The organism is Dyella sp. NPDC103356 (assembly GCF_055584465.1).
In genome coordinates this window covers 287,445-344,259 of record NZ_JBVJLZ010000003.1, presented here as the reverse complement: position 1 = coordinate 344,259, position 56,815 = coordinate 287,445, and the positions used below count along the sequence as shown (strand labels likewise).

Here is a 56,815-nt window from a genome sequence, read left to right as displayed (position 1 = left end):
GCGATGCCGCCATAGAGCGGAAACTGGATGAGTACGCCCGCTGTGCTCGGTACGGCACGTGACACGGCGTTGAGAAAGCTGCGCGGCCGCCAGTGCAATAGCACGCCCAGCGTCAGAAACAGAAAATTGTACGTATTGAGATTGGCGATCGCGACGACTACCGGTTTGCTTGCAAACTCGTAGGCCAGCCAACCAAGTCCCAGCAGGCCGATCAGGATCGAAAGGAGCGGGCTGTATTCGAGCCATTCGCCAGGCCGGCTGCGTGGCGGCAGTGCCGGTGTGGAACTTTCGACAACACCAAAATCCTGAGCGGTACGCGCATGGTCCTTGGATGGCGCGGTGAGCCAGCAGATCAGCAGCGACACCAGGATCAGTGCGGCTGTCAGCACGATGGATTGCCACAGAAATATCGTCTGGCTAAACGGCAGCGCACCCGTGATCTTCAGCAAGCCGGGCGGCATGCTGGCCGGGTTGGCTTGCAATTGTGCCGCTGACGAAGAAAGGCCCATGGCCCACACCGCACCGAGCCCCAGATATGCCGCCGCGCCCGCTGCGCGATAGTCCATGTGCAACGCTTCGCGACGTGCCAGCGCACGTACCAGCAGCCCGCCGAACACCAGCGAAAAGCCCCAGGACAATAAAGAGGCCAGCATGCTGATCAGGCCGACATAGCAGATGGCGCTTCGCCCGCTGCGCGGCATGCGCGCAAGCACATCGATAAAACGCGCCACGATCGGCGCTGTCGCCACCACATAACCGCCGATCACCACGAACGCCATCTGCATGGTGAATGGGATCAGACTCCAGAAGCCGTCGCCGAATGCGCCGACGGTCGCTTGCGGTGTCGCACCGAATGACAGCACGGCGATGGCGACGATCAGGACACCCAGTGCAGCGAAGATCCACGCATCCGGAAACCAACGCTCCGACCATGCGGCGCTGCGCAGCGCCGCGCGAGCCAGAAAGCCTTCTCGATTCTTCATGAGTTGTCCTGCGCCGTTTGTTGAGCCACGCGTTAGATGTTGGCGATACCTGCATTCGTTGAATAGGTAGACTTAGGTATCGATGAAAAAGATTATGAAATACATGTAGTTGCGTATTTGTCTCGGGCGACTTCCGTCGCCGTGAAAGGCCCGGTTTTCGCCGAATAATTATTTTTTTGAATGGTGGCACAAAGGTTTCGGATTATTTTTATAGGCGGCGCGCTGTGCCGCGCTTAGCATTTCTCACGTGCTCCTATCGGGAGCCATGGTGGCAGGTAGCGCGGTAACCAGTGCGCGCAGGGCTGGTTTGAAGGGAAGCTATCGTCAAAGCGCAAAAAGAGTCACTTGAGCTTGGAACCAGGATGGTCCTTGCCTCTCGATCACCGCCGGGTGCTTTCGATCCTGCGGGTTGTTGGTTATCACCATGCATTGCTTTGTCGTCAGTCGAAAGGCTGCTGACGAAGGCGTACGCCCAAAACGGCGGATTCAATACTCAACTTTTCAGGATTATTTGCAATGAAGCAAATCCAACTCGCCTCCGCGATCGCCCTCGTCATGGGCCTCGCCGTTTCCAGCGCTGCCTCGGCCATGACCACCGGCGGCACGATTACCTTCACTGGCGTTGTCACTGACGCGACCTGCACCGTCAAGGGCGGCGCGGGTTCCGACGGCGGCGAAGGCAACTTCACCGTGGCACTGGAGCCGGTCTCCGCTACCGAGCTGCCGGCAGCTGGTGCAACCGCCAAGATCAAGGACTTCCAGGTGATTCTGGGCGGCCCGGGCCAGGGTACGTGCGAAAACGGCAAGGTTGCCCGCATGTCGTTCCTGCCGTCCAGCCCGCGCATCGATCCGGCCACCGGCACGTTGAACAACGCGCTGACGGGCGAAGCCGGCAACACCAACGTGCAGGTGCTGGATAGCACGCACGCCGCCATCGACCTGCGCGATCCGGCCAATGGCGTGGATTTCCCGGCCATTGCCAACAACACCGCCGTTGTCGACTTGGCGGCGCAGTACTACGCCACCAACGCCGCAACGCCGGGCCTGGTGTCGACCAGCGTTGTGTATTCGGTTGTCTACAACTAAGTAGCGCCGGTTCGTTCCGCTTCGGCGACCGGTTCGCGGTCGCCGAAGTCTTCCCTTCCCATGAGGTGAGTCATGAATAACGTATTGCGCTATGCCATGGTCGGCTGTCTCGCGCTTGGCGGCTTGGTTGCCGCACGCACGGAAGCCAGCGTGGTGATCGGCGGCACGCGTGTCGTGTATCCGTCTCAAGACAAGGAAGTGACTGTCAAGCTGACCAACGAGGGCACGGCGCCGGCGTTGGTACAAGTGTGGCTTGACGATGGTGACGAGAAATCGACACCTGACACGGCCAAAGTGCCGTTTACCGTCGCACCCCCTATTTTTCGTATCGATCCCGCGCAGGGCCAGGCCGTGCGTGTGGTCTATACCAAAGAACCGCTGCCGACCGACAAGGAAAGCGTGTTCTGGGTAAATATGCTCGAAGTGCCGCCGAAATCGGCGGACGAAGGTAAGAACCGTTTGCAGTTTGCGTTTCGTACGCGCATCAAGTTGTTCTTTCGTCCGCAGGGACTGCCCGGTGAGGCCGGCACCGCGCCGGACAAGCTGACCTGGAAACTCGCTGCGGGCGAAGGCGGCAAGGGCGTTGTCGTGCAGGCGACCAACCCGACGCCGTACTACGTGTCGTTCGCGCACGTGGGCCTGAAGGTGGGCGACCGCAGCATCGAAGGCGAAGGCGGCATGGTCGCTCCCGGCAAGACCGAAAGCTTTCCCGTACCAGGTCTGACCACGATGCCCGGCGCCGATGCGCAAGCCGAGTTCACCACCATCAACGACTACGGTGCGCTCAACAAAGTCGTCAAGCCGCTCAGCAGATAACGCGCATCGCGTTGCTTTGAATGTTCCGAGGATCGCGCGACGCGCGGTCCCGGGATCGCTAGTCCCCTTCTGGAGGCCGTGGTGTCTTGTAGACAGTCCAACGCATTTGCGTCGAATGCATCGGCCATGCCGATGCGTCTGGCTGCGCTACCGGCCTGGATCGCACTGATCCTGGGACTGCCTGCTGTCACCCATGCGGCCGATCCCGCTCCACCGGCGAGCCCCGCGGATCCGATCGATCCGGCAGCCGCCCATCCAGCCCCGGCTTCGGTATCGTTCGATGCGGATTTTTTCCCGGCAGGCATGGCGCCGAAAGTCGATCTGTCGCGTTTTGAAAAAGGCAATGCCGTGTTGCCTGGCGACTATTACGGTGATATCCGCTTGAACATGCGCTGGCGCGCACGCGGCGATATTACATTCGCCAACCCGCCGGGCAGCGACGAAGCGCAGCCGTGCTTTGACGCGGCGATGTTGACGAGCTACGGCGTCGACCTGAAGAAAGTCGCCGCCGATGCTACCTCCAAGGGCAAGCTGCCGATTCCGCAAGGGCGCTTTTGCGCTCCGCTGGGCGACTATATTCCCGGTGCTTCGACACAATTTGACATAGGTACACAGAATCTCTCGATCTCGGTGCCACAGATCTACGAGTCGCGTAATGCGCAAGGCTATGTCGATCCGTCCCAATGGGACGCGGGCATCAACGCGGCGGTGTTCGCCTATAACGCCAATCTCTATCGCTCGGGCAACGGCCGACAAGAGACCAGCGGCTATCTTGGCCTCAATGCCTCGATGAACTTCGGCTCGTGGCACGTGGCGCATCAGGGCGCGGCCAATTGGCGCGAGCACGGCGGCTTGAGCTACCAGCGAAGCGCCACCTATCTGCAGCACGACATCCCATCCTGGCAGGCCCAAGTCGTGGCCGGCGATACGTTCACCAGTGGCGACATGTTCGACAGCGTGCGCCTGCGTGGCGTTCGCCTGTACACCGACGACCGCATGTTGCCGCAGTCGCTACGTGGCTTTGCGCCGGTCGTTCGCGGCATCGCCGAAACCAATGCGCATGTGATCGTGCGCCAGAACGGCTACGTCATCTATGACGTCAATGTGGCGCCGGGCGCCTTTGCGTTCGACGATCTTTATCCCACCGGCTACGGCGGTGACCTCAACGTCGAAGTGCAGGAGGCCGATGGCCGTATCAAGCGCTTCGTCGTGCCGTTCTCAGCGGTGCCCCAATTGCTCCGCCCGGGGCAGCAGCGCTGGAGCGTATCGGCTGGCAAGGTCGAGCAGAGAAACCAGGTCAACACGCCTAACCTGCTGCAAGCCACCTACCAGCGTGGTCTGACCAATCGCGTCACGGGCTACGGCGGCGTCACGCTGGGCGACGGGTATCGCGCGGCGCTGGTCGGCGCCGGCCTGAACACGGCTATCGGCGCTTTCTCCAGCGACCTGACGCAGGCGCGCAACCAAGTCCCGGGCGCGCGCGCCACGCAGGGACTCAGTACGCGCGTTGCGTTCAACAAGAACATCGTGCAGACCGGTACCAACTTTGGCGTTGCCGCGTATCGTTATTCGACTGGCGGTTACGTCGGCCTGAACGATGCGGTGACGATGCGCACCTGGGCGGCACGCGGTGAGGGCAGTCTGCTTTCGCGGCAGCGCAGCCGCATGGATATCAACGTCAATCAGAACCTGCCGGGCAACAATGGGCAGGTCTTTCTGACCGGATCGTCCATCAACTACTGGAACCAGCGCGGTCGTCAGGTGGATTTCACGGCGGGCTACAGCGGCTCGTGGAAATCGCTGAGCTACAGCTTTTCCGCGCAGCGCACGCGCGACAGCCTGGACGCAAGCGGTTTGTTCGGCAACACGCTGTCCAATCGCATTCCGGGCGATGTCACGCCGGTTGCGAGGCTTCCCGCCTTACAGACGCGACGCGACACGCGCTTGTTCCTGACGGTCAGCATGCCGTTGGGCCGCACCGAAAACGCGCCGTTGATGACCGCGTTGGCGTCGCACTCGCCGCGTGATGGCGGCAACGAGCAGGTGACCGTTGGCGGGGTCTATGGCGCCGAGCGCCGACTGAGTTACAGCGGCACCTTGAGCCACGCCGCCGGCGGCAACAATGCCGCGGTCAGTGGCCAATACAACGGCAGCTTCGGCAACGTCGGCGCAAGTTACAGTCGCGGCAGCAACTACACGCAGCTCGGCGCCAGCATGTCCGGCAGCCTGGTGGTCTATCGCGGCAGCGCGGTGTTTTCGCCGCCGACGGGCGACACCATCGGTCTGGTCTATGCGCCGGGCGGCAGGGGCGCGCGCATCGAAGGCGGCCAGGGTTCGGTGCTGGATATCAATGGCTATGGCGTCGTGCCGTATCTGCAGCCGTACCAGCTCAATACAGTGGCGCTGGATCCCAAGGATGCGAGCGCGGGACTGGAACTCAAATCCAGTCAGCTCGATGTGGCACCGCGTTCCAATTCGGTCGTGTTGATCAAGTTTGACTCGAAGACCGGCCGCGCACTGCTGGTCGAAACGAGCTTGCCCGATGGACGCCCCATTCCATTCGGTGCCGACGTGCTGGATGAAAAGGGCGGCAACATTGGCATCGCCGGTCAGGCCAGCCGTCTCTACATCCGAGACATGCCGTCATCGGGCATGGTCACCGTGCAATGGGGCGATAGCGAATCGGATTCGTGCCAGATCAACCTGCAGCTGAAGCCGCGGGATAAGGATGCACATATGGACATGGAAAAAATCCAGGCGCCATGCATCCTCAAGGTGTCGGCCAGCACGCCACAAGCCAATTCGCCCGTTGCCAGTCCGGTAGCCGCGCTAAGCCAAAGCAATCGTAGCGTGCAGTCCGGCGGCGTAGCGGAATACGCTCCTCTGCAATCCAAACATATTTCCCACGGCTTGACCGCGAGGGACGCTATATGACGATGCCAATTCTTAATTCGGCGCCACTTCAAGTCGCTGCTAAAAAAAGGGCGCGCTCGGTGCACTTTTGGGCCGCATCGATGTTGTTGCTGCTTGTGTCGGTTGTCGCTCCGGCATGGGCGGCCAGCTGCACCATGACGAATCCTTCTATAGCTATCAACGCGCAAACAACCATCCGTGGCTCCATAACGGTCGGTCCCGATGCGCCTGTGGGATCGGTGCTTTATCACGCCAGATATTGGTCCACCACGCCCATCTCGTTAAATTGCCCGGCCGGTAACTTCTACACGCGAAAGCAGTATTTTAGTTTGCCGCACCCGACACCCGTCCCGGGGGTAACTTCCCAAAGAGGCCAGGCTGTCTATCCCACATCGATTCCCGGCATCGGTGTGTACGTCTGGAGTAACGACGAAGATTTGCCGGTGAATAGCTTCTTTGGCACTTATACAAATAATTGGTCCACGACTTTGACCGGAGGAGGTAGCCTCAGCGCTTTTACCTCTTTCGACGTATATCTGATCAAAACCGCGGCTGGCTCAGTAGGGGCTGGAACGATCAGTGGTAGTGATCTTCCCATCGTTGCGTTTAGCTTCGGTGACCCTGGCGCGCTTCCGTACCTTGGTTATCTCGTGGGGAGCTTCGTAGGTTCCGTGAGCGTCGTGGCGCAAACATGCCAGACGCCCTCGAATCTTACCGTTCCCATGGGTACGCATCTGACGACGGAACTGAAAGGTCAAGGCACCACCACGAACACATGGGTGCCCGTGGATATCGCGTTGACCAACTGCCCGGCGTTCTTCGGGTACAGAGGCACGACGACTGACGTAAGAAACGCAACCCCGGTAACGGATTTCAATATCAGGTCCAACTCGATCTTCTATAGCGTCAACCCGTCGTATGGCGTGGCCAACGCCAGCAATGGCGTGATGAATCTTGCACCGGGCGGAGCGACGGGCATTGGTATTCAGCTGACTAACACGAGCGGAGCGGCGGTCCGGTTCAATACCAGCACCGACTCCAATCTGAATCTTCTACAGACGGCTGGACAGCGCTACACCATCGGACTTCAAGCCCGTTACTACCAGACGGGAACCTCGATCACTGCGGGGGCGGCCAACTCCACCGCCACTGTCACGCTCACTTACAACTGATCATGGGGGCGGCTGTGAAACACTTTCGTTCCATATGGAGTTTCGGTGCGGCACTCGCACTGCTGCCGACCATGGCTTGGTCGACGGCGAATATCGTTGTCAACTTTCAAGGATCGTTTGTCGCTCCGACGTGCAATTTCTCGGTAAACGGCGGAAGAAGCACGAATATAGGCACGTATCCGAACAGCTATTTCAATACGAATACGTCAACACCTGCCGTGCAGATTCCGATCGTCGCGACGGGATGCACCACAGGCATCAATACGATACATCTGCGTTTCTCGGGAGCGGCCGATTCGTCGAACAATCAGCTATTTGCCGTGAATCCCGGTTCGAGCGTCACCGGCGTGGGCATCGAGCTGCTTTATAACGCTCAGTCAGCGCGTATCCAGCCGGGTTCTACGGTCAATTGGGTCGGCGTCGATCCGAGCCAGCCAACCAGCACCTGGAATTTCTGGGCGCGTTTCTACAAGACAACCGGGACGATTGGCGCGGGAAGCGTCAATGTGCCCATCACCATCAACTTTACTTATAACTGATTCGGCTCGTGCCAGGACATTGTCATGCGTATATCCACTTTGAAACTTGCTGTTGCACTCGGCTTAGTTTGTGCCGCGCCGTTTGCGCAGGCTCAGTCCACGGTCTTCAATATCACCGGCACGATCACCATGGGCACGTGCACCATTGCCGTCAACAATGGTGCCAACGTCAACGTGGGTAGTTTCAATGCCGCGCTTTTTACCGGCAGCTACACGTCGGGATTTGTTAACTTTGCCGTGGCGGTATCCAACTGCGCCCCTGGCATCACCAAGATAACGCTCAAGCCAACCGGATCGGCTGACTCGAACAATTCAATCTACTGGAGCAGCAGGCTGCCCGGCGCTCCGTTTGAGTTGCGCGATGCCGTGACGCCCTTTGCCAATCTTCCCCCGAGCGGGGCGACTTCGATCGTCATCAATAATCCTTCCAGTAATGGCACGCCAACAATCCGTGTTCTGCAGGCGCAGTTTCATCAGACGGCTGACCTGGTCGCGACCAGCATTGGTGCGGGTAGCGCGACGGTGACATTGGGCGTTGCGTACAACTGAAGGAGTCGACGGTCATGATGCGCAAATGCCTGATGCTTTCGGGGATCGCGGTACTGGCAGCCCATGCCGGTACTGCCTGCGCGCAGGCCCAATTCGATATCCATGGCACCATCGAGCCGGGAACCTGCGAATGGGTCGTCGGCGATGACGACAAGAAGGTCCTGTTCGATCCGATCGACGTCACGGCCTTTCCTGCCGCCGGCGGTGCCGGCTTCAAGACCTTCGCGCTCGGGCTGCGCCACTGCACGGCGGGTTTGACCCGCGCCACGTTTGTTTTTTCCGGCGCGTCCGATGCGAACGATGCCATCCGTTTTGCCAACAGCGGCACGGCAGTTGGCGTGGCGGTAGAGCTGCAGGCAGCCGATGGCTCGACGATTGCCGCCGATGGCAGCAACAGCTCGCGCACCGTGCCTGTTACCGCCGGGAATGCGGTGATCCAGCTTCGCGCGGGCTACTGGCGGATAGGCGCGCGTCCCCTGACCAGTGGCACGGTCTCCTCGGTGGCGCTGGTGTCGGTCAGCTACAACTAAAGTTGCTTCTGCAAGCTGGAGGCCATCACGCGCGCCGCAGGCGGAAGATGGTCAAGATGATCACGCTGAGCAGAATGATCGCCATGCCTAGCAGGTCGTAGGGGCCGACATGTTCACCGGCAATCATCACACCGAATAACACCGCAACGGTGGGATTGACGTAAGCATAGCTGCTGGCAAGCGCGGGCCGGGCGTTCTTGAGCACGTAGAGATAGGCGCTGAACGCGATGATCGAACCGAAGATGATCAGATAGCCGAGTGCGAGCGAGGCCTGCAGCGTGGGGTGTTGCGGCAAGCGCTCGCCGAGACCGAAGCCGACCAGCAGCAGCGCGACACTCGCGCAAAACATCTGCACCGCCGTATTCATTGGCCCGGCGGGCATGTCCTGGTGTTTGCTCCACATCGAGCCGAAGGCCCAGCTGATCGAGGCGACCAACAGCGCGATTGCGCCGATCCGCGAACCCGACAGGCTGCTGCCAAGGTTGAGAATGATGACGCCGAAAAAGCCGATCGCCAGGCCGACCGCTTCGCTACGTGTCGGCCATGCACCGTAGAGGCCGGAAAACAGCGCAATAAACAACGGCACCGAAGCAACGGCGACAGCCGCAATGCCCGAGCTGACCTGCTGCTCGGCAAAGCACACCAGGCCATTGCCAAAGCCCAGCAGCAGAATCCCCGTAATACCCGCATTGCGCCACTGCAGTCGCGTCGGCATGGGTACGCCACGCAAACGCAATACGCCGAAAAGCAGCGCGCTCGCTACGAGAAAGCGCAGGCCAGCGAGCAGAAACGGCGGATAGCTTTCCAGCGCAAAGCGGATACCGAGATAGGTGGATCCCCAGATCACGTAGAGCGCAAGCAGTGCCAACGGAATAAGCACACGCGGCTGTGCGAGCGCGGACGGCGCGCTGCTGGCCATGGTCGAAGCCGAATCGGTCATAAGAAGTTTGCCCTGAGCGCCTGGGGGGAGCGCCCGCCTAGTTTACCGTTCTTGCGACTCTAGTTCGGGCGCGTTGCGGCCACTATCGCGGCGTTTGCAAGGCAGGCTTGAGGGCGCTTCAAGCCTGCGTGCGATCAGCCGGCCTTGCGCTGGGGTGTGTCGTGGCGACGACGTTCCCGTGCCAGCAAGTCACGCTTGCGCTCCACGCCCCAACGCCAGCCGCCAAGGCTGCCGTCTTCGCGCACGATGCGATGGCAGGGCACGATCAGAGCCAGGCGGTTGTTGCCGCAGGCGTTGCCGATGGCGCGTGCGCCTCCGGGCAGGCCGAGTTCTCGCGCCAGCTGGCCATAGCTTTTCGTGCTGCCTTCGGGGATGCGCGTGAGCGCTTCCCAGACGCGCCACTGAAAAGCGGTAGCAGCAACATCGATGGGTGGGAGCGCAGGCGCCGCCGCGTCACTCCATCCCAGCTCGCTGGCAATGCGGCCGATCACCGCATCGAGCCACTCCTCGCGGCCCGCGTCGACGCGTTCGCGCGTGGCCTGCGGAAACTCGCTGGCGAGGCGCCGCTCCAGTTCGCGGTCGTCGTTACCGAGCGTGACCGAGCAGATGCCGCGCGTGGTGGTGGCAACCAAGAGCTGGCCCAGTGGCGTCCGGGTCGTGGTGTAGCGGATATCCGCACCGGCACCGCCGGCGCGGTAGCTTGCCGGGGTCATGCCGAACAGGCGGTCGCTGTGCTCGTAGACGCGGCTGCCGGAGCCGAAGCCGGCGTCATAGACCGCATCGGTGACCTTGGCGCCGTCACGTAGCGACGCCTTGAGTTGATCGAAGCGGCGGGCGCGGTGGTATTCGGCCGGGCTGACGCCGTAGCGGCGTCGAAAAGCGCGCTGCAAGTAGGTCGGGCTCAGGCTGACCGCCTGGGCCAGCTCGGTCAGGCTGGGCGCTTCATCGGCGCGCTCGACCAGGGCGCGGGCGCGCTCCAGGGCAGCATCGGTTTGGGCGTTGCGAGTGTTCATGGCAGCATCCGTTAGCGAATGCCGTCAGACTAGTGACGGCCGCTTTTGGCCGCTATCCGGATATTGTCTTAGTGCGTAGCGTGGCGGCGTTGCTGCAACACCACGAATTCGCCTTCGATCACGTCGGACGACTGTGCACGCGCGGCGGCCGGGACCGGCTTGTTGCGACGGTTCCACTGGCGCAGGGCCAGCACGACCGCACCGCCGAACAGCAGCACGGACGCAACCACCAGGCCAAACAGCAGCAGCACGCCGACCAGGGCGATACCAACGACCAGCGACAGCGCGCGGGCCAAGGGATTGCGCGAACGGCGGGACGGGTTGAAGACCGAATGCATGTGCTGGGAGAAGGCCGGCATGTTAAAAATCCGTATGGTAAAATCAACGACTTACGTGCGTAACGATGGGGCTTTAGCGCCCGCGAGGCAAGTGCCGATGGAACCAGTGACACCCGGGCAGGCGTTATGCAGGCTCGATGACATCCCCGAAAACGAAGCCATGGCCGTGGATGTCGCGATCGATGACGAGCTCGACAGCGTGATCCTGACCCGTCATGGGCAGGAGGTGCGAGCGTATTTCAACGTCTGCCCGCATGCCGGCCGGCGGCTGGATTGGGCGCCGGGCAAATTCCTGATGAAGGACGGTGTGCTGATCTGCGCGGCGCATGGCGCGAGCTTTCAGGCTAGCGACGGTCTGTGCATCGGCGGGCCTTGCCGTGGCGAGCACCTGCGGGCTTTGCCGGTCGAAGTGGTCGACGGCGACGTGCGGTTGCGCTAGCGAAACATCAGGTTGATCGCGACCAGCGTAATCACCAGCACCACCCCGGTCAGCGGCAAACCTACGCGCAGGAAATCCTTGCCACGATAGCCGCCAGGGCCGGCCACCATCATCAGTGCCGGGTGCCCCGAGGTCAGCAGGAAGGTGTTCGACGAAGATACCGCGACGATCAGGGCGTAGGCAGACGGGTTGCCACCTGTCGCCACCGCGACGCTGATGGCGATCGGCACCATCATGACGGTGGCGCCGACGTTCGACATCACCTGCGAGAACAGCAAGGTCAGCACGGCCAGCGACAGTTGCAGTACCCACCCGGAAGCACTGCCCAGGTGCTGCAGCACTTCCTGTGCGATCCACGAAGCGGTGCCGGTGGCATCCATCGACCAGCCCAGCGGGATCAGGCAGGCAGTGACGAAAATGGTTTTCCAGTTGATCGCCTTATAGGCCTCGTCCATGTTCAACACGCCGGTCAGCAGCATGCCGATCGCGCCGGTCATCATGGCCACGGACAGGTCCAGGTTGGTAAATAGCGCCAGGCACTTGGCCAGCACAAAGAAACCGACCGCCTGCCAGATCTTGCCGGGGCGTTGTTCCTCTTTGGGGATATCGGTGACCACCACCAGATCGCGGTCTTCGGAGGCGAGGGCAAGATCGCGCCAGCTCGAATGCAGCACCAGGCTGTCGCCGGCACGTAGGCTCACGCTGCGCAAGTCGTCGCGAAATACCTGATCGCCGCGATTGACCGCCAGCACCGACACGCCATAGCGCTTGCGCAGGCGCAGGTCGCCGACGGTCTGCTTGATAAAGCGGGAGCTCGGCGGGATTACCGCTTCGGAAATACCTGCCCGGGTCGGATTGAACAGCTCGCCCAATTGGCGCATGCGCGGCGACAGGCGGCAGAGCTGGTTGTTGGCGAACTGGTTGAGCTGCTCGCGCGGCCCCAGTACGCCAAGCACCGAGCCGACCCAGATCACATGATCGGCCGGCGGCGCCATGCGCGCTTCGGTGCCGCTCTTGATCGCCAGGATCAGCGGCGCGCCATACAGCTGTTCGACCTCGCCGATACTCATGCCGACCAGCGGGCTTTCCGCGGTTACCGTCAGTTCGGCCGTTTCGCCGACGATGCCGTAGGTATCGGCGAAGTAGCTTTCAGTGCGCCCTGGCGTGACCTTCAGACGTTCGTCTTCGCGCTCGGGCAGCAGCTTCTTCGTAAAGAAATAGAAATACAGCACGCCGACCAACGCCAGCACCAGGCCGACCGGCGTCACGCTGAACAGGCCGAACTTCGGAATCGTGTGCGCGCCAGCCGGCAGGTTGGCATTGGCGCTGGCGATCAGGTCGTTGAGCACGATCAGCGGCGAATTGGCGATCAGTGTGGTGTTGGTGGCGGTCAGGATGCAGAACGCCATCGGCAGCAGCAGCCGTGAAATCGGCACGCCGGTACGGGCGGCAAGACGGCTGGTCACTGGAATCATCAGCGCCGCCAGCGCCTGGCTGGGGATTACTGCGCTGAACAGGCTGGTGACCAGGTTGATCACCACGCCCAGTCGCGACTCCACACCGCGGGCCATGCGCATGACAAAGTTGGCGGTCAGGGCGAGCACGCCGGCGCGATCGAGCCCCGCACCCATGATCATGATCGCGATGATGGCAATGACCGCGTTGCCGGCGAAGCCGTTGAACACGCGGTCGGAGGGAATCAGGCCGGTGAGGCCGATCACCACCACGACCAGCAAGGCCACCATGTCGGCGCGGATCCACTCCAGCACCAGCATCAGCATGGTGAAGCCCACCAGCCCCAGCACCAGGATCATTTCGGGGGTGAGCGACAGGCCCACTAGCGCATGCCTCTACGCGGCGGCTTACCCAAGATGATGTGGTTGTGCACTGGTGGCCCCACGCTTGATCGCTCTTCCCTGTTTGGCGCGAAGAGTATAAGCGCGCTTGCGTGGCAGCTGGTGAACCTAACCCGACAGGGCAGACTCGGGAAGGATGGCAGCCTGATACTTGCAGGAGCGACTGCAGTCGCGACCCACCACGGTTACGTCACGGCTCCCGCAAAATCAGCAGATGCTCGGCGCGCTTCAACGGCGCCGGTAAAGCAGGTCCCACACGCCATGTCCCAGTTTCAAACCACGTCGCTCGAAATGGGTTTCGATGCGCCAGTCGGGCTTCTCGGCGTATTGGCCCGGCGCCAGGGCATTGCGCCAATCGGGCGCTGCTTCCATCACCTCGAGCATATGCTCGGCATAGGCCTGCCAGTCGGTCGCCAGATGCAGCAGGCCCTCGGCTGCCATGCGCGAGGCGAGCAGGGCGACGAAGTCCGGCTGGATGATGCGGCGCTTGTTGTGGCGCTTCTTGTGCCAGGGATCGGGAAACCAGATGCGTGCTTCGCTCAAGGTGCCCGGCGCGATCTCGTTCTCGAGCACCTCGACCGCGTCGTGCTTGTACAGACGGACATTGGACGCATTGCGCGCCGCCAGCGCATTCATCAGCCGGCCGACACCCGGGCCGTGCACCTCTACGCCGATAAAGTCCCGCGCCTGATCGTGCTCGCTCGCCCAGGCCAGCGCTTCGCCGTTACCGAAACCGATCTCCATCACCAGCGGCGCCTGACGTTCGAAGCGTGCAGCGAAGTCCTGCGGCCGGCCGCTATAGTCGATGCCGTAGCGTGCCCAGTGCGCATCGAACGCCCGCTGCTGCGCCGGCGTCATGCGGCCTTCGCGCAGGACGAAGCTGCGGATGCGGCGCATGTATTCGGGTGGGTTGGATGTGTCGCTCATGAGAATGCGCGGTTTCTTGAGGTGAAGTCACTGGATCCGGCTTGCACCGGAATGACGATATTACGTGGCATTTCAATTGACCGTCGCCCCGGCGAAGGCCGGGGCCCAGCGTCTTTCGCCGTGAAATCAGCCGATCGTCCCGTCGATCGGACTGGATGCCGATGCAAAGCGCTTGCGCGGAATACGGCCCGCCTTGAAGGCGGCGCGACCGGCTTCGATCGCCAGCTTCATCGCATGCGCCATAAGCACAGGGTCTTTCGCGCCTGCAATGGCGGTATTCATCAGCACGCCGTCGCAGCCCAGCTCCATCGCAATGGCGGCATCCGATGCGGTACCCACGCCGGCATCGACGATGATCGGCACCTTGGCGTTCTCGATAATTTCGAGCAGGTTGTAGCGGTTCTGGATGCCAAGCCCCGAGCCGATCGGCGCAGCAAGCGGCATCACGGCGACGCAACCTATCTGTTCCAGGCGCTTGGCCAGGATCGGGTCGTCGCTGGTATAGACCATGACATCGAAGCCGTCGGCGACCAGTTCCTCGGCCGCCTTGAGCGTTTCGACCACGTCAGGGAACAGGGTGCGCTGATCGCCCAGCACTTCGAGCTTCACCAGCTTGTGGCCGTCCAGCAGCTCGCGCGCCAGTTTGCAGGTGCGCACGGCGTCGACGGCGTTATAGCAACCGGCCGTATTGGGTAGCAGGGTGAATTCGCTCGGCGGCAAGGCATCGAGCAGGTTGGGCTGGCTGGCGTCCTGGCCGAGGTTTACACGGCGGATCGCCACGGTGACGATTTCCGCGCCGGCTGCCTGCGAGGCGCGGCGGGTTTCGTCGAAATCCTTGTACTTGCCGGTGCCGGTAAGCAGGCGCGAACCGTAGCTCTTGCCGGCGATGATCAGCGGGTCGGCGACATCGAAAGTCTTGGTGTTCATCGGATTTGGACACGTCCAGGCTGCAGGCGGCCGGGGTTGCCGGTCGCGATGAAAACGGAAGGAATCAGGCTCAGCCGCCGCCGATGGCGTGGACGATCTCGACCTGATCGCCTTCGTCCAGCACGTAGCGAATATGCACACTGCGCGGGACGATTTCGCGATTGACCTCGACCGCGACCCGGCGGTCGCCGTAACCGGCTTCCTGCAGCAACTGGGCGACGGTGATTCCTTGGGTGCAGTCGCGCGGACTGCCATTGAGCACGATTTGCATGCCGACCATTGTAGCCCCTTCGGTTGTGAGGGGCACGGCTTTGGCGATGGTGTATGGAATCGCTCCAAGCCAGCGACTCGTCATTCCGGCGCAGGCCGGAACCCAGTGAGATCAGTTCACGATTTTTGAGAAAGCCCAGAAGCGTGTTGGCGCAACTCCACGAACGCCGCCTTACGCCACTGGGTTCCGGCCTGCGCCGGAATGACGGGGTGGAGGGTGGCGGGCACAAAAAAAGCCGCGCCCCTTTTGGGGGCGCGGCTTTGTGGACTCGCTATGTCAATGATGGTCGTCGTGGTGCTCCGGCGCACTCCGTGGCTCCGGGTGGCCTTGCGGCGCAGCATGCGACTGTTCGCGTTGCGGTTGCTCCGAGCGCTGCTGTTGTTGCATCTGCTGCTGTGGGGCCTGGAAGCCGCGCTGTTGCATTTCGAGGCGCTGCTGCGGTTGCGCAAAGTTACGCTCTTGCTGTTGTTGCGGCTCCTGTCGAGGCTGCGCATCGAAATTCGGCCGCGGGTGATTGTCGTCGCGTTCGAAGCGTTGCTGTTCCTGCGGCGCCGGGCGGTTGAGGCTCTCCGGAGAGGGGCGATTGAATTGCGGCGCGCTGGGCAGGGTGCGCTGTTGGGCGGCCGGATTCTGCGCCGCTGCGCGTGCGCGGTCTTCCTCGGCGTTGGTGATGAAGCTCGCGCCTGGCCGCGGCATGTTGTTGTTCTGCGGTTCGCTGCGCTCGATGCGGTTTTGCCAGGCGGCACGGCCGTTGGCCTGCGCGGCGCCCGGTTCCGGATGGGCGAAGCGGGACGAGGGCAGTTCGCCGTTGCGCATATCCGGGCGTTGTCCGGGCTGTGTGTCGGGCGCGCGTGCCGGCTGGGCAAAGGATTCGCCGCGCGGTGCGGCTTGCGCCGCGACCGGAGCGGGGCGTCCTGCAAGATTGCCCGGCCCGTGTCCGCTGAGCACACGCACATTGTTGAATGCCGGCCGTGTCGCACCGCCGGCAGGGCCCGCCGCGTGCGCTATCGGACCTTGATGCAACATGCTGGCCGATGGCGCCGTGCGCGCGACTACCTGGCGAGAGAACCCACCTGAAGGCAAGGGTCGAGCCTGCGCCGCGCGCGGCTGTGCGAAACTCGCCGCCGTGGGCCGCACCGCCAGGCCACGTGCGAGCACCGGTGCGTTGGCGAACTGGTGTGCGTCACCGGCCAACAGGTTGTGCTGGACGTTGCGCGCACCGACGAAGTTCTGCGCGCTCATCGAGCTGAATGCACGCGGCGCATCGCGATTGACGAAGCGCTGGTTCGGGAACGGCTGGCCGCGGTTGAAGTAGTCGTAGTGATGGTTGATGCGGTCCATGATGGCCGCACGCTCCAGGCCACGTTCGCGGATATTGGTGAAGTTCACCCGGGTGTAATAGCCACGGCTAGCGCGATACCACGGGTTGTAGACCTCGCCCGGACCCAGCGGGAACCAGCCCACCGGCCCACCGATGCCGATCCGACCGCCGCCGACGAAGGCGACCAGGGCAGGCGCGTACACCGGGCGCCGCACCATCGGGCCGGGCAGCCAGCCCCAACGACCGCGCAGGCAGACCCAGCGACCGTAGTGATAAGGCGCAAAGCCCCATGGCAGGTCGTCCACCCAGGTCCAGCCCCAGGGACCGACATAGGCCCAATGTCCGTTGCGATAGGGGGCCCAACCCACATCGACCTGGCTCGGATACCAGACCTCACCGTAATCGGCGTCGCTTTGCCAATCGCCGTACTGGTCGAGATCCTGCGAACCGACGACCTCTTCGGACACGTATTGGCGTGTCGTCGTTGACTGCGCATAGCGCTGGTCGCGCTCGCTCGCCCAGTTGTCGAACTCGTCGCCACCGCCGATCGGGCTGACGGCGACATCGGTAAGGCCCGAATCGTTGAATTCATAACGGCTGCCCGCATCGACGCCGCGTTGCGCACCGTTCTGGCCAAAGACCACGGCACTGCCGTCGAAATCGGTCACGCGCGTGGCCTTGCCGTCGCCGCTGATATCGACGCGGTAGGTGCCTGGTTGGTCGATCACCAGGGCGACGGTGGGCGTATCGATCTCATAGCTTTCGCCCTCGCCGAGCTGACGCACGGCCACGTTGAGCGTGCCCTGGGTCAACTCGACCTGGGTCATCTGGTCGTTGAGCGTGAGGAAACCGAAGTCGGTGTTCTGGGCGATGCGCAGCGCGCCGCCATCGAGCTCCAGTTCGGCGCGCGCGCCCTGGCCGCTGGACAAGCGGTCGCCGGTGGTCAGAGGCCGGTTGACGCTGGCGTCGCTCCAGTCTTTTTCGCCGGCCGGCAGCAGACCCAGGTCGCCGGCTTGATAAGACAGCCGGGCGACACGCGAAGGCGGGTCTCCCCCGGCATCGGCGCCACTGGCATCCACGTCGGCCGGGTCAGGCGGTGGCGCCGACTGCGCATGCGCTGCTGCGCACAAGGAAAAAAGCAGCGTCAGCAGTAGCAACCGCCACCGCTTGGTGTCAGTTCGTTGCGCGTTGGATAGAGCAGGAAACCCAGGCATTGTGTTCTCCGTGCGGTTCGCCCGTAAGAAAACGCTTGGTGGTACCGGGCGATGACGCGACAATTATGGACATGCCACAGGTCGTGCAGCTGCCGTTTGGTATTGGGCGTCGGCATCGGTTCATTCTGGGCCCCCGTTCCCAAGTCCCGCTCGCCCGGTTACCATCGCCGGACCCAAGCGGGTGTAGCTCAATGGTAGAGCTGTAGCTTCCCAAGCTACTGACGAGGGTTCGATTCCCTTCACCCGCTCCATACCTACGCTCAACAACCTTTCCCCGAACCTGCACCGATGACACCGGACGTAATCACACTCGGCTGGCGGGAGCGGCTTGCGTTGCCGGAGCTCGGCATCGCCTCCCTCAAAGTCAAACTCGATACCGGCGCGCGCAGCAGCTCGCTGCATGTCGACGCGCTGGAAAGTTTCGAGCGCGACGGCGAGACCTGGCTGCGCTTTGTCGTGAGCACGGGACCACGCCAGCGCATTGCCGTGCCCTGCGAGGCGCGGGCGCACGACCGTCGTCGTGTCAAAGACACCGGGGGCAGGCATACGGAGCGTTGGTTTATCCGCAGCGAGGTCATGCTGGCGGGTCAGCGTTTCAGCGTCGACATCAATCTGACCGATCGACGCCATATGCTTTTCCCCATGTTGCTTGGACGTACCGCCCTGCTGGGTCGCTTCGCTGTCGATCCGGCGCTTTCCTATACCCAACCGCGGCCGGTGCCGGCGGTGGTGGAGGCTTCATGAAAATTGCCATCCTCTCCCGCAATGCGCGGCTTTATTCGACCCAGCGACTGGTCGAGGTGGCGCGCGAGCGAGGCCATGTCGTGCGGGTGCTCGACCCGCTGCGTTGCTACGTGCGCATCGCGCCGGGCGATGTGGCGATTCGTTACAAGGGCAAGGCATTACGCGATATCGATGCGGTGATTCCGCGCATCGGCACGTCCAGCACGTTCTACGGCACTGCCGTGCTGCGCCAGTTGGAAATGATGGGCGTCTACACGCCCAACCCGTCCGACGCGGTACTGCGTGCGCGCGACAAGCTGCGCTGCCTGCAGATTCTGTCCGCACAAGGTCTGGACATGCCGGTCACTGTATTCGGCGACAACCCCGACGACACCGCCGACGTGCTGGCCATGCTGGGCGAGCCGCCGCATGTGATCAAGCTCAATGAAGGCAGCCAGGGCACCGGCGTGGTGCTGGCCGAAAAGCGTAGCGCGTCACAAAGCGTGATCGAGGCCTTCCGTGGTCTGTACGCCAACTTCCTGGTGCAGGAATTCATCGGCGAAGCCAAGGGTTGCGATCTGCGTTGTTTCGTCGTCGGTCGCAAGGTGGTCGCCGCCATGCAGCGCGTCGCCAGCCCAGGCGAATTCCGCGCCAACCTGCATCGTGGCGGCACGGCCGTTGCTGCGGTGCTGACGGCCGAGGAGAAGCGCATCGCGGTGAAGGCCGCCGCGGCGCTGGGGCTGGAAATCGCCGGCGTCGACCTGCTGCGTTCGAACCGTGGCGCGCTGATCCTTGAGGTGAATGCCTCGCCGGGTCTGGAGGGCATCGAGGCGGCTACCGGCGTGAACGTCTCGCAGCACATCATTCAGCTTCTGGAACAGCATGCCCAGGCCAAGCGCCCGGTAGCCAAGGCGGTTAACGGCCCGGTTAGTGCCAATTAACCGCCTTGTAACCAACCGGGGCCTATAAAGAACCCACTGTTTATTTGCTCGTGCTCGGCACTTCCTATCGTGTTGGTCCGGCGACAGCAGATGACGGTATCGGGGCAGTAGCTTGGGCCCAGGTGAGTCGGCTCTCATGTCGACGCATCTGGGCCTTTTCTTTGGGTGGCGCGGGGCTGTATGAACGTCGTAGCGCCACGTATGCCCCATTCCCCGTTCCCCGTTCCCCGATTTGTTAAGCTTGCTGCCATCGGCCGGGACTTGCCCGGCTGCGTAGCGGAGTGACGCATGCGCGTACTGATCATCGAAGACAATAGCGATATCGCGACCAATATCGGGGACTACCTCGAAGATCGCGGCCATACGGTGGATTTCGCCGGTGATGGCGTCACCGGGCTGCATCTGGCCGTGGTGCACGATTTTGACGTGATTGTGCTCGACCTGACCCTGCCGGGCATGGACGGCCTGGACGTGGCCCGCAAACTGCGCCACGAAGCGCACAAGCAGACCCCGGTGCTGATGCTTACCGCGCGCGATGCGCTGGAGCAGAAGCTGACCGGTTTCGAATCCGGTGCCGACGACTACATGACCAAGCCGTTCGCACTGCAGGAGTTGTCCGCGCGCCTGGAAGTACTGGCGCGTCGCGGCAAGGGGCCGCAAAGTCGCGTGCTCAAGGTCGGCGACCTGACCTACAACCTCGACACCCTCACCGTCACGCGTGAAGGCAAGTCGATCCAGCTCAACCCGATCGGCCTGAAACTGCTGCAGGCGTTGATGGAAGCCAGCCCCTCGGTGGTTACTCGCCAGGATCTGGAACAGCGCGTCTGGGGCGAAGAGCTTCCCGACAGCGATTCGTTGCGCGTGCATATCCATGGATTGCGCGCTGCGATCGACAAGCCGTTCGACAAGCCGCTGATCCACACGCGGCACGGCATCGGGTATCGGATGGTCGAGCCGGATGCAGTCCAGGCGTAAGCTTCGTTTTCGACTCATATTGAGCTTCGCGCTGTTTGGCTTCGGCCTCAGCGCGTTGTTTGCTTTGGCGTCTCTGGACATCCGTACGCGGGTGGAAGATCAGCTGATCACCACAAGCCTGCAAGAGGAAGTCGATCACCTTAATCAGCAGGTCGTCGATCATCCGGATCGTGCGCCTTCCTTCAACATAGTGAAGGCGTATTCGTGGAGCGATCGCACGATCTACAAGGCACCATTGTCCTGGCAAACCCTCGATACGGGCGTGCACGACATCTATGAGCCGGGCCCTGACGGTCGCCTGCACCATTACAAGCTGGCGGTGCGGCGCAAGGACGGCGTCATCAACTTCATTCAGTACGACGTTTCTCGAGATGAGCTGGGCAAGCAGCAGCTGATCATCAGTGTGGTCGGTGCGGTCTTTTTGTTTGGCTTGCTCTCGCTTGCGCTGGGCTTATGGCTTTCACGCAAAGTGCTCAAGCCGGTTACCGAGCTTGCACGCCGTCTGCGCGACTTTCGCAAGAACGGCAAGGCCGAGCCGCTGGCGCCGCATTTTGCCGACGACGAAGTGGGTGAGCTAGCGCTGGCGCTGGATGAATACGCTAATCGACTTACTGCGATGGTCGAGCGCGATCGCGAGTTCAATTCCGACGTCAGCCATGAATTGCGTACACCGTTGGCCGTTATCGCCAGCACCACCGAGCTGCTGCAAGGTTCGCCCGATCTCACCGACAAGTTGCGCGAGCGCCTGAAGCGCATCGAGCGCGCGTCGCGTCAGGCGACCGAGCTGATCGAAGCCCTGTTGCTGCTTTCGCGAGCCGAGCGTCGCGGACCGACGCGTGGTGAGACCACCGAAGTGGCCAAGGTCGCTTCGGACGTGATCGAAAGCCAGCGACCGCAGATGCGCGACAAGCCGCTGACCATCGACCTGATCGAGCGCGGTGCGGTCAGTGTGAATGCACCGGCATCCGTGCTTTCGGTTGCGTTGACCAACCTGATCGGCAATGCGATCAAGTACACGTTGGAAGGTTCAGTGCGTGTGGAAGTGGGCGACAACAAGATCGAAGTGATCGATACCGGTCCTGGCATCAAGCCCGAAGACGCGGAACGTCTATTCCAGCGCGGCGTGCGTGGCGAAGGGGCTGGCGGCAGCGGCGCGGGTCTTGGCCTGGCCATCGTGCGTCGTTTGTGCGAACTCTATGGCTGGGATGTCTCGATGCGTCCGCGTAGCGATGCGAATGGCGCGATCGCGAGCATCGTGTTTCGCTAGAAGCGCGTATTGCGAAGGAAGGGGGCCAAAATACCTCGGTTTCCATCGTCATCCCGGCGAAGGCCGGGATCCACTCCTCAGTTCTCGCTCGTCAGGCAGCATGTGGCAAGCCTCTGCACTGAGGAGTAGATCCCGGCCTTCGCCGGGATGACGAGTCGGGGGAGGGTTATCGCGAACCCGCCCATCCTTCACCTTAAAGCGGCTCCAGCCAACCCCACTGGTCGCTGGTCTTGCCGCTGAACAAACCAAAGAACAGCTCCTGCAAACGGCGCGTCACGCGGCCGGCCTTGCCGCTGCCGATCTGCTTGCCATCGACCGAGCGGATCGGGGTGATTTCAGCCGCCGTGCCGCACATCAGCAATTCATCGCACAAGTACAGGTATTCGCGCGGGATATCGCGCTCGACGACTTCAATGCCATCTTCGCGGGCGAGCGTCTTCAAGGTGTCTCGCGTAATGCCAGCGAGAATCGAGGCGCTGGCCGGCGTGGTGTGAAGCACGCCATCGAATACCAGAAACAGGTTCTCGCCCGCGCCTTCGCTCAACAGGCCGCTCGAGGCCAGGGCGATGCCCTCACCAAAGCCGAGGCGACGTGCTTCGCGGGCGATGAGCTGCCCGGAAAGGTAATTGCCGCCGGCCTTGGCGCCGGCCGGAATGGTGTTGGGCGCAAAGCGCTGCCAGCTGGACACGCAGGCGTCGATACCCGATTCCAAGGCCTCCGGCCCGAGATAGGGGCCCATCGGCCACGCCGCTACGGCGACGTCGATCGGGGTTTCTGCCGAAAGACCGAAGCCACCCAGGCCGCGGTAGGCCACCGGCCGCAGGTAAGCGGCGTTCAGGCTGTTCTTGCGGACCACTTCGCGACAGGCGGCGGCCAGTTCGTCCTGGGTGTACGGCAGCGCCATGTCGTAGATCTTGGCCGACTGGTACAGGCGCTTGAGATGGTCGGTCAGGCGGAAGATCGCCGCGCCATCGGGCGTCGCATAGCTGCGGATGCCTTCAAATACCGAGGAGCCGTAATGCAGCGCGTGCGCCATTACGTGGGTAGTGGCTTCCTGCCACGGCTTGATCGAGCCGTTCTGCCAGATCCATTCCGGGTACTGCTGCGCCATGAGGGATTCTCCAAAAAAACCGCGACATGATAACCGGTGCAGGAGCGGCAAATGTTCAGGAGGCGGTTAGAGCGTGAGGTAGAGCCGGTAGTTCGGGGCGTGGGGCAGGCCTCGGCTGCGACCTACCCCTGGCAAGCAAGCGCTCCTGCATATTCCTCACCCAGAAAAGTCGAAGCTCCTTCTCGCGTCCATGGAAGGGCGTCGCCGCTCGGATGCGGCGCAATTTTGAAGGAGAACATCTCATGAATCGACTCATCCTGCCGTGTGTGCTCTCGGTGCTCCTGGGGGCGCCATGCCTTGCGGTGGCGGCGACGCCATCGCTGCTGTCCCCGCAGCCGGCCATGATGCTCGCGACATCCGCGGATATCAGCTTTGCCGGGATAAGCCAGAACCCCGCCAATACGGTCCTGAACCAGGTCAATGCCAATACGGCGGCGCTCGGTGCCCAGACTCAGGCGATTTCGTTGTCGCTGGAACCGGGCATGGTACTTACTTTCGAACTGGCCAAGGCGCAGAGTTTCGCTGATGGTTCGCTCGTCTGGCAGGGGCGATTGGATGCGGCCGCCTCCTGGTCCGGCGCGCCTGCCAGTACCGACGACTACGCCCTGCTGGTGCGCAACGGCGACATGCTGACCGGCGATATCCGGCACGGTGGCAAGGTATACGAAATCCGTCCGCTGCATTCGGGTGGGCATGTGCTCTATACGCAGGATCTGTCGATGCTGCCCATGCATGACGAAGACGATCTGCGCCTTATGGAAAGTGCACCATCCAACGATTACGGCGCAGAGGTGCCGCAGGTAGCCGACGGGGCCACTGCGGATGTCCTGGTACTGTTTGCCCAGCGCGCCGCGGCCCAATATCGGGACCCATTGGGTCTTGCTCGTTTGCTGATCGCGCAGATGAACATGGGTTTCACCAACAGTGACATCGATGGCGGCGTTCGGCTGGCAAATGACAAGCCGTTTACCATTTCCTATACGGAGTCGGGCAACCAGGGTACCGATCTAGATCGCCTGACCAATCCGCGAGATGGCTCGATCGATTTCGTGCATCAGATGCGTGACAACTACAAAGCCGACCTGGTCACACTGTTGATTCACGATCCGGTGGGAGCAAGCCGGAGCTGCGGCGTTGCGTGGATCAATGCGCGCGAGCACGAGGCGTTCTCGGTTACCCAGGCCTCATGCACGGGCAATTACACCTTCACCCACGAGATTGGCCACAACTATGGGGCGGCCCACGAGCGCGCTCAGGGTCAAGGCCCATATACCTACGGGCACGGCTATCGTCATCCTTTGGGTTCGTGGGGCACGGTAATGGCCTATCCCTGCAATTTCGGGCGCCGCTGTCCGCCACTGTTGCGCTGGTCCAGTCCGTTGTTGACCTATGAGGGTGCCGTGACCGGCACCGCTCGCACCGAGGACAATCGCCGCGTAGTCAATCAACGCAAGGAAGTCATGGCCGGCTATCGCTAAGTACGGCGAAACAGGCTGACAAAAGGGGCGTGCCGGATACGCCCCTTCTTGTTATTTTCTACAGCCCACGAAATGGCAATAGCGTTGATACAGCATGTCGCTGCAAGGGCTCACGGCTTCAGCCACAGACAGCCGGATCGGCGTGTTATCGCGAAATGGGTTTCGTGCGCGGCACCGCTCCCGTCGTTCGAAGCCGTTCGCACGACCAGGTCATCGTCGTCACGAGGGGAGGGGCTGGCAGTGCTGTCCGTGCTGGCTGGCGCATCCTCGTCGATGTTGTCGATGCCAATAAGAGGACGTTTCATCAACTGGCCAAGGTCCTGGATCTGCGTGACGACAGACTGCTTGCCGTAACCGTTCCAAAGCATAAGCGCAGCCAGGCGGTTCGGGTCCCGAGTGGCGAAGGCGTCGGTCACGCTCTGGCGCAACGCTTCCCGGGTGGCTGCGCATAGCACGGGTGGAGGGTTGTGCAGGCTACCGGCGTTGCTGCTGGCTGCCGCTGGCGTCGGCGCGCTGACGCTTGGCATGGCATTCAAGGCGCCACACGGCTGATCGGTAAAGACGGGGTGGCCGTCACTACCGATGCAATGATGGATGACGTCCTGCGCATGCAACGGGACGCTGATGATCAGCAGCAACAGAAGAAGGTAGAGCGACTTGGGCATTCGAGCAGGATAGTCGCTCACCGCGTATCACACCGTGACGAAAGCCCCGGCCGTCGCTACAGGCTCAGGCGGTCCAATACCGATTGCGTGGCCTTGGCCCGGTTGAGCGTATAGAAATGCAGGCCAGGCACGCCGCCGTCGATCAATCGTTGGCATAGCTGTGCGACGACATCGGCGCCTAGTTCGCGTACGGATTCCGCGTCATCGCCGTGTGCTTGCATGCGCTTGACGATCCAGCGCGGAATTTCCGCGCCGCAAGCTTCTGAAAAGCGCCGTAGCTGGGTGAAATTGGAGATCGGCATGATGCCCGGCACGATGGGCACGTCAACGCCCAGCCGCTGTACGTCATCGACAAAACGGAAATAGGCGTCTACGTTGAAAAAGTACTGCGTGATGGCGCCATTGGCACCGGCATCCACCTTGGCCTTGAAGTTGCGTAGATCGGCCAGGGCGTCGTCAGCCTGGGGATGGGTTTCAGGATAGGCCGCCACCTCGATATGAAAGTGGTCGCCGCTGTGCTGGCGAATAAAGCGTACGAGCTCGGCGGCATAACGAAAATCACCCGGCGTGGCCATGCCCGAGGGAAGGTCGCCGCGTAACGCCACAATACGGCAGCAGCCTTGCTGGCGATAGACGTCGAGCAGTTCGGCGATTTCGGCTTTCGATCCACCCATGCAGCTCAGATGAGGCGCCACAGTCAGGCTGTGCCGTTCACGCAGCTGGCGTACTGTCTCGCCGGTGTAGCTCAACGTGGAGCCGCCCGCGCCGAAAGTCACGGAAACATATTCCGGAGTTCGGCTCTTGAGCTTTTGCGCCGCGGTGTGCAGTTGATCGCGCTGTTCGTCGGTTTTGGGCGGGAAGAATTCGAAGCTGATCGCCGTCATGAGCGAGGTCCTGGAGGCCGATGACCTAGGGTACATATCTTTTCATTGAGATGAAAGGATGTCTTGCCCGGGCCCGGGATGGGGGCTCACGGGGGTCTTCGGTGCCCACCGGCCCCTTGAGCTATAACCCCTTGTAGGAGCGACTTGGTCGCGACATGCGCGCCCGTCGGTTGCGACCTAGGCCGCTCCTCAAAAGCTCGACAGGTTTGGAGGGCGTTATCGGAAACCGGCGACCGTCGCCGCGCGTTGATTCAACACCCGGGTGTTGTCGCTTTCATGAGCATTGCCCATGACATTGCCGTTCCAGCGGTTGTTGGGGCCGGACCACATGTTTACTCGTTTGCAGCCGCCGTTGCAGTCGTAGGCCATGACGGTGCGCAAGCGTGCCGGAAGATGTTGAAAGCCGTGCCCGTGCGGATAGTCGCCATTCCGCCCGGCGGCAGGATTGTGGGTGGCGCCATAGTTGTGGCCCAGTTCGTGGCCATAGCTGTAGTAGCCGGTGGCGCAATCCTTGGTGACGACAGTGAATGCACTGCCTGGGTCGGAGTTGAGGAAGCCCACACCGCAAGCATCGCCTCCGGCCGTGATCAACGTGACCAGATCGGCGCGTTGTTCGTTCCGACGAGAGTGAATCCAGTCGATACTGCCGTCTCTGCCGTTGCGCAGGCGGTCCAGGTCAGTGCCCAGCTTGCCTGAATCGCGGTACTCAGAAGCATAGACGTAGTCGACCATTTGCAGGCGGTGCGCGATCCCGCTGCGCGCATAGCCGTCGTTGGTTTCGGCGACGGCCAGATGCGCCAAACCGACGGGGTCGGCTAGGGCCTTGTCGGCGTTGTCGCTGAACACGATCATGACCCGAGCATTGATATCGGCAGCGGCGTTGGGCTGGACGGCCTGGCCGGACAGCGGCAAGGCGTTGCGATCGATCTCCATGGGCGGCAGTTCGGCCGGCATATCGCCTTCCGAGACTGCGATGACGGCGTGGCCACCGGAAGCCAGAGGCCTCACGGCATAAAGTTGTCCGTTTGCACGGATGGAGCCGGTAATGCGCCCCCGTCGATTGACCAGAGTGACGTCATTGGCCGCATCGTTCCATTGCTGCGAAACGTCCAAAGCCAAGGTATGGAACGCGGTGTCGTTCCATCGACCACGCCACACGATGCTACCGTCCATCAGTGTTTCCGCGTGCGTTTTCTCGACCGCGCTTCGGACTCCATGCGCCAGCGACAAGATGATTTCGCCCGTGCTTTCCTGCAGCGCGCCGGCATCGGCCGTGACCCGGTTGACCATCTGGAAGGCAGGAATCTCGTGGATCGCAAGCAATGTCTGGTCCTTGGCGGAGGCAAAGGTCGCCAATGGCATCGGCTTGAATAGTTCCGGAGCCTCGGTGCTCATGGCCTGGCAAAGTGGGCTTAGCGCGAGTGCCAATATCGCGGTGGCGATGCGTGGATGTGGCTGCATGGTGTTCCTCCTTGGAATGGACGCGGTGTGACCGCAGCGCCATGGTGCATTCGGCTCATGTGAGCCGGCGAAGGAGTTTGTAGAGCTTTAAGGTGCGCATCGGTCCTGCATCGACGCCATGGAACGCTCTCGCTTCGTCAGCGGGAAATGACAGCATTCAACACAAAAAAAGCGGCCCGAAGGCCGCTTTTTTTTGTTACCTGTTCGCAATCAATAGCGATAGTGATCCGGCTTGTACGGGCCTTCCACCGGCACGCCGATGTATGCGGCTTGCTCCGGTGTGAGCTTGGTCAGCTTCACGCCGATCTGTTCCAGATGCAGGCGAGCGACTTCTTCGTCCAGCTTCTTGGGCAGACGATAGACAGTCTTCTCGTAGACGTCCTTGTTCTTCCACAGGTCGATCTGTGCCAGCGTCTGGTTGGAGAAGCTGTTGGACATCACGAAGCTCGGATGACCGTGCGCGCAGCCGAGGTTCACCAGGCGGCCTTCGGCCAGCATGTAGATGCTGTTGCCCGTCTTGGTGAAGGTGTAACGGTCGACCTGCGGCTTGATCGTTTCGCGGCTGACATCCTTGGCGCCATTCAGGCGGTCCATCTGGATCTCGTTGTCGAAGTGGCCGATGTTGCACACCAGGGCGTTGTTCTTCATCGCCGCCATGTGCTCGAGCGTGATGATGTCTTTGTTGCCGGTGGTGGTGACGTAGATGTCGCCGGTGCCGAGGGTCTCTTCGATCGTGGTGACCTGGAAACCTTCCATCGCCGCCTGCAGGGCATTGATCGGGTCGATCTCGGTGACGATCACGCGTGCGCCAAAGCCCTTCAGCGAATGCGCGCAACCCTTGCCCACATCGCCGTAACCACACACGACGGCAACCTTGCCTGCGACCATCAGGTCGGTGGCGCGCTTGATGCCGTCGGCCAGCGATTCGCGGCAGCCGTACAGGTTGTCGAACTTGCTCTTGGTGACCGAGTCGTTGACGTTGATCGCCGGCACCAGCAGCTTGCCCGCTTCCATCATCTGGTAGAGACGATGCACGCCGGTGGTGGTTTCCTCCGACACGCCGCGCCATTCGGCGGCGATCTTCTTGAACCAGCCCGGACGCTCGGCGTGCACGCGCTTGAGCAGGTCCTTGATCACCTGTTCCTCATGGTTGCCGCTGGGCGTATTGACCCAGTTGTCGCCGTCTTCGAGCTCGACACCCTTGTGGATCAGCAAGGTGGCATCGCCACCGTCGTCCACGATCAGCTGCGGACCAAGCTGGCCGGGATGGGTCAGCATGTCCAGGGTGCAATCCCAATACTCTTCCAGCGACTCGCCCTTCCAGGCGAACACCGGCAGGTCGCCGGCTGCCAGCGCGGCAGCGACGTCGTCCTGGGTCGAGAAGATGTTGCACGACGCCCAGCGCACCGAGGCGCCCAGCGCGCGCAGGGTTTCGGCCAGCACGGCCGTTTCCTTGGTGACGTGCAGCGAGCCGGACAGGCGCACGCCCTTGAGCGGCTGCTCCTTGGCGTAGCGGGCACGGATCTGCATCAGGCCGGGCATTTCCTCTTCGGCCATGCGGATGCGGCGGCGGCCGAGGTCGGCAAGAGAGATATCGCGGACTTTGAAGTCCTGGGTGTTGCTGTCTTTGGTAACGGCGTTCATCGATGGCTCCGATGTTGGGCCGGGCGCCGTTGTGGAACATGCCGCGTCGAGCCTGGCCGTAGGAATACGGTCGCAGCGCCCCTCGACGGGCTTACGGAAGCATCGATTATAACCTGCCGCTGACATGGATTGGCGTAAAAAATTTGTGCCATGCAGCACGCGATGCGCTAGGCTCAACCGTTCCAGTCAGGAGGATTCGATGCAAGAGCGCGAGCACGATTTCCTGCCCCACGACGGCCCGTTGCGTGAAGACGTAAGCCGGCTGGGGGCAATGGTCGGCAGGATGCTGGCCGAGCAGAAGGGCGAGGACTTCTACCGCCGGGTGGAATCGGTGCGTACGGCCGCCATCCGACGCCGCCGCGAGGGCCGCAGCGTCGATGCGCTGGCCGATTCGCTGGCCGGGCTGGATGCTCCCGACGCCGAGGCACTCGCTCGTGCCTTCGCCAGCTATTTCCAGGCGGTCAATATCGCTGAGCGGGTCCACCGGATTCGGCGTCGCCGCGACTACCAGCGCGAGGGCGACAAACCCCAGCCGGAGTCCCTGCTCGACGCGCTGACCCGCCTCAAGGAACAGGGCGTTGCCGCGGATGAACTGCTCGACTGGCTGCAGCGACTGCAGGTCGAGCCGGTATTTACCGCGCATCCCACCGAGGCGGTACGCCGGTCCTTGCTGGAGAAAGAGCAGTCGATCGTGCGGGCGCTGGTGGACAATTTCGACCCGACGCGTACTCCCCAGGAACGTAAGGAAGACGACGACCGCATTTTCATGGCGTTGAATTCCGGCTGGCAGACCGCCGAAGCGTCGCCACTGCGTCCCACCGTGCAGGACGAACATCACCACGTCGGCTTTTACCTTGCCAATCCGATCTACCGCATCGTGCCGGCGCTGTATGAGTCCATGGCTGAGGCGATGCAGACGGTCTACGACATCGCCGTGCCGTTGCCGCGGTTCCTGAGTTTCGCCACCTGGGTCGGTGGCGATATGGACGGCAATCCGAATGTGGGTGCCGATACCATTGCCGCCAGCCTGTCGACGCAGCGCGCGCATGTGCTCGAGCACTACATCGCCGATATCGCCGGCCTGGCGCGTCTGCTCAGCCAGACCGAGGGCAGGGTGGGTGTCGACGACGGGCTGGAGCAGAAGCTGCTGGACTATCGGCAACGTTTTCCCGACGCGGCCGCCAAGGTGCGCCCACGTCATGCGGATATGCCTTATCGGACCCTGCTGACCATCATCGAAGCGCGCCTGCAGGCGACGCATGACGATCAACACAAGGAAGGCTATGCGAATGCCAGGGAGTTGCTCGACGACCTGCATCTGATCCGCACGAGTCTGATCGATCATCATGGCCTCTATGCCGGCGCCTATGCGGTGCAACGTCTGATCTGGCGCGTGCGCAGCTTCGGTTTTCATCTGGCACGGCTGGATGTGCGGCAGGATTCGCAAGTGCACGACGAGGCCTTGTCCGCCTTGCTGGGCGACAAGGGTTGGCTGGAGCGCGATGTGCCCGCGCGCGTGGAGGCGCTGCGTGCTTATGCCAGTGGCGAGCGTAGCTTCGAAGGCAGCGACGACGAGCAGGCCAAGTCGCTGCAAGCCGTGTTCAAGACCATGCATGACGCGCGCAAGCGTTACGGCGTCGATGCCGTCGGTCTGTACATCATCAGCATGGCGCGTTCGGCGGCCGACGTGCTCGCCGTATTGGCGCTGGCACGTTACGGTGGCCTGGCGGTGGACGCAGGCGTGCCGCTGGATATCGCGCCGTTATTCGAAACGGTCGACGATCTGAAAAATGCGCCGGCGACCTTGCAGGCGTTGATGGACGATCCGCTCTATCGCAAGCATCTGAAGGAGCGTGGCAATCGCCAGTGGGTGATGCTGGGCTATTCCGACAGCGGCAAGGACGGCGGCACGCTGGCTTCGCGCTGGGGTTTGCAGCGTGCACAGGTCGAGTTGCTCGAGGTGGCCGGGAAGGCGCAGGTGCAATTGTCGTTTTTTCATGGACGGGGTGGTTCGGCCAGCCGCGGTGGTTCGCGCATCGCGCCAGCGCTGATGTCCTCGCCGCGCGGCTCGGTGGCCGGTGTGCTGCGTGTGACCGAGCAGGGCGAAGTGATCCATCGCAAATATGGCATCCGGGCCTTGGCGTTACGCAATCTCGAACAGACCGTGGGCGCGGTGTTGCGTGCCAGTCTGCGTCCGCGCGAAACCGAGGCGCGCGAAGACATCTGGCGCGAACGCATGAATCGGCTGGCGGCGGCCAGCCGCAAGACGTATCGCGAGCTGGTGGATCGGAAAGACTTTATCGATTACTTCCGCGCGGCCACGCCGATCGACGTGATCGAACGCATGACCCTGGGTTCGCGTCCATCACGCCGACGCGAGATGCGCGGTGTGCAGGATCTGCGGGCGATTCCCTGGGTGTTTGCGTGGACGCAATGCCGCTCGATCATCACTGGCTGGTACGGCTTGGGCTCGGCGCTGGAAGCGATCGCCGAAGCCGATGGCGAAGACGCATTGGTCGAGATGGCGCGCGAATGGCCGTTCTTCGCCAATATGCTCGACGACGTCGAAATGGTCCTGGCCAAATGCGACCTGCCGATCGCCGAGGCGTTCTCGCGTCTTTCGGGTCCCTTGCATGAAGCGTATTTCGCTTCGATCCAGGGTGAATTCGAACGCACCGAACGCTGGTTGCTCAAGCTCAAGGGCGCACAGGAATTGTTGGGCGGCGAGTCACGCCTGGCGGTGTCGATACGCCTGCGCAATCCCTATGTCGATCCGATGAGTTTGCTGCAAGTGGATCTGTTGCGCCGCTGGCGCGAGGGTGGCGAAACCGATGACGGTTTGCTCAAGGCGCTGGTGGCTTGCGTGAATGGGGTGTCGCAGGGGTTGCAGAATACGGGTTGAAGGTCAAAGAGCATCCCCTCACCCGCCCCTCTCCCTGGCTCTGTCGAGGGAGAGGGGCGGGTGAGGGGCGCTCTTAAGCACTCAGCCATCCAACTCCGACCACCGCGCATAAGCCGCATCCAACTCGGCCTGCACCGCAGCCAAGGCATCGTTCGCCCGCAAGATCGCCGCATTGTCCTGCTGATAAAAACCCGGGTCGTTCATCACCGCGGTCTTGGCGGCGATATCGGCTTCAAGCTGCTCGATACGCACGGGCAGTTGTTCCAGCTCACGTGCATCCTTATAGCTGAGCTTGCGCTTGGCCTTGGCTGGCTCGGCAGCCGCAACAGGTGCGGCTGCAGCAGCCTTCTCGGCCTGCAAGCGACGCGCCTCCGGCCGCTGGCGCAACCAATCGGTATAACCGCCGATGTACTCGCCCACCTGGCCTTCGCCTTCGAGCACCAGGGTGCTGGAGACGACGTTGTCCAGGAACGCGCGATCGTGCGAAACCAGCAGCAAGGTGCCCTGATATTCGGTCAGCAGTTCTTCTAGCAGTTCCAGCGTTTCGACGTCCAGATCGTTGGTCGGTTCGTCCATGACCAGCAGGTTGGACGGCTGCGCGAAGAGCTTGGCCAGCAGGAGACGATTGCGTTCGCCACCAGATAACCGCGTGATCGGCGCGCGTGCACGCTCGGGCGAGAACAGGAAATCCTGCAGATAGCCGATGATGTGTTTGCGTTGGCCGTTGAGCTCGATGTACTCGCGACCTTCAGCGACGTTATCCAGCGCGTTCAGGCTGTCATTGAGCTGGGAGCGATGCTGATCGAAATACGCGATCTGCAGGCCGGTGCCGAGCGACACCTCGCCGCGCTCCGGCTTGAGTTCGCCAAGCAGAATCTTCAGCAGCGTACTCTTGCCGGCACCGTTCGGACCGACGATGCCGACGCGGTCGCCACGCATGATGGTGGTGCTCAGGTCATCGATCAGCACGCGGCCGCCATACGACTGATGCACGTGCTCCAGTTCGATGACCTTCTTGCCCGACGCCTGCGCGTTGGCCAGCGTGATCTTTGCGTTGCCGCTGAGCTCGCGTCGCTGACTACGTTCGTTACGCAGCGCCTTGAGCGCGCGTACGCGGCCTTCGTTACGGGTGCGGCGCGCCTTGATGCCCTGGCGGATCCACACTTCTTCCTGTGCCAGTTTCTTGTCGAACAGCGCATTGGCCTGCGATTCGGCATGCAGGCGTTCTTCGCGGCGGCGCAGGTACTTCTCATAGTCGCCGGGCCAACTGGTCAGCTGGCCGCGGTCGATCTCGATGATGCGAGTGGCCAGAGCGCGCAGAAAGCTGCGGTCATGGGTGACGAAGATGATGCTGCCGTCGAACTGCTTGAGGAAGGTTTCCAGCCAGCCGATGGCCTCGATGTCGAGGTGGTTGGTCGGCTCGTCCAGCAGCAGTACGTCCGGTTTGCGCACCAGCGCCTGCGCGAGCAGCACGCGGCGTTTCATACCGCCGGAAAGGGCGGCGAAGTCGGTGTCGGCCGGCAGCTCCAGCCGGGTCAGTACGTCGGTGACGCGGCGGTCCAGGTCCCAGCCGTGGCGGGCCTCGATCTCGGTCTGCACATCGCCGAGCGCGTCCATGTCGCCTTCGTGCAGCAGATGATGATAGCGGGCGAGCAGATGGCCCAGGTCGCCCAGGCCTTCGGCGACCACGTCGAACACACTGCCGGACGTGCCCTGGGGCACCTCCTGCGCCATGCGCGCGACGACGATGCCGTTCTGCACGCGCACTTCGCCATCGTCGGCGCGCAATTCGCCGGCGATCAGCTTCATCAAGGTGGATTTGCCTTCGCCGTTGCGACCGACGATGCACACGCGCTCGTTGGCCTCGATCGACAGATCGACATGCTCGAGCAGGAGGGGGCCGCCGATACTGAAGTCGACGCGCTGAAGTTGGATTAGGGACATCCGCCTATTGTACCTGCAGCCGGAGCCAAGCCCGGCAAAGTTCACACGGTGTCGATGCCGTACCGCGTGTGCTGCCGCCACACCATGCCGGGGCGCAGGATGACCGCTTCGGCGTCCGGGCCATTGACCTGATCCGGAAATGCCTGCGCCTCCAGCGCGAAACCGGCAAAGGGCGCGTAGTGGTTGCCATGCCTGCCAGGCTGGCCGGCCAGCTTCTGGCCGCTGTAGAACTGCATGCCGGGGCGGTCGGTTTCCACGACGAGGCGGCGGCCGCTCAAGGGTTCGATCACCTCGGCAATCGCGCGCGGCGTGGCGCCCGACGGGCCGTTCGGCACGTAACAGTGGTCGAAGCCCTCGACGAGACGGAGTTGCGGATCGGGCCAGAGCAGGCGCGATCCGATCGGTGCGGCTTCGTTGAAGTCGAAAGCGGTACCGGCCACCGCCTGGCGACCGATGGGTATCGCCTGCGCGTCGACGGCGAGAAATTCCGCGGCATCGATTCGGATCAAGTGGTCGCGGATGTCGGGACGGCGGTCGTTGAGATTGAAATAAGGGTGGGCGGTAAGGCTGAGCGGCGTGGCCGCATCGCTCGTAGCTTCGTAACGCAGGTCGAGGTAGCCGCTGTCATGGAGACATACGCGTAGCTGCACGCGCACCTCGGCGGGAAAGCCGCCGTCGCCCTCCGGCGAGAGCAGCCGCAGCACCAGGGCATCGCCCTCCGGCTCCACGTCCCAGCGTTGCAGGTGAAAGCCGTCGCTGCCGCCGTGCAGGTGATTGCCGCGATCGTTGCGATCCACCTTGTAGTCGATGCCATCGAGCTGGAAGCGGCCGCCGCGGATCCGGTTGGCCCAGCGGCCGATGATCGATCCCATGTAGGCATCGGATGCAAGGTATTGCGCGGCGTTGGCGTGGCCCAGCAACACTTCGCCCAGGCGGCCTTGCCGATCCGGCGTCTGCCAGGAGAGCAGGGTGCCGCCAAGGTCGGCGATATCCAGTTGCGAGCCGGCGGCGTTGCGCAGGGACCAGCGGTGCAGGGGGCGGCCGTCGGGCAGGTGACCCCAGGCAATGGCTGCGGAAACGGGCATGGGCGATGCGGTCCTTGCCTGCGATGATCAGCGCGCGGGCGCCGGCTTGCGGTGAAGGTCGAGGTACTGGCGTGGCGTGCAATCGTATTCGCGCCGAAATACCGTGTGCATGTACTGCAGCGAGGTGAATCCGCATCGCACGGCGATGTCGGCCAGCGAGGCGTCGGATTCGGCGATGAGTTGTCGCGCCGTGTCCAGCTTGTATTGCAGGATGGCCTGGTGCACGGTCTGCTTCAGCTCGCGCTTGAAGTGTTCTTCCAGCACGGTGCGCGATACGCCGACATAGTCGGCCACCTGTTCAGTCTTGATGCCAAGACAACCATACTGGCGAATGTAGTGGCAGGCGCGCATCACGTGAGGGCTGCGCAGCGGTTGGTATTTGCTCGATGCCTGCACATTGATGCCCACCGGCGGCACCAGCACTCGTGTATCGGAGCAATCCACGCCGTGCAGCATCTTGTGGAGCAGATGTGCGGCCGTGCGGCCCATTTCCTCCGCGCCCTGGATCACCGACGTGAGCGGAATGCGGGTGAGCAACTGAGCCATGGGATCGTTGTCGATGCCGACGATGGCGACCTGCTCGGGCACGGCGATATCGCCGATCACGCAGGCCTGCAGCAATTGCCGTGCGCGGGCATCCGTGGTGGCGATGATGCCGATGGGTTTGGGTAGATCGGTGAGCCACGCGACCAGTTCCTCCACGGCGCCGCCCCAGCCGCCTGCGCTGGTGGGTTGGCCCTGGTAGACGACGCCTTCCACCGATTCGTCGACCACGATCGCCTGGAAAGCGTGCTCGCGCTCCTGCGCCCAGCGACTGCCCGGGTGAGGCGGGATGCTGTAGAAGGCAAAGCGCGGAAGGCCCTGCTCGATCAGGTGATCGTAGGCGAGACGAACGATCCTGACGTTGTCGGTGGCGATGTATGGCAGGCCCGCCGGATAAGCGGCCAGATCGTGGTACGAACTGCCTACCGCTACCACCGGGATATGCAGGTTGCGTAATGCGTCGGGCGCTTGGGGGTCGTCGAAGTCCGCGATGACGCCATCGCCGCGAAACTGACGGATGTCGCGCATGCGACTGCGGAAGTCCTCTTCCATAAAGAGGTCCCATTCCACGCGCGTACTGTTGAGGTAGCGTCCGATACCGGCAATGACCTGTCGGTCATAGACCTTGTTGGCATTGAACAGCAGAGCGATGCGGTGCGGTGCCATGGCTTTGAAATTAGCAGGATCGGACGACTGAGCCATGACGCGGTGCGGCAGCAAAAAAGCCTTCCTGCGCGTTGGAAATCGCAATTGCACCGGGTGGCCGATGCTGGCCAGCATCGGTGACATTCATTGTGTTGGCTCTCCTGCTCCGTTCCCCGAAGGAATACCGCATGTCGTACTTCTCCTCTGTTGCTCCTGTTCGCTACGAAGGCCCGACCTCGGATCATCCGCTGGCTTTCCGTCACTACGATCCCAATCGCCAGATACTGGGCAAGCGCATGGCCGATCACCTGCGCCTGGCGGTTTGTTACTGGCACAGTTTCGTGTGGCCCGGCTCGGATGTGTTCGGTGCGGGCACGTTCGAGCGACCCTGGCAGCAAGCTGGCGATCCGATGGCGCGTGCTCGCGAGAAAGCCGACGCCGCGTTCGATTTTTTCTCACGCCTTGGTACGCCGTTCTACACGTTTCACGACACTGACATAGCGCCCGAGGGCGACAGCCTTGCCGATTACAAGCACAACTTTGCGGCGATGGTCGACGTGCTCGAGCAAAAACAGGCCGACACCGGTGTGAAGCTTCTCTGGGGCACCGCCAACGTCTTCAGCCATCCGCGCTATGCGGCCGGCGCCGCTACCAATCCGCAACCGGAAGTATTCGCCTACGCAGCCACCCAGGTACGCCACGCGATGGAGGCCACCCATCGCCTGGGCGGTGCCAACTATGTGTTGTGGGGTGGTCGCGAAGGTTACGACACGCTGCTCAATACCGACCTGCGCCGCGAGCGTGCGCAACTCGGACGCTTCTTCCAAATGGTGGTGGAGCACAAGCACAAGCTGGGCTTTAAGGGCACCATTCTCATCGAGCCCAAGCCGCAGGAGCCGACCAAGCACCAGTACGACTACGACACGGCGACGGTGTACGGCTTTCTCAAGGAGTTCGGTCTGGAAGGTGAAGTAAAGACGAACCTCGAAGCCAACCATGCCACGCTTGCGGGGCATTCCTTCCACCACGAAGTGGCCACGTCCATCGCGCTGGACATGTTCGGTTCCATCGACGCCAATCGTGGCGATCCGCAGAACGGCTGGGACACCGATCAGTTCCCCAATAGCGTCGAGGAGATGACCCTGGTCATCTACGAGATTCTCAAGGCCGGCGGCTTCACCACCGGCGGCTTCAATTTCGACACCAAGCTGCGTCGCCAGAGCAGTGCGCCGGAAGATCTTTTCTACGGTCACATCGGCGCCATCGATACGCTGGCGCTGAGCCTTGAGAAGGCGGCGAAGATGATCGAGCGCGATACGCTCGCCGAACTCAAGGCGGAACGTTACGCAGGCTGGGACGGTGAGCTCGGCACAAAAATACTTGAAGGTGGTTTCACGCTGGCTTCGCTTGCCGATGAGGCAATCTCCCGCGATCTGCACCCGAAGCATGTCTCGGGCCGGCAGGAGCAGCTGGAGAACCTCGTCAATCGCTATATCCATGGGTGAGCTGAAGTACGGCAAGGTGAAGCAGGACATGGAAGCTTCGGCACGTTTTTATCTCGGCATCGATCTGGGCACTTCCTCGGTCAAGGCGGTGCTGGTCGATGCCGTCTGTGAGGTGCATGCCAGCGCGTCCAGTCCGCTCGTCGTCTCGCATCCGAAACCCCGCTGGTCGGAACAGGATCCACAAGACTGGTGGATCGCTACGGAGGCGGCGGTGGCCGAAGTGCTCAAGCAGGTCGATCCGCGTCGTGTGGCTGCGATAGGTCTCTCGGGACAGATGCATGGTGCCACGCTGCTCGATGCATCCGATCGCGTACTTCGTCCGGCCATCCTCTGGAACGATGGTCGCGCGGATATCGAATGCACCGAGCTGGAAAAGCTGCCGATGTTTCGGGAGATCACCGGCAACCTTGCCATGCCGGGGTTCACCGCGCCCAAGCTTGCCTGGGTGCGCCGGCACGAGCCGGAGGTGTTTGCCCGCGTAGCGAAGGTGTTGCTGCCCAAGGACTACCTGCGGCTGCGCCTCACCGGCGAAGCCATGACCGACGCCTCCGATGCCGCCGGTACGCTCTGGCTCGATGTCCGCAAGCGCCAATGGAGCGATGCCATGCTTGCCGCTACCGGTCTGGACCGCAGCCACATGCCGGAAGTCTTCGAAGGCAGCCAGCCCGCCGGGCGCCTGCGCAAGGACGTTGCCGAGCGCTGGGGGATGCATGCCGTGCCGGTCGCGGCCGGTGGTGGCGACAACGCTGCCGGCGCCGTGGGTGTGGGCATCGTGCGCCATGGTCAGGCGATGCTCTCGCTGGGAACGTCCGGCGTGTACTTCGCCGTATCGGACGGTTTTCGCGCCTGTCCGGAACGCGCGGTGCACAGCTTCTGCCATGCGTTGCCGGACACATGGCACCTGATGTCGGTGATGCTCAATGCCGCCAGTTGCCTGGACTTTACCGCGCGTCTTACCGGTCAGGCCGACGTGCCGGCGTTGCTGGCCGAAGCGCAGTCGCGCGGCTGGAAGGAAAACGGGCCGTTATTCCTGCCTTACCTCACCGGTGAGCGCACCCCGCACAATAACGCGCATGCACGCGGCTCTTTTACGAATCTGGGACCGGATGCCGATCGCGGCGATCTTGCCAACGCTACGCTCGAAGGCGTTGGTCTGGGGCTGCTCGATGGCCTGCTCGCCGTGGAGGGCACCGGTTTGACCAGCGAAGAGATCACCGTGATCGGCGGAGGCTCACGCAGCGCCTACTGGACCCAGATGTTGGCCGACATTCTAGGCAAGCCGCTGGTGCTGCGCAGTGGAGGTGAAATCGGACCGGCGCTCGGTGCTGCCCGCCTTGCGCGTCTGTCGGTGGAACCCGATGCGTTGCTGGACGACGTCTGTCCCATGCCGGATGTCACCGCGGTACGCGAGCCCGATGCAGCGCGTCATGCTTATTTTCGGCAAACGCGCCACCCTTTGTTCCTACGTTCGTATGAGCAACTGAAACCGCTATATTTCCAAGCCGCCCATTCCCAAGACGTCCCGGGCGGAGATGTCCGCCCTTCCTGATCCGGGCGGGTCCCCACCGCATGGAGGAGAGCATGAAACAAAAGACCCTACACACGTTGCTGGCCGTATCGATCGCCGCCGCAGGTGTCTTTACCGTCCCACAGGCACACGCCAGCAAGGAGAAACCGGTGATCGGCTTCTCCATCGACGACCTTCGGGTCGAGCGCTGGACGCGTGATCGCGACTATTTCAAGGCGGCGGCGGAAGCCAAGGGTGCCACGGTGTCGGTGCAATCGGCCGATGCCAACGAGCAGAAGCAGCTCCAGCAGATCGAGAACCTGATCGCGCGCAAGGTCGATGTCATCGTCATCGTGCCGTTCAATGCAAAGACCCTCACGACGGTGGTTGCCGAAGCGAAGAAGGCCGGCATCAAGGTGATTTCCTATGATCGCCTCATCCTCAATGCCGATGTCGACGCGTACATTTCGTTCGACAACGAGAAGGTGGGCGAGATGCAGGCGCAGGGCGTGGTGAGCGCAACGGGCGGCAAGGGCAACTACTTTCTGCTCGGCGGTGCGCCGACCGACAACAATGCGAAGATTCTGCGCGATGGCCAGATGAAAGTGCTCGACCCGCTGGTGAAGAAAGGCGATATCAAGATCGTCGGCCAGCAGTGGACCGACGAGTGGCTGGCCTCGAAGGCGCAGTCCATCATCGAGAACGCCCTCACCGCCAACAAGGGCAACATCCAGGGCATCGTGGCCTCCAATGACGGTACGGCCGGCGGCGCCGTGGCGGCTCTGCAAGGGCAGAAGCTGGCCGGCAAGGTGGCCGTGTCCGGCCAGGATGCCGATCTTGCCGCCATCAAGCGCATCAAGGCTGGCACGCAGACGATGACCGTGTACAAGCCGATCAAGGCCATCGCCACCGACGCGGCGAATCTTGCGGTGCAGTTCGCCAAGGGCGAAACGCCCCAGTTCACGAGCAAGATGAACAACGGCAAGAAGGACGTGGATACCATCTTGCTCACGCCCACCGTGCTTACCCAGCAGAATGTCGATCTCGTGGTGAAGGACGGGTTCTACACGCCGGCCCAGGTCGGCAACTGACGCGTCATGCGACACCCGGCGGCGCCCCTGGCGGGCGCCGTCTTGAGCAAAGGAAATCGTGGTGAGCGAATACCTGTTCGAGATGCGCGATATCGTCAAGGAGTTTTCCGGCGTGCGCGCGCTCAATGGCATCAATCTGGCAGTGCGTCCGGGCGAATGCGTAGGCCTGTGCGGCGAGAACGGCGCCGGCAAATCCACCTTGATGAAAGTGCTTTCCGGGGTCTATCCCTATGGCACCTGGGACGGTGAGATCGTCTTCGACGGCAAGCCGTTGAAGGCGGCCTCGGTGCGCGACAGCGAAGCGGCCGGCATCGTCATTATTCACCAGGAACTGATGCTGGTGCCGCAGCTATCGGTGGCCGAGAATATTTTCCTCGGCAACGAGAGCACGAAGTTCGGCGGTGTCATGGATTATGACGCCATGTATGCAAAGGCCGATGCCTTGCTGGCCCGCCTGAAGCTCAAGGATGTCAATGTTGCGGCGCCGGTGATGAATTATGGCGGCGGCTACCAGCAGTTGTTCGAGATCGCCAAGGCATTGGCGAAAAACGCGCGCCTGCTGATCCTGGACGAACCCTCCTCGTCGCTGACCTCGTCCGAGACCGACACGCTGCTGTCGATCATCGAGGATCTGAAACGCGACGGCGTCGCCTGCGTCTACATTTCGCATAAGCTCGAAGAAGTGGCGCGCGTGTGCGATACCGTAACCGTCATTCGCGACGGCAAGCACATCGTCACCCGCCCCATGAGCGAGATGACGACGCATTCCATCATCACGGCGATGGTCGGGCGCGATATCGAGAACCTGTTTCCGAAGGTGGAACACGAGATCGGAGAGGTCGTCTTCGAGGCAAAGCACGTCACTTGCTGGGACGTCGCCAACCCGAACCGCAAGCGCGTCGACGATATCTCCTTCGAGGTGCGTCGCGGCGAAATCCTCGGTATCGCCGGCCTCGTCGGTGCAGGGCGTACCGAACTGGTGTCGGCGATCTTCGGTGCCTATCCGGGGCGCTACGAGGCCGAGCTGTTCCTCGAGGGCAAGCCGATCAAGGTGAACAACCCCGAGCAGGCGATCAAGGCCGGCCTCTCGCTGGTGCCCGAAGACCGCAAGCGCCAGGGCATCGTGCCGCTGCTTGGCGTGGGCGACAATATTACGCTCGCTACGCTGTCGCACTACGCGCATGCGGGCACCATCGACCGCCAGGCCGAGCTGCAGACGGTCGATGCCGAGATCAAGCGCCTTCGCGTAAAGACCGCAAGCCCCGAGCTGGCTATCGCCGGCTTGTCCGGAGGCAATCAGCAGAAGGCGGTGTTGGTCAAGATGCTGTTGCCGCAGCCGAAGGTGTTGATACTCGACGAACCCACGCGCGGCGTCGATGTCGGCTCCAAGTACGATATCTACACGCTGATGTTCGAGCTGGTTGCCAAAGGTGTTGCCATCATCATGGTGTCTTCGGAAATGCCCGAGGTGCTCGGTGTGAGTGACCGTGTGCTGGTGGTGGGCGAAGGCAAGCTGCGCGGCAACTTCCGTAACGTCGGCCTTACCCAGGAGCAGGTGCTCGCTGCGGCAATTTCGCATGCGGCCGAAGGCTCTGCGCACGCCGCTTGATCCTTAACTTTCCACGCGTCATCAGGGAAGCACTTTCCAATGCAGTCGCAGAAAATCCAGCAGTTGTTTGTTCGCTATAAGATCCTCGCCTTGCTGATTGCCGTCGCAGTCATCTGGATCTTCTTCCACATCAAGACCGACTCGGCGTTCATTACGCCGAACAACCTGTCCAACCTGTTTCGGCAAATGGCCATCACCGGCATGCTTGCCTGCGGCATGGTGTTCGTCATCATCGCCGGCGAGATCGACCTGTCGATCGGCTCGCAGCTCGGTCTACTGGGCGGCGTGGTCGCGATCCTGACGGTCAACATGGGGTGGGGCACGTGGCCGTCGATCGGCGCGGTGCTGCTGTTGGGCCTGTTCCTCGGTGCGTTCAACGGCTTTATCGTGACAAAGATGCGGGTGCCGTCGTTTATCGTGGGCCTGGGCGGCATGCTGGCCTTCCGGGGCATTGTGCTTTACGTCACCGGCAGCTCCACGATCGCGCCGGCACCGGACGATCTGGTGGCACTCGGCCAGGGCTTTGTGCCGGTAGCGCTTTCGCGCTGGATCGGTGGGGTGATCTTCCTGATTCTTGTTGCGCTCACGGTGCGCCGGCGCATGCGCCGCACCAAGCTCAACTTGCATCAGGCACCGCTATGGATCGATGTCGCACGACTCGTCGCCATCGGCGTGTTCGTTGCGGGCTTTATCCACATGCTGAACGATGCCAACGGCATCCCGATTCCGGTCATGATCCTGCTGGCGCTGCTTGCCGTATTCACCTATGTCTCGACGCAGACCGTGTTCGGCCGGCATGTCTATGCCGTAGGCGGCAACATGGAAGCGACGCGCCTGTCCGGCGTGAACGTCGGCCGCGTAAAGCTGGTGGTCTTCGCGCTGATGGGTCTCATGTGCGCCTTCGCCGGCATCATCACCGTGGCGCGCACCGGCTCGGGTTCGCCCTCGGCGGGGACCGGCGCCGAACTGGATGCGATCTCCGCCTGTTTCATCGGCGGCACCTCGATGCGCGGCGGTTCTGGCACGGTCTATGGCGCCTTGATCGGCGCGCTGGTGATGGCCAGCCTCGACAGCGGCATGCAGCTCATGGATGTCGACAACTCCTGGCAGATGATCGTCAAGGGCGGCATCCTGGTGCTGGCGGTATGGGTGGATGTGTTGTCGGGTTCGAATCGAGGGTAGGGATACGTGGTCGAGGTCGCCTAACGCGGCCTCGATGCCGAACGCAGCGGAATATCCTTGAGCAACCATGCCAGCATAAAGCCGATCGCTGCCACGCACGCAGCGATATAGAACACTCCGTGCAACGATTCATCGAACGCGCTTAGAAATTTCGCATGCAGTTCCGGTGACAGCTTGTTGATCATTTCCGGTCGCAGTACGCGGGGTGGCGCGTTCGGCGGTGCCTTTGGCATGAAGTCGGCGATGCGGTCGTTGAGTCGCAGCGTAAAAAGCGCGCCAAAGGTCGCCACGCCGATCGAGCCGCCGATCGAGCGGAACAAGGTGACGCCGGATGTCGCCACGCCCAGATATTTGAAATCGACACTGTTTTGCGCGGCAAGAATCAGTACCTGCATCACCATGCCCAGGCCCGCGCCAAGAATGCCCGCATAGAGGTAGAGCATCGCGATAGGCGTGTGTTCTTCCAGCGTGCCGAGCAACCCTAAGCCGATCGAGGCGATGGCCATGCCGGCGATGGGGAACATGCGGTAGCGGCCGATCTTGCTGATGACGCGCCCGCTGATGATCGAGGTCACCAGTACGCCGCCCATCAAGGGAATCAACTGCGTGCCCGCACCGGTCGGCGAAGCGCCTTTGACGACTTGCAGATACAGCGGCAGGTAAGTGATCGAGCCAAACAGCGACGCACCTACCAGCAGGCCGATCACGCTGCACAACAGGAACGTGCGTTGCTTGAAAAGATGCAGCGGAATGATCGGTTCCTTGGCTTTGCGTTCCTCCATCACGAAGCCTGCCAGCGAGATCAGGCCAAATATCAGCGTCGCCCACAATTGGCCAGACGTCCACGGAAGAATCGTGCCGCCCTGCGTCGTGAACAGGATGATCGACGTCAACGCGATTGCGAGGAACAGGGCGCCGAAATAGTCGATCTCGTGTTTGACGTGCTTGGTATGCGGGTGAAACACCGCCGCGATCACCAGCAACGCGAGAACGCCCAGCGGCAGGTTGATATAGAAGATCCAGCGCCAGCTCAGATGCTCGACGATAAAGCCGCCAAGCAAGGGGCCGATCACCGTTGCCAGGCCGTAAACGCCGCCAAGCAGGCCCTGGTAACGGCCGCGTTCGGCCGGCGGGATCACGTCGCCGATCGCCGCCATCGTCACTACCAGCAGCCCACCACCGCCCAGGCCCTGCAAGGCGCGCGTGAGGATCAACTGATCCATCGTCTGCGCCAGTCCGCACAACACCGAGCCCAGCAGAAAGATCACGATGGCCGTTTGCAGCACGATTTTCCGGCCGAACAGGTCGCCGAACTTGCCGTATAGCGGCACCACGATGGTGGAGGAGAGCAGGTAGGCCGTGACCACCCACGACAGGGACTCGAACCCGCCCAGCTCGCCAACGATGGTCGGCAGGGCGGTGGAGACGATGGTCTGATCCAGCGCCGCCAGCAGCAGGACCAGCATCAGGGCACCGAACAGCACGTGGATCGGGGGATGCGTCGGCGTGGTGGCCGGGGCTGGCTCCGACGGCAATGCGGCGTCTTGCGGCAACGGTTGGGAGGACATCGCTGGGCTTTAAATTAATTAATGTGTTTATTAATATCTCAAGAGTTGGGCCGCCCGTCAATCTGTCGGGTGCGGCCCTTTAGAATGGGAGGACTTACGGAGCCCCTGTGTCGACCGAAACCAGTAAACCCGTCCGCCGCCCCGGGCGACCCGCCGGACCCGCTGCCAGCAAGGATCAGCGCGAGCGTCTGCTCGATATCGCGCTGGAGCTGTTCGCGCGCCACGGTGTGGCGGACACCACGCTCAGCGCGATCGCGCGCAAGGCCGGCATGACGCCGGCGATGGCGCACTATTACTTCAAGACGCGCGAGCAGTTGTTCGATCTATTGATCGATGAACGCATCATGCCGGCGCGGGCGAACATCGAAGAAGTGTTCCAGGCCCATCCTGGCGACCCGATCAAGGCGTTGAGCCTGATCGCCGAACGGCTGGTCGCCACCAACGCACGTCTGCCATGGTTCGGTGCGTTGTGGATCCGCGAGATGATCAGCGACAACGACATCTTCAAACAGCACATGCGCAAACGCTTTGGTGTCGAGCGCCAGGCGGCGATGTTCGAAAACGTCAGGCGCTGGCAGAAAGAAGGCAAGCTCAATCCGGACATCGAACCGGCGTTGTTGTTCGTGTCGCTGCTTGGCCTGACCACGCTGCCGATGGCGGCCGTGCGTCGTTGGAAGGGCGATCCCCTGTCGGCACATATCGATGCGCAGATCATTGCGCGGCATGCGGTGGCGATGTTGACGCATGGGATCAGCCCGGGGCCAGGGTAACGCTGCGATCCCGACTACAGGCAACCTCGTATAGCTGCGTTTTTTCTTATCGTCATCCCGGCGCAGGCCGAGATCCAGTGGCTTCGGTTGTCAGTTTTCGCCAGCACCCAATGATGAAGCCACTGGGTTCAGGCCTACGCCGGAATGACGAGTAGGGAGCTATTCGAGACACTCTGAAATCGTGGCCATACTGCCACCATATCGCTACGTGCTGTGGAACAACGTAATGCGATGCTCCTCTGGCAGATGCGACGCCTGAAGCCAGGTGGTCTGCGCCAGCACGGCTGTGCAGGGCCCAAGGCTTGCAATTCGTATGGGCCGCCGCGCCGCTTCGTATTCAAGCTTCGCCATCACCTGCTCCAGCAATGCGCCGGTCACCGGTGTGTAGAGATAGAACACCGTGCCGTTGCTTAAGTCGGCCTCGCGCAGATCCTGGCAGGCGAAGCCGGCGCGTTCGAGCCCAAGCGCTGCCGCCGCCTCGGTTGCACTCTGGACATACGCAAGCTCCCGTTCGATACCGATGCTGCGCGCAGGCGTGCATATCGCGGTAAGCAACGAGACATGCCCCAATCCCGCGCCCAGATCGATCAGCAGATCGTCCTTGCGCAGCTGGCACAGCTGGAGCAGATCGAAAATCCGCCGCGCCGGTGTCGGCTGGTAGAACACCATGTCTCTTTCCAGCGAGGCAATTTCACCGCGTGGCTCAGGCAGTTGCAGCACACCACTGATCAAGGCATCGCGGTAGTCGTAGGCCGGCGAGGCATCGTCGGATGATTCAAGCCACAGGCGCATCGCGTCGCGTCCTTCACCCCGAAAAATCGCCTCGCGAATCGATTGGTATAACGCCTGGTTGAGGGCTTCGATGTCCGCTATGGCCTGCCGCACAGCGCTATCGGCGGGGCGGTCGAGGAGCTCTTCTTCCAGGCGGTCCAGCCGCGCGATGCGTTCACGCAGTTCGAGGTGTGGCTCATTTCGCATGGCGGAAGTATGCGCACAAAAAAGGCCGCGAGCGCGGCCTTTTCTGCAGGCAAACCCAAGCGGGCTTACTTCAACTTGGCATCCGCGCGCAGCGCTTCGGCCTTGTCGGTCTTTTCCCAGGAGAACGCGCTGTAGGTCTTGCCGTCCGGACCCTTCACTTCGTAAGGGGTGCGGCCGAAATGACCATAGCTGGCGGTCTGCTGATACATCGGGTGGATCAGGTCGAGCATCTTGATGATGCCGTACGGGCGCAGATCGAAGTGCTTGCGGATCAGCTTCTCGATCTTCTCGTCCGAGATCTTGCCGGTACCGAAGGTGGTGACCGAAATCGAGGTCGGCTCGGCCACGCCGATGGCGTAGGAGACCTGCACTTCGCAACGGTCGGCAATGCCGGCGGCAACGATGTTCTTGGCCACGTAGCGGGCAGCATAAGCGGCCGAACGATCCACCTTGGACGGATCCTTGCCCGAGAACGCGCCACCACCGTGACGAGCCCAGCCACCGTAGGTGTCGACGATGATCTTGCGGCCGGTCAGGCCGCAGTCGCCCACCGGGCCACCGATCACGAACTTGCCGGTCGGATTGATATGGAACTTGGTGCCCTTGTGCAGCAACTTGGCAGGCAGCACGGGCTTGAGGATGTGCTCGCGCACCGCCTCGACCAGGTCTTTCTGCTTGACGTTCGGATCGTGCTGGGTCGACAGCACCACCGCATCGATGGCCACGGCTTCGCCGTTTTCATAGCGCAGGGTGACCTGGCTCTTGGCGTCCGGGCGCAGCCACGGCAGCGGCGAGTTCTTCTTCTTGCGGACCTTGGCCTGCTGCTCGACCAGACGATGCGAGTAGTAGATCGCCGCCGGCATGTAGTCCTTGGTTTCGTTGGTGGCGTAGCCGAACATCAGGCCCTGGTCGCCGGCGCCCTGTTCTTCGGGCTTCTTGCGGTCCACGCCCTGGTTGATGTCCGGGGACTGCTTGCCGATCAGGTTCAGCACGCCGCAGGTCTCGCCGTCGAAACCGACGTCGGACGAGTCGTAGCCGATATCCACGATGACCTTGCGGGTCAGCGCTTCCAGGTCGATCCAGGCGCTGGTGGTGACTTCGCCGGCGACGATGGCGACGCCCGTCTTCACCATGGTTTCGCAAGCCACGCGGGCGCGCGGATCCTGAGCCAGGATCGCGTCGAGAACGGCGTCGGAAATCTGGTCGGCAACTTTGTCCGGATGGCCTTCGGACACCGACTCAGAGGTAAAGAGGTAGTTGCTCATCGGGGCAAATATCCTTCTTTTCGGATAAAGAGATAAAAGGGGCGCACAGGATACACGGACCGGGGCGCGATTTCACTGCCCAGTATGCCCCCGGAAACACTGAAATGGGATGACAGTGGGCGCCCGTTCATGCCTCTGGCCAGGGTCAGGCATGCCGGGCCGGCCGGAGGCGGTTATGCTCCATGGCTTTGGCAGGCAAGGAGTTTCCGATGAAGCAAGCCCGTCTGGCGCGCAGCGCCATGCTCCTGGTGATCGGTTGGCTGCTGGCCGCCGGCTCGGTGCTGGCCCGACAGCCACCGCCGCAGCAATGGGCGCCGGATATCGCCGCTTTTACGGCGCAGGACCAGACCCAGGCGCCGCCCCAGCGCGGTGTGCTGTTTATCGGCAGCTCGTCGATCCACGCCTGGACCAGCCTGGCTGGCGATTTCCCCGGCGTGCCGGTGATCAATCGTGGTTTTGGCGGCTCGGCCATCGCCGATTCCACCTTCTACGTCGATCGCATCGTCACGCCTTATCACCCGCGTGTGATCGTCATGTACGCCGGCGACAACGACATCGCCGAAGGCGCTACCTCTGCCGAGGTAATCCATGATTTCCAGGCATTTGTCGCGCGCGTACGCCACGACCTGCCGGAGACGAAAATCGTCTATATCTCGATCAAGCCCAGCATCGCCCGGGAAAATCTCTGGCCGCAAATGCACGAGGCCAACGAGGGCATCGCGCATTGGATAAAGGGCAAGTCCGGCCTGCGCTTCGTGGATATCGGCCCCGCGATGGTCGATGCACAGAGCCATCCGCGACCGGAATTGCTCCGGGCGGATGGCCTGCACATGACCCCAGCGGGCTACGCGATCTGGGTGAATGCGCTTAAGCCGCTGTTAGCGAGCTATGGCTTTGAGGCGCAGTAGTTCATCGCCCCGAAATCGACACATCCGGACACGCTGATGCGCTCGGCAAACTAGGAAGGACGGCGTTTGCGCCCTGATCGAGAGGTCCGGTCCTGGCTGTCTTGAGACGATTTGCGCGGCACCAGATCGCTATGCTCGCCGCTTATCTTTCGCATGGCCTCTTGCGCGACTTTGGTAACCGCCACCTTGGTCTCTGTCGAGACGACACGCTGTTGCAGCCTGGAAGAAGCGCCTACGTCCAGATTTTTGCGACCAGCGAGTGGCTGTCCTGCATCTCTGAATGTTTCGTTGCGAACCTCGGCATTGATGGCGCGCCGGATGACAGTGGAATTTGACAGGGCCATGTTCGGCAGATGTGCTTCAACGGCGTCGTAGACGCGAGCGCGTCGTTCGCTCACCTGGGCGTTGCCTCCACTCTGTGACAGATTGAGATCCGCCAGCACGGCAGTCGTGTCCTTCAACGGCGTGAAGCGCGAAGGTAGCTCGTTATCCATAGCCGATACAGAGCGCTCGACAGCATGCAGCTTGCCCTGGTTCTTCAGATTGGGCTTCAAATAGTGCTGCAGGGGAACGATGGCGCCAGGCACAGGACCTTGCAGCGAAGAGAACTTATTGGAGGTGAGGAAGTCACCTTCAACGCTATAGGCTCGTACTTGGCCTTGGCCGGCCTTATGCAGAAAATCGTCGGCCGTCTTTCCTTTGGAGGTTAGTACGCGTTGCATCGACTTTTTATGCAATGCGGCGGGATTGACAATGACGGCGGTATTACCCGTGGTCACTGAGGCCATCGTGGCTAGTCCGCCACCGAGCGAATGCCCGGTAAATGCGACGTTCTTGCCCCAGCTTGAGTACACCATTTTTGACAGGCGCTCGGCTAATTCATATTGCTTGGTTTCAAAACCCATGCCTTGGCCGAGATTGACCGCCGCAGCCTTGCGCAGTCCTTCTTCAGGTACGGTGCCGCGAAACGCGACCATATAGGATTCGCCGCGTCCCTGTTCGTTATGGGCGAAGATGCGCGCCCGGAAACCGGATTGACTGTCCGTAAGCGGCGCCCCATCGCCTTGCCTCTTTGCCGCATCCACCACGCCTGGCGGGTATTCGTCACGCTTTAATTCGCGCCAGCCGGCTGGCAGCTCCATGGTGTTGGCATCTGTATAAACGGCGCGACAAAGTATCATCAGATCACGATCGAATTTGGCATTCGGCTCGGTGCCTTCCAGTTCGTTGCTGATAGCCATGATGTTCTCTCCTTTTGAGCGAGCTGTCCTATTCCATGTATGTATCAGGCCGGCGGTGCCGGCGGCATATACGGCGGCACGTACCAGGCCGGTGGTGCCGCGGGTACCCCGGGGGGATCGATTACGCGCGAGGAAAACAATGTCTCCTTGTACCAGCGAATCTTGCCGCCACGCACCGGTTTGCACGAACGTGCGAACACAAGGATCTCGTCGGCACCCAGCTCCATCACTTCCTGCGGAAGGAGCAGGGCGCGGCTCTGTTCGGAGTCGCTGACGCTACGCGAGCCCTGGGAAAACATATCCGGTCGCGACGTTGAGGATGACTTGACGGTATTAGTGCCCAGTTCATTGCTGATCTCGGTAGCGGAGCCGATATCCGCCGGCGTGTAAGAGATACGCACGGCATGGTTCTGAAAGAACGTCTTGGCTGCTTCTTCGCCATAGACTTCGCGGATCTGGCTTGGCGACTGGAAGATCGGCAGAAGTCTCACGCCGTAGCCACGCAGGAAGGCAATCGCATCGACGATCAGCGGAAGCTTGCCCAGCGACTTGAATTCGTCCAGCAGCAACAGGCATTGACGCGACAGTTCCTTGTTGTGCTCAGGCAGTTCGCGCGTGTTGAGATCGACGACCTGCTGGAAGAATAAATTCACCAACGGCGCGAGCCGGCCCAGGTTATCCGGCGTGATGCCGATGTATATGCTCATGTTGCGCTTGCGCAGGGCATTGAGATCGAAGTCGTTGGCAGACGTCGCCGCATCGAGAATCGGGTTGAGAAACAGCTCCAGTCGCGAGGTAAAGGTCTTGCGGATCGATGTACGCGTATCGTCGGCGGTATTGGCGTAGTCCAGCAGGGCGCTTTCGCAAAGCACCGAAAGCGGATTACGCGCCAGGCGCCGGTCGTTGATGATGTCGATCAGGCGGTTTTCGGTATCGGCGAAGGCTTCGCGCGCCACTTGACCCAACGTCAATGGAATGCCTGGCGTCTCCATGATGTAAAGCACGATGCCCAGAAAGAAAGAGCGGCAGCTGGCGCTCCAGATCGGGTCGGCGCCGTCGACGTCGGGGAAGATGATGTTGCCGATCTTCTGGATATCGTCCACGCGCAGTCCTTCCTCATAGCGGATATACCCCAGAGGATTCCAGCGATGCGTGCGCTGTTGCGGCGACGCAGGGTCGAACAGGTACACCTCGTGGCCGTGCTGTTTGCGAAAGCCGGCGGTGAGCGTCCAGTTCTCCTGTTTGATATCCAGCACGATGATCGAGTGATTCCAGTTAAGCAGGTTGGGAATCACCACGCCCACACCCTTGCCCGAGCCGGTCGGCGCGGCAAGCATCACGTGCGGAAACTGCGCGAGCCCGGCGCTGAGAAAGCGGTTGCCGAGGCGTCCGAGAAGGATGCCGTCGCCGTCGTTGGTCAACAGGCCGGCGCGCCGTATCTCGGGCAGATTGGCAAAGCGCGCCTTACCATGTAGAGCTTGTCGAGGCTTTAGCCACAGCAGGGCGATGGGCGAAAGCACCACGGCAGTCGCCGCCAGTGCGCTGATGGCCAGCTTCTTCCGTACAACAGGATCGCCGCCATAGAAGTGGCGATAGCTGAGCCAGCTCATCAGGTCCGGCGCCGGACCCTCGCCGCGAAACGCAAGCCAGTGAAAGGCTACGCCGGCGAGGTAAAGCCAAAGCGGTATCGCACCGAGGACCAGTACGACAGCCAGCGTCGCTTTAAGCCAGGATGGAACGTTTGCGCTCTGGCTCATAGTAGATTCCGGTGACGCAGCGTCGGCCGTTTACCACGCTGAACTGAATGACGATGTCGACAAGCATGAAAAGAAGCTGCTTGATATCTTCGCGGGACAGGTGCGCGCCTCCGGGTGATTCCTTGACCAGCAGCATCAGCTGTTCGATGGCCAGACGCGGACTGGTGGCGTGGACGGAACTGATCGATCCTGGATGTCCGGAGTTGACGTTGCGAATGAAGTAGAAGGCTTCTTCGCTGCGCAATTCGGCAAGCATGATGCGGTCCGGCTTCATGCGCAGGCACGATTCGAGCAACAGTTTCGGCGTGGCATTGCTCACGCCTTGCCCGTCCTTGGAATAAAAAAGCCGCACGTGGTTGGGCTGGTTGCGTATCTCCAGCTCGGGTGTGTCCTCGATCGTGATCAGACGTTCATTGGTGGGAATCAGATCCACCAGCGTCTTCATGATGGTGGTCTTGCCCGAGCCGGTGGCGCCGGAGACGACGATGTTCTGGCGGTGCTGTACCGCCAGTTCGAGAAATGCCCGAATCCGTCCGGCGCGCAGATGCTCGTGCAACTGGGATTCGAGCGCCTCATTGACGTCGTTCCCGAGTACGACGCGTTCGAAGGCACCCCCGCGTTCGTAGTCGGCCAGCGTCAGTCGCAACTGCGAAGGTTTGCGGATGGTCAGGCTGACCGTGCCTTGCGGCACGGCCGGTGGAACGATGGCCTGCACGCGCTCGCCACCGGGCAGGGCCGCCGAAACGACAGGCGCATTCTCCGAGATCGTCTGATGCGTGGACGTGGCGATCAGCTTGGCCAGCATGCGCAGATGGTCATAGCTGAGTTCGGGCATGTCGTGCCGCTGCCAGCCTTCACGCCCTTCCGTCCAGGCCTCCCCGGGGCGATTAACGACCACCTCGGTGATCTCGCCCGCCAGCAGCCGCTGGAGCGGCTGCAAATACGTGGCGATGGCCGAGCCGCCGCTGTAATCGTCGATCGCTACGGCGTTCATGGCACCTCGTGCTTGGGAGCGAGCGTATAGACACTGCCGAAGTAAAGGTCTCTTGCGACGAAGATGCCGACGTGGCCGCCTTGCGCGCGGTCGAGGGTCGGCGGAATGTTGACTGTGCTCTCGACGATAATCGCGGCTGCGTCGTTCGCGGAGCTGGCGCTGTTGCTGAAATTGATGGTGCTATTGCCGTTGGATCGATTTGAATTGGCGGCGTACTGCGCTGCATCGTCCACTACGGATACCAGCATGGCCGCGCCGAATCGCTGCCAGAAGTGATGGTTGATCTTGCCTTCCAGGCCGGAGCGGCCAAGCGCATCGGTGTTGGGCGAATCGAGGTTGATGATGACGCCGTTGGGTGTTTCCGCGCGCGTCCACAGCACGAAGACGCGATCCATGCCCTGCCGCAGCTGTGCGGACTGATACTGCCCGACGATGCGGGTACCTCGTTCGAGCAGCAGCACATGGCCATTGGTCGAGTAAACGTTGCGGCTGAGCGTGCATGTGGTCATGCCAGGCAGCTGGCTGTTGATGGCCGTCACCAGGGAGCAGTCGAGAAAACTGCCCTGTGTCAGGGTGAGGTCGGGATCGGTCAGTTGTCCGGCCGACACCTCCACGGTGCGGGTGGCGCTCAACGCGCTGCTCAAGGACGAGCCGCCACCACCCGAGCTGCTTCCGGCAGCTGTCGCGCCAAGCGTTGCCGCTTGGGTCGTCGGCTTCGTTCTTGCTCCGCCCATGGCCAGCAGCGGCGCGCGTTTGCGGCGTTCGGCAAGGTCCATGGTGGCTTTCTGCGCGGCCGTCAGCCCTGCCGTGGAGGCCGGGGCCGGGTCCTTGGCCGTCGGCGGAGGCGGCGGGGCGTTCTTCGCATTGAATGCATCGCGAGTCAGATCGGGCAGTCCGCGTTCAAGCGTGGCCTCCTTCTGCTTGCCTTCGCCACGGTGGCGCAGTTTGTCGAGCATGGCGCGCGATCCCATCGATGTTGCCAAGATCGCGCAACAGCCAATGGCAAATAACAGCAAGTATTTATTGCCTTTGCGCTTGCTGCCTACCTGCGGGATGCCACGCGCGTCGGAGTCGCTGCCGCGATCGGTGGATTCGGCGTTATCAGCATCACGGAACATGTGCGCCTCCGGAGGTCGGCTCGGCCATGACGCCTTCCACCTTCAAGGTAGGTGCCGGCAACGTGGGCGCAGCCGGTTGAGCAGCGCGTGCAGGCGGCGCTACCTTCGAACGTGCAGCGGGAGTCCGCAGTACGCGTTCGACATCCGGGCTGGCTGTTCCCGTGGGCGTCGCGATGCCGTAAGGGTTGTAGCTGCGATTTTCCAGGCACGCGACCGACTGGCCCTTACGTAGTACCAGCTTGCGCGCGGTCAGTTGAACAACGTAGCGGTCGCCATTCATCGCACCATTGGCGATGCTTTCGCTGCCGTCGGCGTTGATCGTGAAAACCGAGGGAATCTCCTGCGCGCCTGGGAAGCGCAGGTAGGTGAAACGGCCATCGTCATAGGCTTCGATCGGGCGAATCTCGCGTGAGCCACAGGCGTAGTAATTCCAGTTGAGCGGAAGCGCGTTCTTCTGGAACGACGATTCGACCCGGCGCGCATAGGCTTCCGCAGCAAGCCTCTCCATGTCGGCCTTGGACTTGGCTGCCAGGTCTTCCGGATAAAGCACGCGGATCTGGAAATACATCGACCGGTCCTGCAGCGAACGGCTCTGCCGCGCGTCCAACGCGAACTGGTAGACACGCCGGTCGGTGATCACCGTCATGTTTGTCACCGCGTTGTCTTCGCGAGGCTTGACGAACAGGTGGTTGCCGGAGGGCGCGATTTCCCAGGCGAGCGAATCGCCAAGTGCGATGTCCTGCACCGACTCGCCCGGAGCCAGCTCGATATCGGTCGAGTAGCCGTAATGCCCGACGACCTTGATGACGTCATCGCGGTTGTAAGTCACTGTTTTCATGCGCGCGTCGAAACGCCCTTTGTTAGGTGACGCTTCGCCATGTACGAGCGAAGTTGCCACGCACAGCGACATGGCAAGCAGTAATAGACGCCTGGTCACTTGGTTTGTCCCGTGGTTTCCGGATCGAGGCGATAATCGGTGGCCTGGAAGCCGACGGGATTGATCAGCCGCGACTTCGCATCCATCGATGCCTTGGAATATTTGTAGGTAATGGTGGCGATCCAGTGCGTCTCGACCGGCTCGGCGTTGGGCCGGCGTTCGGTGCGGGTAAAGCGCACCTGAGCAACACCTTCGCCGAGGAAGGCGATCGAATTGACGACGATCTCCACCGCGCCTTCCTTGCCGTAGACCTTGCTGGGCGAGCGGGGATTCTTAGGATTGATCGCCTGGTAATAGGCGTCGCCGACCTGGCGTGTGGACATCAGCGATACCGCTTCATAGTCGGAGTACGCCAGAGCATCCGAATACTCCTCGCGATAATTGACATATCGGGAGAGGAAATATTTATCGATGGCCTCGTCGAACTCGACGGTATTTCCGTCAAGGCGGCTGATGATATCGGCGCCACCGCTCGACTTGTCTACGCGTACCACAAAGGGCTCGACCGTTTTCAGTGGCGTGAGGAGCGCAACTGCCAGGCAGGCACTGAGGCCGATGGCAATGCCCAGGCCAGCAAACAACCATGCGCGTCGCTCGCTTTTGCGCGCGCGCGACACTTCGGTAGTCTCCCAGGCGCGCGACGCCTCCAGGAAAGCGGTGATTTCAGGGCTGCTCACGGCTGAGCATCCTTCAAATAATGCTCCGGTGCGTTGACAGGCACATAAGTGCCCTTGCACTGCGGAGCCTTCTGCAGTCCCTTGCCGCAGGCGGCGAGCATGAGGGTGATACACACAGCAAGTAAGGCGTGACGAACGGTCAAAACATTGCTCCAGTTAGGCCGAATAATTCATCGAGGGAAGTTGAGTCGCGCGCGGGAGCGACCCGCGGTAGCCACGCTGCTGGCCGCGGAGGCCGCCGCGGAACCGGCGGATCGGCCGGCAGACGAGACGCTGGATACCGCAGCACGTGCCGTCTGGGCGTGGCCCTGCGATTGAGCAACCTTGCCCATAGCGCGGCTCACAAGGCTCTGTCCCGACATCTGAGCGCCGCTGACGAGTGCGCTGGCGATCGATTTCGTTTCAAAGAGTGCCGCAATGATGGCGGCGGTCGCGCCGATGATCTTGAGCATGCCGACCAGCGCATCCAGAGCATCGCCACCCTCGATGGTCGCCATATATTTTTCCATGAGGGTAAAACACAGCGAAATGGTGGTGGCGATCAGAATGAATAGCAGCGAAAAACTGATGATCTGGCTTAGCCAACCATCGAAATATTTGTATGTCGACTGGAAGATGGCCAAGAGAATGAACAGCGGGCCAACAGCGAGCACGATGGACAGGCCGATATACGCAACGAACACGAGGGCGGTGGCGATCCCTGCGATGACGGCGACACATATGAAAATGATGATCGCCAGGATGTAGTAGACGATATAACTGAAATGGAACAAGCCAAATTTACGGTTGCCGTATTCCCATATGTCGCTTCCTATGTCGAAACCTCTCTCGACGGATTTGTCGATGATGCTCGCCAGACCGACCGAGTCGCCTGCGCTGCCCTGGGAAATGATGCGGGAGGAAATTTCCGCTGGCACCTTGAGGAAGAAATCGGCGACGTCCTGCTGATAGGTGCCGGCCGTCAGACCAAGAAGCACGACGAAGCAGATGCGCAGGATTCGATAGATACCATCCTTGAGCGGCTCGTTCACTCGTCCCGAAGCGATGCCCGCGCCCCAAAGCAGGACATAGATCGTCAGCATGGCAATGGCGCCTGGCTCGATGATCTGGATCAGATTGCTTGAATTGGTGTTGACCGCGTCCTGAACGATTTTGACGATGTCATCCAGGAAGAATTTTGCGATTTCGATAGCAATCATGGCAAGTCACTTCAGATGGATAGGCGAGCGCGCCTCGCATGGAGACGCGCTCGCGATGATCGGCACGACGGTTAGTTCGAGCCTTCGTCCTTATCTCTCAAGGACAGATCCTTGATGGACTGGTAAGCCTTGGCGTACTCGGATTCCTGCAGCAGACCGTTCATCGACTGGGCGCGGACCAGCTCATTGGTGATCATGCTGTTCTCGATCTGGATGCGAGCCTGCAGGTCGGCGATCTCCTTGAGCGAGGAGGTTTTGTCGATCTGCTCCTGAAGCTGCTTGAGCTTCTCGGTGCGGATGACGCTCGATTCGTAAGCCTGGGCATTCAGTGCGCTGCCGTTGGTGCTGCGCTGGACGCCCTGGTCAAGGGAATACTTGGCGGCTTCCTCGTTGGATTTACCTGCCAG

General features: G+C 61.9%; 49 protein-coding genes, 1 tRNA gene and 1 riboswitch (2 of these 51 only partly in view). Of the genes, 22 read left to right on the top strand and 28 right to left on the bottom strand.

The window, feature by feature from the left end; genetic code table 11:
* Nucleotides 1-983: the 5' portion of a short-chain fatty acid transporter gene (locus ACZ6WW_RS08385; RefSeq protein WP_465273797.1), read on the bottom strand. Its footprint begins 427 nt before the window's first position; 983 of the gene's 1,410 nt are visible here — the first part of the coding sequence; the start codon lies at nt 981-983; its stop codon lies beyond the left edge, outside the window.
* Between the two features lie 516 nt (nt 984-1,499).
* On the opposite strand from ACZ6WW_RS08385, the gene ACZ6WW_RS08380 reads away from it, so the two are divergent.
* From ACZ6WW_RS08380 to ACZ6WW_RS08350, 7 genes are all read left to right on the top strand, one after another.
* Nucleotides 1,500-2,069 carry a fimbrial protein gene (locus ACZ6WW_RS08380; protein WP_281850456.1) on the top strand — a complete coding sequence of 190 codons (570 nt, stop codon included), beginning with the start codon at nt 1,500-1,502 and terminating at the stop codon, nt 2,067-2,069.
* Nucleotides 2,070-2,141: 72 nt separating this feature from the next.
* Nucleotides 2,142-2,885 carry a fimbria/pilus periplasmic chaperone gene (locus tag ACZ6WW_RS08375; RefSeq protein ID WP_281850455.1) on the top strand — a complete coding sequence of 248 codons (744 nt, stop codon included), beginning with the start codon at nt 2,142-2,144 and terminating at the stop codon, nt 2,883-2,885.
* A gap of 81 nt (nt 2,886-2,966) precedes the next feature.
* On the top strand, nt 2,967-5,819 hold the full coding sequence (locus ACZ6WW_RS08370) for a fimbria/pilus outer membrane usher protein (RefSeq protein ID WP_465273796.1): 2,853 nt from the start codon (nt 2,967-2,969) through the stop codon (nt 5,817-5,819).
* Entirely contained in the window at nt 5,816-6,970 is a 1,155-nt protein-coding gene (locus tag ACZ6WW_RS08365) for a fimbrial protein (protein ID WP_465273795.1), read from the top strand. The genes ACZ6WW_RS08370 and ACZ6WW_RS08365 overlap by 4 nt, the downstream gene beginning before the upstream one ends.
* A 14-nt stretch (nt 6,971-6,984) precedes the next feature.
* Nucleotides 6,985-7,509 carry a fimbrial protein gene (locus ACZ6WW_RS08360; RefSeq protein WP_465273794.1) on the top strand — a complete coding sequence of 175 codons (525 nt, stop codon included), beginning with the start codon at nt 6,985-6,987 and terminating at the stop codon, nt 7,507-7,509.
* Nucleotides 7,510-7,533: 24 nt separating this feature from the next.
* Nucleotides 7,534-8,058, top strand: coding sequence for a fimbrial protein (locus ACZ6WW_RS08355; RefSeq protein WP_465273793.1), 525 nt, complete (start codon nt 7,534-7,536; stop codon nt 8,056-8,058).
* A 14-nt stretch (nt 8,059-8,072) separates the two neighbouring features.
* Nucleotides 8,073-8,588 (top strand): fimbrial protein, encoded by a 516-nt coding sequence (locus ACZ6WW_RS08350; protein ID WP_465273792.1) that lies wholly within the window; start codon nt 8,073-8,075, stop codon nt 8,586-8,588.
* Nucleotides 8,589-8,613: 25 nt separating this feature from the next.
* On the opposite strand, the gene yedA is transcribed toward ACZ6WW_RS08350, so the two are convergent.
* The 3 genes from yedA to ACZ6WW_RS08335 form a co-directional block, all read right to left on the bottom strand.
* Complete coding sequence (yedA, locus tag ACZ6WW_RS08345; protein ID WP_465273791.1) at nt 8,614-9,528, bottom strand: drug/metabolite exporter YedA; 915 nt, start codon at nt 9,526-9,528, stop codon at nt 8,614-8,616.
* Between the two features lie 134 nt (nt 9,529-9,662).
* The gene (locus ACZ6WW_RS08340) at nt 9,663-10,541 is read right to left on the bottom strand and encodes a methylated-DNA--[protein]-cysteine S-methyltransferase (protein WP_465273790.1); all 879 of its coding nucleotides are present in this window, start codon (nt 10,539-10,541) and stop codon (nt 9,663-9,665) included.
* Nucleotides 10,542-10,609: 68 nt separating this feature from the next.
* A complete protein-coding gene (locus ACZ6WW_RS08335; protein WP_465273789.1) occupies nt 10,610-10,900 on the bottom strand; it encodes a hypothetical protein in 291 nt (96 codons plus the stop codon).
* A 76-nt stretch (nt 10,901-10,976) separates the two neighbouring features.
* On the opposite strand from ACZ6WW_RS08335, the gene ACZ6WW_RS08330 reads away from it, so the two are divergent.
* Nucleotides 10,977-11,318: a Rieske (2Fe-2S) protein gene (locus ACZ6WW_RS08330; protein WP_465273788.1), complete on the top strand. Its 342-nt coding sequence runs from the start codon at nt 10,977-10,979 to the stop codon at nt 11,316-11,318.
* On the opposite strand, the gene ACZ6WW_RS08325 is transcribed toward ACZ6WW_RS08330, so the two are convergent.
* The 5 genes from ACZ6WW_RS08325 to ACZ6WW_RS08305 all read right to left on the bottom strand — a co-directional run bounded on the left by ACZ6WW_RS08325 (nt 11,315) and on the right by ACZ6WW_RS08305 (nt 17,834).
* A complete protein-coding gene (locus tag ACZ6WW_RS08325; protein ID WP_465274048.1) occupies nt 11,315-13,132 on the bottom strand; it encodes an SLC13 family permease in 1,818 nt (605 codons plus the stop codon). The two genes, ACZ6WW_RS08330 and ACZ6WW_RS08325, sit on opposite strands and share 4 nt — an antisense overlap.
* A gap of 270 nt (nt 13,133-13,402) precedes the next feature.
* The gene (gene trmB, locus ACZ6WW_RS08320) at nt 13,403-14,101 is read right to left on the bottom strand and encodes a tRNA (guanosine(46)-N7)-methyltransferase TrmB (RefSeq protein ID WP_465273787.1); all 699 of its coding nucleotides are present in this window, start codon (nt 14,099-14,101) and stop codon (nt 13,403-13,405) included.
* A gap of 126 nt (nt 14,102-14,227) precedes the next feature.
* On the bottom strand, nt 14,228-15,028 hold the full coding sequence (locus tag ACZ6WW_RS08315; RefSeq protein WP_281850443.1) for a thiazole synthase: 801 nt from the start codon (nt 15,026-15,028) through the stop codon (nt 14,228-14,230).
* 70 nt (nt 15,029-15,098) lie between these two features.
* Nucleotides 15,099-15,299 (bottom strand): sulfur carrier protein ThiS, encoded by a 201-nt coding sequence (gene thiS, locus ACZ6WW_RS08310; protein ID WP_281852968.1) that lies wholly within the window; start codon nt 15,297-15,299, stop codon nt 15,099-15,101.
* Between the two features lie 276 nt (nt 15,300-15,575).
* Nucleotides 15,576-17,834 (bottom strand): DUF6600 domain-containing protein, encoded by a 2,259-nt coding sequence (locus ACZ6WW_RS08305; protein WP_465273786.1) that lies wholly within the window; start codon nt 17,832-17,834, stop codon nt 15,576-15,578.
* Between the two features lie 177 nt (nt 17,835-18,011).
* On the opposite strand from ACZ6WW_RS08305, the gene ACZ6WW_RS08300 reads away from it, so the two are divergent.
* From ACZ6WW_RS08300 to ACZ6WW_RS08280, 5 genes are all read left to right on the top strand, one after another.
* A tRNA-Gly gene (locus tag ACZ6WW_RS08300) sits at nt 18,012-18,085 on the top strand.
* Between the two features lie 37 nt (nt 18,086-18,122).
* Nucleotides 18,123-18,578, top strand: a complete 456-nt coding sequence (locus tag ACZ6WW_RS08295; RefSeq protein WP_465273785.1) for an ATP-dependent zinc protease family protein — start codon at nt 18,123-18,125, stop codon at nt 18,576-18,578.
* Nucleotides 18,575-19,498, top strand: coding sequence for a 30S ribosomal protein S6--L-glutamate ligase (rimK, locus tag ACZ6WW_RS08290; RefSeq protein WP_281850409.1), 924 nt, complete (start codon nt 18,575-18,577; stop codon nt 19,496-19,498). Before ACZ6WW_RS08295 ends, rimK begins: the two co-directional genes overlap by 4 nt.
* 288 nt (nt 19,499-19,786) lie before the next feature.
* Entirely contained in the window at nt 19,787-20,473 is a 687-nt protein-coding gene (locus tag ACZ6WW_RS08285; protein ID WP_281850407.1) for a response regulator transcription factor, read from the top strand.
* A complete protein-coding gene (locus ACZ6WW_RS08280; protein WP_465273784.1) occupies nt 20,457-21,740 on the top strand; it encodes a sensor histidine kinase in 1,284 nt (427 codons plus the stop codon). Before ACZ6WW_RS08285 ends, ACZ6WW_RS08280 begins: the two co-directional genes overlap by 17 nt.
* Before the next feature lie 193 nt (nt 21,741-21,933).
* Here ACZ6WW_RS08280 and ACZ6WW_RS08275 read toward each other — a convergent pair whose 3' ends face one another.
* Nucleotides 21,934-22,851 (bottom strand): branched-chain amino acid transaminase, encoded by a 918-nt coding sequence (locus tag ACZ6WW_RS08275; protein WP_465273783.1) that lies wholly within the window; start codon nt 22,849-22,851, stop codon nt 21,934-21,936.
* Nucleotides 22,852-23,093: 242 nt separating this feature from the next.
* Here ACZ6WW_RS08275 and ACZ6WW_RS08270 point away from each other — a divergent pair, with 242 nt between their 5' ends.
* A complete protein-coding gene (locus ACZ6WW_RS08270) occupies nt 23,094-24,329 on the top strand; it encodes a reprolysin-like metallopeptidase (RefSeq protein ID WP_465273782.1) in 1,236 nt (411 codons plus the stop codon).
* Between the two features lie 110 nt (nt 24,330-24,439).
* On the opposite strand, the gene ACZ6WW_RS08265 is transcribed toward ACZ6WW_RS08270, so the two are convergent.
* The 4 genes from ACZ6WW_RS08265 to ahcY form a co-directional block, all read right to left on the bottom strand.
* Complete coding sequence (locus ACZ6WW_RS08265) at nt 24,440-25,015, bottom strand: DUF4124 domain-containing protein (protein ID WP_465273781.1); 576 nt, start codon at nt 25,013-25,015, stop codon at nt 24,440-24,442.
* Nucleotides 25,016-25,050: 35 nt separating this feature from the next.
* Entirely contained in the window at nt 25,051-25,878 is an 828-nt protein-coding gene (metF, locus tag ACZ6WW_RS08260) for a methylenetetrahydrofolate reductase [NAD(P)H] (protein ID WP_465273780.1), read from the bottom strand.
* 216 nt (nt 25,879-26,094) lie between these two features.
* A complete protein-coding gene (locus ACZ6WW_RS08255; protein ID WP_465273779.1) occupies nt 26,095-27,339 on the bottom strand; it encodes a M12 family metallo-peptidase in 1,245 nt (414 codons plus the stop codon).
* 210 nt (nt 27,340-27,549) lie between these two features.
* Nucleotides 27,550-28,983: an adenosylhomocysteinase gene (ahcY, locus tag ACZ6WW_RS08250; RefSeq protein WP_465273778.1), complete on the bottom strand. Its 1,434-nt coding sequence runs from the start codon at nt 28,981-28,983 to the stop codon at nt 27,550-27,552.
* 14 nt (nt 28,984-28,997) lie between these two features.
* A riboswitch (S-adenosyl-L-homocysteine riboswitch) is annotated at nt 28,998-29,073 on the bottom strand.
* A gap of 109 nt (nt 29,074-29,182) precedes the next feature.
* Between ahcY and ppc the strand changes: the two genes are divergently transcribed.
* Nucleotides 29,183-31,885, top strand: a complete 2,703-nt coding sequence (gene ppc / locus ACZ6WW_RS08245) for a phosphoenolpyruvate carboxylase (RefSeq protein WP_465273777.1) — start codon at nt 29,183-29,185, stop codon at nt 31,883-31,885.
* Between the two features lie 81 nt (nt 31,886-31,966).
* Here the strand turns inward: ppc and ACZ6WW_RS08240 are convergent, their stop codons facing one another.
* Genes ACZ6WW_RS08240 through ACZ6WW_RS08230 form a run of 3 tightly spaced genes read right to left on the bottom strand, consistent with a single transcriptional unit; the run spans nt 31,967 to nt 36,159 of the window.
* A complete protein-coding gene (locus tag ACZ6WW_RS08240; protein WP_465273776.1) occupies nt 31,967-33,829 on the bottom strand; it encodes an ATP-binding cassette domain-containing protein in 1,863 nt (620 codons plus the stop codon).
* 41 nt (nt 33,830-33,870) lie between these two features.
* Nucleotides 33,871-34,914 (bottom strand): aldose epimerase family protein, encoded by a 1,044-nt coding sequence (locus ACZ6WW_RS08235; RefSeq protein WP_465273775.1) that lies wholly within the window; start codon nt 34,912-34,914, stop codon nt 33,871-33,873.
* 27 nt (nt 34,915-34,941) lie between these two features.
* Complete coding sequence (locus tag ACZ6WW_RS08230; RefSeq protein WP_465273774.1) at nt 34,942-36,159, bottom strand: XylR family transcriptional regulator; 1,218 nt, start codon at nt 36,157-36,159, stop codon at nt 34,942-34,944.
* 131 nt (nt 36,160-36,290) lie between these two features.
* Between ACZ6WW_RS08230 and xylA the strand changes: the two genes are divergently transcribed.
* From xylA to ACZ6WW_RS08205, 5 genes are all read left to right on the top strand, one after another.
* Nucleotides 36,291-37,607 (top strand): xylose isomerase, encoded by a 1,317-nt coding sequence (gene xylA / locus ACZ6WW_RS08225; protein ID WP_465273773.1) that lies wholly within the window; start codon nt 36,291-36,293, stop codon nt 37,605-37,607.
* Complete coding sequence (gene xylB, locus ACZ6WW_RS08220; RefSeq protein WP_465273772.1) at nt 37,600-39,156, top strand: xylulokinase; 1,557 nt, start codon at nt 37,600-37,602, stop codon at nt 39,154-39,156. Before xylA ends, xylB begins: the two co-directional genes overlap by 8 nt.
* A 32-nt stretch (nt 39,157-39,188) precedes the next feature.
* Nucleotides 39,189-40,205, top strand: coding sequence for a D-xylose ABC transporter substrate-binding protein (xylF, locus tag ACZ6WW_RS08215; protein ID WP_281850393.1), 1,017 nt, complete (start codon nt 39,189-39,191; stop codon nt 40,203-40,205).
* 61 nt (nt 40,206-40,266) lie between these two features.
* The gene (locus ACZ6WW_RS08210; RefSeq protein ID WP_465273771.1) at nt 40,267-41,814 is read left to right on the top strand and encodes a xylose ABC transporter ATP-binding protein; all 1,548 of its coding nucleotides are present in this window, start codon (nt 40,267-40,269) and stop codon (nt 41,812-41,814) included.
* 39 nt (nt 41,815-41,853) lie between these two features.
* Nucleotides 41,854-42,996, top strand: a complete 1,143-nt coding sequence (locus ACZ6WW_RS08205; RefSeq protein WP_465273770.1) for a sugar ABC transporter permease — start codon at nt 41,854-41,856, stop codon at nt 42,994-42,996.
* Nucleotides 42,997-43,016: 20 nt separating this feature from the next.
* Here ACZ6WW_RS08205 and ACZ6WW_RS08200 read toward each other — a convergent pair whose 3' ends face one another.
* Complete coding sequence (locus tag ACZ6WW_RS08200; protein ID WP_465273769.1) at nt 43,017-44,564, bottom strand: MDR family MFS transporter; 1,548 nt, start codon at nt 44,562-44,564, stop codon at nt 43,017-43,019.
* A gap of 107 nt (nt 44,565-44,671) precedes the next feature.
* Between ACZ6WW_RS08200 and ACZ6WW_RS08195 the strand changes: the two genes are divergently transcribed.
* The gene (locus ACZ6WW_RS08195; RefSeq protein WP_465273768.1) at nt 44,672-45,334 is read left to right on the top strand and encodes a TetR/AcrR family transcriptional regulator; all 663 of its coding nucleotides are present in this window, start codon (nt 44,672-44,674) and stop codon (nt 45,332-45,334) included.
* Between the two features lie 204 nt (nt 45,335-45,538).
* Here ACZ6WW_RS08195 and ACZ6WW_RS08190 read toward each other — a convergent pair whose 3' ends face one another.
* Both ACZ6WW_RS08190 and metK read right to left on the bottom strand, forming a co-directional pair.
* Nucleotides 45,539-46,312, bottom strand: a complete 774-nt coding sequence (locus ACZ6WW_RS08190) for a hypothetical protein (protein WP_465273767.1) — start codon at nt 46,310-46,312, stop codon at nt 45,539-45,541.
* A 65-nt stretch (nt 46,313-46,377) separates the two neighbouring features.
* Entirely contained in the window at nt 46,378-47,577 is a 1,200-nt protein-coding gene (gene metK, locus ACZ6WW_RS08185; RefSeq protein ID WP_465273766.1) for a methionine adenosyltransferase, read from the bottom strand.
* Between the two features lie 209 nt (nt 47,578-47,786).
* Here metK and ACZ6WW_RS08180 point away from each other — a divergent pair, with 209 nt between their 5' ends.
* Nucleotides 47,787-48,485 carry an SGNH/GDSL hydrolase family protein gene (locus ACZ6WW_RS08180; RefSeq protein ID WP_465273765.1) on the top strand — a complete coding sequence of 233 codons (699 nt, stop codon included), beginning with the start codon at nt 47,787-47,789 and terminating at the stop codon, nt 48,483-48,485.
* 50 nt (nt 48,486-48,535) lie between these two features.
* On the opposite strand, the gene ACZ6WW_RS08175 is transcribed toward ACZ6WW_RS08180, so the two are convergent.
* The 8 genes from ACZ6WW_RS08175 to ACZ6WW_RS08140 form a co-directional block, all read right to left on the bottom strand.
* Nucleotides 48,536-49,726 (bottom strand): YqiA/YcfP family alpha/beta fold hydrolase, encoded by a 1,191-nt coding sequence (locus ACZ6WW_RS08175; RefSeq protein ID WP_465273764.1) that lies wholly within the window; start codon nt 49,724-49,726, stop codon nt 48,536-48,538.
* A gap of 44 nt (nt 49,727-49,770) precedes the next feature.
* The gene (locus ACZ6WW_RS08170; RefSeq protein ID WP_465273763.1) at nt 49,771-51,483 is read right to left on the bottom strand and encodes a type IV secretory system conjugative DNA transfer family protein; all 1,713 of its coding nucleotides are present in this window, start codon (nt 51,481-51,483) and stop codon (nt 49,771-49,773) included.
* On the bottom strand, nt 51,449-52,477 hold the full coding sequence (gene virB11, locus ACZ6WW_RS08165; RefSeq protein WP_465273762.1) for a P-type DNA transfer ATPase VirB11: 1,029 nt from the start codon (nt 52,475-52,477) through the stop codon (nt 51,449-51,451). The genes ACZ6WW_RS08170 and virB11 overlap by 35 nt, the downstream gene beginning before the upstream one ends.
* Nucleotides 52,474-53,595: a type IV secretion system protein VirB10 gene (gene virB10, locus ACZ6WW_RS08160; RefSeq protein ID WP_465273761.1), complete on the bottom strand. Its 1,122-nt coding sequence runs from the start codon at nt 53,593-53,595 to the stop codon at nt 52,474-52,476. The genes virB11 and virB10 overlap by 4 nt, the downstream gene beginning before the upstream one ends.
* The gene (gene virB9, locus ACZ6WW_RS08155) at nt 53,585-54,505 is read right to left on the bottom strand and encodes a P-type conjugative transfer protein VirB9 (protein WP_465274047.1); all 921 of its coding nucleotides are present in this window, start codon (nt 54,503-54,505) and stop codon (nt 53,585-53,587) included. The genes virB10 and virB9 overlap by 11 nt, the downstream gene beginning before the upstream one ends.
* Before the next feature lie 23 nt (nt 54,506-54,528).
* On the bottom strand, nt 54,529-55,209 hold the full coding sequence (locus ACZ6WW_RS08150; protein ID WP_465273760.1) for a VirB8 family type IV secretion system protein: 681 nt from the start codon (nt 55,207-55,209) through the stop codon (nt 54,529-54,531).
* A gap of 170 nt (nt 55,210-55,379) precedes the next feature.
* Nucleotides 55,380-56,408 carry a TrbL/VirB6 family protein gene (locus ACZ6WW_RS08145; RefSeq protein WP_465273759.1) on the bottom strand — a complete coding sequence of 343 codons (1,029 nt, stop codon included), beginning with the start codon at nt 56,406-56,408 and terminating at the stop codon, nt 55,380-55,382.
* A 71-nt stretch (nt 56,409-56,479) separates the two neighbouring features.
* Nucleotides 56,480-56,815 carry the end of a TrbJ/VirB5 family protein gene (locus tag ACZ6WW_RS08140; protein ID WP_465273758.1) on the bottom strand. It continues 411 nt past the right edge of the window, so the window shows 336 of its 747 coding nt (coding positions 412-747); its start codon lies off the right edge, out of view; the stop codon is at nt 56,480-56,482.

What these genes read in the sequence shown, in the direction of transcription:
- ACZ6WW_RS08170 (WP_465273763.1), bottom strand. Translation starts at nt 51,483, where the DNA reads ATGAGCCAGAGCGCAAACGTTCCATCCTGGCTTAAAGCGACGCTGGCT.
- metF (WP_465273780.1), bottom strand. Translation starts at nt 25,878, where the DNA reads ATGACGGCGATCAGCTTCGAATTCTTCCCGCCCAAAACCGACGAACAG.
- ACZ6WW_RS08380 (WP_281850456.1), top strand. Translation starts at nt 1,500, where the DNA reads ATGAAGCAAATCCAACTCGCCTCCGCGATCGCCCTCGTCATGGGCCTC.
- ACZ6WW_RS08295 (WP_465273785.1), top strand. Translation starts at nt 18,123, where the DNA reads ATGACACCGGACGTAATCACACTCGGCTGGCGGGAGCGGCTTGCGTTG.
- virB10 (WP_465273761.1), bottom strand. Translation starts at nt 53,595, where the DNA reads ATGTTCCGTGATGCTGATAACGCCGAATCCACCGATCGCGGCAGCGAC.
- ACZ6WW_RS08270 (WP_465273782.1), top strand. Translation starts at nt 23,094, where the DNA reads ATGAATCGACTCATCCTGCCGTGTGTGCTCTCGGTGCTCCTGGGGGCG.
- rimK (WP_281850409.1), top strand. Translation starts at nt 18,575, where the DNA reads ATGAAAATTGCCATCCTCTCCCGCAATGCGCGGCTTTATTCGACCCAG.
- ACZ6WW_RS08255 (WP_465273779.1), bottom strand. Translation starts at nt 27,339, where the DNA reads ATGCAGCCACATCCACGCATCGCCACCGCGATATTGGCACTCGCGCTA.
- trmB (WP_465273787.1), bottom strand. Translation starts at nt 14,101, where the DNA reads ATGAGCGACACATCCAACCCACCCGAATACATGCGCCGCATCCGCAGC.
- ACZ6WW_RS08285 (WP_281850407.1), top strand. Translation starts at nt 19,787, where the DNA reads ATGCGCGTACTGATCATCGAAGACAATAGCGATATCGCGACCAATATC.
- ACZ6WW_RS08375 (WP_281850455.1), top strand. Translation starts at nt 2,142, where the DNA reads ATGAATAACGTATTGCGCTATGCCATGGTCGGCTGTCTCGCGCTTGGC.
- thiS (WP_281852968.1), bottom strand. Translation starts at nt 15,299, where the DNA reads ATGCAAATCGTGCTCAATGGCAGTCCGCGCGACTGCACCCAAGGAATC.
- ACZ6WW_RS08230 (WP_465273774.1), bottom strand. Translation starts at nt 36,159, where the DNA reads ATGGCTCAGTCGTCCGATCCTGCTAATTTCAAAGCCATGGCACCGCAC.
- xylF (WP_281850393.1), top strand. Translation starts at nt 39,189, where the DNA reads ATGAAACAAAAGACCCTACACACGTTGCTGGCCGTATCGATCGCCGCC.
- yedA (WP_465273791.1), bottom strand. Translation starts at nt 9,528, where the DNA reads ATGACCGATTCGGCTTCGACCATGGCCAGCAGCGCGCCGTCCGCGCTC.
- ACZ6WW_RS08235 (WP_465273775.1), bottom strand. Translation starts at nt 34,914, where the DNA reads ATGCCCGTTTCCGCAGCCATTGCCTGGGGTCACCTGCCCGACGGCCGC.
- ACZ6WW_RS08200 (WP_465273769.1), bottom strand. Translation starts at nt 44,564, where the DNA reads ATGTCCTCCCAACCGTTGCCGCAAGACGCCGCATTGCCGTCGGAGCCA.
- ACZ6WW_RS08145 (WP_465273759.1), bottom strand. Translation starts at nt 56,408, where the DNA reads ATGATTGCTATCGAAATCGCAAAATTCTTCCTGGATGACATCGTCAAA.
- ACZ6WW_RS08180 (WP_465273765.1), top strand. Translation starts at nt 47,787, where the DNA reads ATGAAGCAAGCCCGTCTGGCGCGCAGCGCCATGCTCCTGGTGATCGGT.
- ACZ6WW_RS08340 (WP_465273790.1), bottom strand. Translation starts at nt 10,541, where the DNA reads ATGAACACTCGCAACGCCCAAACCGATGCTGCCCTGGAGCGCGCCCGC.
- ACZ6WW_RS08350 (WP_465273792.1), top strand. Translation starts at nt 8,073, where the DNA reads ATGATGCGCAAATGCCTGATGCTTTCGGGGATCGCGGTACTGGCAGCC.
- xylB (WP_465273772.1), top strand. Translation starts at nt 37,600, where the DNA reads ATGGGTGAGCTGAAGTACGGCAAGGTGAAGCAGGACATGGAAGCTTCG.
- ACZ6WW_RS08335 (WP_465273789.1), bottom strand. Translation starts at nt 10,900, where the DNA reads ATGCCGGCCTTCTCCCAGCACATGCATTCGGTCTTCAACCCGTCCCGC.
- xylA (WP_465273773.1), top strand. Translation starts at nt 36,291, where the DNA reads ATGTCGTACTTCTCCTCTGTTGCTCCTGTTCGCTACGAAGGCCCGACC.
- ACZ6WW_RS08305 (WP_465273786.1), bottom strand. Translation starts at nt 17,834, where the DNA reads ATGCCTGGGTTTCCTGCTCTATCCAACGCGCAACGAACTGACACCAAG.
- ACZ6WW_RS08365 (WP_465273795.1), top strand. Translation starts at nt 5,816, where the DNA reads ATGACGATGCCAATTCTTAATTCGGCGCCACTTCAAGTCGCTGCTAAA.
- metK (WP_465273766.1), bottom strand. Translation starts at nt 47,577, where the DNA reads ATGAGCAACTACCTCTTTACCTCTGAGTCGGTGTCCGAAGGCCATCCG.
- ACZ6WW_RS08190 (WP_465273767.1), bottom strand. Translation starts at nt 46,312, where the DNA reads ATGCGAAATGAGCCACACCTCGAACTGCGTGAACGCATCGCGCGGCTG.
- ppc (WP_465273777.1), top strand. Translation starts at nt 29,183, where the DNA reads ATGCAAGAGCGCGAGCACGATTTCCTGCCCCACGACGGCCCGTTGCGT.
- ACZ6WW_RS08175 (WP_465273764.1), bottom strand. Translation starts at nt 49,726, where the DNA reads ATGGCTATCAGCAACGAACTGGAAGGCACCGAGCCGAATGCCAAATTC.
- ACZ6WW_RS08355 (WP_465273793.1), top strand. Translation starts at nt 7,534, where the DNA reads ATGCGTATATCCACTTTGAAACTTGCTGTTGCACTCGGCTTAGTTTGT.
- ACZ6WW_RS08275 (WP_465273783.1), bottom strand. Translation starts at nt 22,851, where the DNA reads ATGGCGCAGCAGTACCCGGAATGGATCTGGCAGAACGGCTCGATCAAG.
- ACZ6WW_RS08280 (WP_465273784.1), top strand. Translation starts at nt 20,457, where the DNA reads ATGCAGTCCAGGCGTAAGCTTCGTTTTCGACTCATATTGAGCTTCGCG.
- ahcY (WP_465273778.1), bottom strand. Translation starts at nt 28,983, where the DNA reads ATGAACGCCGTTACCAAAGACAGCAACACCCAGGACTTCAAAGTCCGC.
- ACZ6WW_RS08240 (WP_465273776.1), bottom strand. Translation starts at nt 33,829, where the DNA reads ATGTCCCTAATCCAACTTCAGCGCGTCGACTTCAGTATCGGCGGCCCC.
- virB9 (WP_465274047.1), bottom strand. Translation starts at nt 54,505, where the DNA reads ATGTCGCTGTGCGTGGCAACTTCGCTCGTACATGGCGAAGCGTCACCT.
- ACZ6WW_RS08315 (WP_281850443.1), bottom strand. Translation starts at nt 15,028, where the DNA reads ATGAACACCAAGACTTTCGATGTCGCCGACCCGCTGATCATCGCCGGC.
- ACZ6WW_RS08325 (WP_465274048.1), bottom strand. Translation starts at nt 13,132, where the DNA reads ATGATCCTGGTGCTGGGGCTGGTGGGCTTCACCATGCTGATGCTGGTG.
- virB11 (WP_465273762.1), bottom strand. Translation starts at nt 52,477, where the DNA reads ATGAACGCCGTAGCGATCGACGATTACAGCGGCGGCTCGGCCATCGCC.
- ACZ6WW_RS08205 (WP_465273770.1), top strand. Translation starts at nt 41,854, where the DNA reads ATGCAGTCGCAGAAAATCCAGCAGTTGTTTGTTCGCTATAAGATCCTC.
- ACZ6WW_RS08330 (WP_465273788.1), top strand. Translation starts at nt 10,977, where the DNA reads ATGGAACCAGTGACACCCGGGCAGGCGTTATGCAGGCTCGATGACATC.